A 57,671-nucleotide genomic window follows, 5' to 3' on the forward strand; every position below is an offset into this window, starting at 1 on the left:
ACGGTGGAGACAAAGGTGGCGCTCAGGGAGCTGGTGCCGGTGATGGCCGCGTTGGAAAACGCGGAAAATAACCCACCAGCGAGGGCCAACGCGAGAATTGCAGTGTTGTGTTTCATCCTTGTTTCCTTACTCTGCAGGGTTATTCATAGGTAAAATTAAAGGTCGCCTGCGTCGAGAACTGTCCGGTCATGGCGCCGTCAGTTTTGGTTTCGATCAGCGTAGCCAGCAGGTCAACTTCCTTGCTGTTGATTTCACTGCTTGTCCAGACCAGGCGTTTACTGTCATCGGTAGCGTTAATTTCAAACGGCGCTTCAGGGGCGTCGGCGCGGGAAATGGTGAGGGCTACGTTACTCGCTCCGCCGCTCTTCACCGGAACGCTGTTGTCCAGCGCGGTTTTGACGTCCGATACCACCGTGCCGCTGACCACGGTTTTCAGCGCGGTCAGGCTGGACGGGCATTCTGTGATCACCAGCCTGAAGGGAAATTTCACCGCCCCGTTGGCAATATCGTCGACCCGGGCTTTGCCGTCGGTACCCAGCGTGATGGTATTGCTGGTGCCATCTCCGGTACCGCCATCAATTTTGATATCGCAGGTGGTTTCGCGAATATTCGCGCTAAAAGTGACATCCAGGTTATCCGCCGCCTGAGCGTAGCTGCTGCAGATAAGGAGCAGGGCGGCAGAGCACATCGCCTGCCGGGGGAGTTTGTTTAAAAAGATAGTCATGATGTTTGTTCCATCTATAGGTGACATATCTGGTTGTTCAAAATCGTGGTCAGTCCCACCTTCTGAGCGCCAGAATCCATTCGATAACGCACGGTACAGGTGCTTTCTTTGCCTGCGCCCCATACCACGCGCAGCGTTCCACTCTTTTCGATACCTCTGACATAGGCCTGGCCAGCTTGTCCGACTGTGCCAATTTCTTCTCCTTTTTGATTAAAAACCTCAGCCCCGAGGGGAATAAACCCCTGGTCATCACGCTGTAACTCCAGCACCGCCGAACGTCCCTGATTGGTGGCAAAATCAACCATCACGACGGCGCCGCTGCGCGGAATTGCCACCGTGCTGTTGTTTTTCACTTCAACGTCAGCCGTCAGCATGCTGGTGTCGAGAGTGATGCGGTTCTCTTTGTACGCCGAGAGATACGGCAGCACGGCATAGCCAGACGTTCCAATCTCAGCGTTGCCGTTGGTCAACCTCGCGCCCGTCGCGCCACTGGCTTTCACCAGCGCCAGCGCGTCGGCCTCTCCCGGGCTGCCCGGCGTTAAGGTCAGGCCCCCGGCGTGGAGCAGCATGCCGCCGCTGTAGGTGGCGGAGTACTGCTGGCTGCGATCGCTGCTGGTCGATGCGGAGATGCCAAGCGGGCCCCAGGCGCTGTTGTAGCTGCCGTAGGTACTGATCTGGCTCAGGTTGCTGTCCGGGCTCTGGTTAGCAGTGGTGGTGACGCTATAGCTCAGACGGTTGTCAGCAGAGCTGCCGTTGGCGGTCATATTGAGTCCATTGCTGCCTTTGAAGTCGGAATTCATCCCGATATTCAGGCTGGAAAAGCCCCCCGGGCGATGATGACTGCCCGGCAGCGAATCAAACGGCAGGCTGACGCTCAGATAGAGGCTGTCGTCCTGTCTGCCGGTGTCGTCATAGGTGCGCTGCAGCGAAACGGTGTAACTGCCGTAGCGAAACGTATTGCTGTAGCCCATCGAATAGCTGGAGGTCGTGCCGCTGGCGTTCCAGTAGCTTTGCCAGCTGCCGTTGACGTACAGCGAACCGAGATCGGTGGTCCGGGTTTTCAGGGGTTGGTTAATGTTGACCTGGAGCTGGTTCTTCATGCGTTGCAGGGCGTGGATGTCTTCGCGCTCGTCCCGATAGGTCATTCGTTCATGCAGTTCGGCGGCATCGTACAGGCTCAGATATTTTTCACTGGCATACCGGCTGGCGGAGAGGTTAAGGGAGGTCTGGGTTTCACTTACCGTTTTGTTATACGACAGACGATACCGTTGCCCCTCCATGGCGGGCAGGTCAGCGATCTGCGCCCGGGACCGGGTGATATCCAGAGCATACGCCCCCATGCGGGTATTCATTGCCAGCCCGGCGAGGAGGGCATAAAAGCCTACATCCAGATACTGCGCCCCGGTGTAACCGGTGAAAGTATTGTTGAGCCCGTAATAGATATCGCCATAGGCCAGCTGCGGCTTGTCATGCAGGGTATCGTCCTTCAACTGCCCTGCGCCGGTATCCCAGCGGGCAAATCCCGGGCGCAACATCTGCGCCACCGACGAATAGGGCACCGAAAAGGCGTGCTGGCTGCCGTCCGCCTCGGTGATGGTGACGTTCAGATCGTTACCGTACCCGGTGGTGTTGAGATCGTTAATCTCGAAGGCACCGGGCGGTACCGTGGTCTGGTAGATGGTATTCCCGCTTTGCGTTACCGTGACTTTGGCGTTGCTGTTGGCTACGCCGCGGATCGTCGGGGCATAGCTGGATAAGCCGTTGGGCAGCATCCGGTCATCGTTGTAGAGACGCACCCCACGCAGGGAGACGGAATCAAAAGCATCGCCCCGGGTATAAGAGTCCCCCACCAGCATCTGGGCTTTCAGGGGGATGATATCCCGCTGCAGGTAGATATCCTGCTGGGCATAGCGCGAGCCGGTTTCCCTGTCCCAGTTGGCATTGCCGCGGGAACGGAACCGCCATGCGCCGAGGTTAAAGCCGTAGCGGAGCCCCGCGTAGGCCGTATCCTGCGTTGACTGTGGATTCTGGCTGTGCCAGGCGTTGAGATCGTATGCCAGCAGGCCGACGGGAATACCTGCATCCCAGCGCGAAGCGTCAACGTAGCCCGGCGGGCGCCTGACCAGGTCGACCTGCGCAATCGTAAGATCAAGGGACTGGGTCGCCGTATCGAACGCCACCGAGGAGCTGGGATACGCTTTCGCCATATCCACACACCTGCCATCGTCTGTCAGCTGCGCGGTCTGTAGATCCAGCTGTTTCAGCAGCGGCAAGGTCAGGCAGGGGCTGGCCTGCGGGGTGCCGTTATCGTTAAACACCACGGCGGTGGTCATTTTCGCCACGCCGTTGACGCGGATTGCGGTGCGATACTCTCCGGGCATCACCGGGTTGCCCCGGGAATAGCGGCTTACGTCGATTTTGCTGCCGGTATTAAACAGAAACTGCTCGTTAAATTCGACATCATCCCGGGCCTGCGCGCTGACGGAGATCGCCGCACAAATCGATAAGCAGATAAAGGAGAAACGCCTGTTCATATCAAGGATGTCCGTATCCTGAGGTGCGGATAAGCAGGAATTAATTCACGGCTGACTGATGTTCTTCCGTGCCGCCGAAATCATTAATCGCCACCCATTTCACCGTGCCGGAAGTGGCCGTCGTCGCGCCGCCGATCTTCATCTCTTCGCGGGAGAAAGGTTTGATGGAGTGGCTCTCCACCGCCAGGTTTTTGCCTGCTGCGGCGAAGCTGGCGCTGGCCAGCGAGATATTCCACGGCGTGTTATTGCTGGCGACCAGATACTGACCCTTCGCTTCGCGCTTCATCTGCCAGCTCAGCTGCTTGAGGGCGTCAGCAGGGGAGCCCGCCAGCCCGTCGGGGCGGAAGAAGAGCTTGATGCGCGTGCGGAAAGCCAGCTGTAAGCGGCTCCGATCGCCGTCATTTTTCGCTTTCGGCGGGACTTCGAGGACGTTAAACCACAGCAGGGATTCCCGGTCTTTTGGCATGGTCTGGCCGAGCCAGGTAATGCGGATGGCCTGCCCCTGCTGTGGATCCACGCGACTGACCGGTGGAGTAATAATAAACGGCAACTTAATTTGCTGGGGATCGACCGTATCGCGGCCATCATCAAGCCAGGACTGCACCAGCAGCGGCTTATCGCCCCGGTTTTGCAGATTGACGGTGACGTCTTTCGCCACCTGCGGGTAAATAATCCGGGTGCCGGAAATCACAATATCCGCGCTGGCCTGCCAGGAGGTGCAGGCGGCGATAGCTAACGTCAGGGCGCATACGCTTTTGCTGAACGGGGAAATAAACAGTGGCATGAGGGCTCCCGGCGGTAATCAACGGCATTGCATTAAGAGAGGTGTGTGAATGGGGAAAATAGTAAGGCAGCCGCGAGGGGGAGAAGAGGAATAACGAGAGTAAAAAGAGAGGAAAAAAAAGTGGAATTGCCTGATGTTCAGGCAATTCCGGGCGTTAGCATCAGGCGACCTGAACCGGAATCGCCTTCGCGGTACGTTTCATGTCGTTGTCACCTTCAAAGTAGGCGACTTTCGGCTGCCAGCGGCGCGCTTCTTCATCGGACATCATGACAAAGCTGGCGATGATGACGATATCACCCACGTTGGCACAGTGCGCTGCCGCACCGTTGACGGAGATAATTTTAGAACCGCGTTCAGCCGCGATAGCATAGGTTGAGAAACGATTGCCGTTACTCACGTTCCAGATATCAATGGCTTCGTTTTCCAGAATACCCGCTGCGTCGAGAAAATCCTGATCGATCGCGCAGGAGCCTTCATAATGCAGATCGGCCTGCGTGACCTTCACACGGTGAAGCTTACCTTGCAGCATTTTGCGAATCATGACGTTACCTTAACTCTTTGTCGTATCCCCTCCCGAAGAAGGGGCTGAAGAAAACTAATCCGTTAGCATGGATATGCTCAGTGCTTACTGAGCCAGTTCAACTACTGTGTTATCGATAAGTCGCGCCTGGCCAAGCCATGCGGCAACCAGAATCACCGCGCGTTTGCTGTCAGCGGAGAGCGCCAGCAGGGTATCGGCATCGCGGATCTGGACATCGTCAGCACGTAAACCCCGATCGTTCAGCGTCTGTTCCGCCAGGGCTACAATCTCTTCGCTGCTCAGTTCTTTATTTTTCAGCTGGGTCGCCATGGTGCTCATCACCTTATACAGACCCGGGGCGATTTTACGCTGGTCGGCGGTGAGGTAGCCGTTGCGCGAGCTCAGCGCCAGGCCGTCTTTGGCCCGCACGATCGGCACGCCAACGATATCGATGTCGTAGCCCATGTCGGCCACCATTTTGCGGATCAGCGCCAGCTGCTGGAAATCTTTCTCACCGAAGCAGGCGATATCCGGCTGCACCAGGTTAAACAGCTTGCTGACGATGGTGGAGACGCCGCGGAAATGACCCGGACGGCTGGCCCCTTCCAGCATGGTGGAGATACCCGGCACGTCGACAAAGGTCGTCTCTTCCGTGCCTTTCGGATAGACATCATTCGGGGCAGGGGAGAAGACGAAATCGACCTGGTGCTTTTTCAGCTTCTCGCAGTCTTCCTGCAGCGTACGCGGGTAGCGCGCCAGGTCGTCAGCACGGTCGAACTGCATCGGGTTAACGAAAATACTCACCACCACCACATCGGCGCGGGCTTTGGCTTCGTCCACCAGCTTCATATGGCCATCATGCAGGTTGCCCATGGTGGGCACCAGCGCGATACGTTTACCTTCCTGGCGCAAGCGGCGGATGTGCTGGCGCAGCAGCGGCAGGGTTTCAATGATTAGCACAACAAGACTCCTTACTGGAAACTGTGTTCTTCACCCGGGTAAACACCCGATTCAACGTCGGCAATATACTGCCTGACCGCGCCGCGCATGTCGCCTGCGTCGCTAAGGAAATTCTTCGCAAATTTCGGGATATGCCCACCGGTGATCCCAAACGCATCGTGCATCACCAGGATCTGGCCGTCGGTGACGTTACCGGCCCCAATGCCGATCACCGGAATGGAGAGGGCCTCGGTGATACGTTTCGCCAGCGCGACAGGCACACACTCCAGCACCAGCAGCTGCGCGCCCGCGGCTTCTAAAGCCCGCGCATCATCAAACAGCGTCTGGGCGGCGTCACCGCGCCCCTGCACCTTATAGCCGCCAAAGATATTGACCGACTGCGGGGTTAATCCCAGATGGCCGCAGACCGGCACCGCGCGCTCGGTGAGCATGCGTACGGTGTCGATCAGCCAGGCGCCGCCTTCCACTTTGACCATGTTGGCCCCGGCGCGCATCACCGTGGCGGCATTCTCAAACGCCTGTTCCGGCGTGGCGTAAGCCATAAACGGCAGATCGGCGAGCAGCAGGCAGGCGGGGGCCCCGCGACGCACCGCCCGGGTGTGGTAAGCAATATCCTCTACCGTCACCGGCAGAGTGGAGTCATGTCCCTGGACCGTCATCCCTAACGAGTCGCCCACCAGCATGACGTTAATACCCTCTTCGGCAAAGAGTTTGGCGAAGCTGTAGTCATAGGCCGTAATAGTGGCGAAGCGCTGCTTGTCCTGTTTGCATTTCTGCAAGGTGGCGATGGTGGTTGGTTTCATACTGTTTCCTGATAGCCCAAAGCGAATCTTTGCGCATTCTAACAGTAACATTCGAGGGAACAATGATTTTAGGCAACCGATTAACCACAAATATTTTGTGGTTAATCAATAAAATTTTGCTGTTACCAGCGGGCAGGTTTTTCGGCGTTAAGCTGCGCCAGCAGGGCGCTCAGGCTTTCGCCATCGGGGAAGATCAGGTCAGGGGCAATTTCGAACAGCGGCCAGAGCATAAAGCCGCGGCGCTTCATGTCGTAATGCGGCACCGTCAGGCGCTCGGTGTTAATCACCGCATCACCAAACAGCATGATGTCCAGGTCGAGGGTACGCGGCCCCCAGCGCTCTTCTTTGCGCACGCGACCCTGCTGCAACTCGATGCGCTGAGTGTTGTCCAGCAGCGCCTCGGCGTTAAGCGCCGTGTCGAGCGCGATAGCGGCATTCAGGTAGTCGGGTTGGTCCTGGGGGCCCAGCGGAGGCGTGCGGTAAAACGAGGAGAGAGCGACAACGCGGGTCTGCGGGATGTCGCCCAGCGCCTGGACGGCAGCATTGACCTGCTCCAGCGGAGAAGCCAGGTTGCTGCCGATGGCGATATACGCCAGCGTCATGCCGCGCCTTCGCGACGCGGGGCGCGCTTGCGTGGACGACGGTGACGACGACGCGGTGCCGGCTCTTCGTCCAGATCGCCCAGCATGTCTTTCTGCGCCGGCGGTGCAGAAACCTGGAACTCACCCCACCACTGCACCAGAAGCTGCAGCTCGCGGTTGTTTTCCGCTTCGGCACGCAGGGCCATCAGATCGTAAGCCGCACGGAATTTTGGATGCTCCATTAACTTCCAGGCGCGTTTACCCTGACGACGGGACATCCGCAGCTGAAGCTGCCAGATATCACGCACCAGCGTGGTAATGCGTTTCGGGATCGCCAGCGAGCGGCAGGCTTCATCCAGCACGTCATTGGCGGCTAAGGCGAAGGCATCGTAATAGGCAAGGCCGCTTTCCTGGGCAATCTTCTGCGCCGTTTCCAGCAGCGGATACCAGAACATCGCGGCAAACAGGAACGCCGGGTTAACGCGCATATCGTTCTGAATGCGGTTATCGGTATTCTTCAGCACTTGATCGATGATGCGTTCCATCGCGCTGTCATCTTTTTCGGTGAAGTTACGCGTGATGGTCGGGAACAGGGGCTGGAACAGGCTGTATTCACGCAGCAGCTGATAGGTAGCAAAACCGTGGCCCGCCTGCAGCAGCTTCAGCGCCTCTTCAAACAGACGCGCCGGCGGCACATCGTTGATCAGCGTCGCCAGGCGCGGGATCGGCTCGGCGGTCTCGGGACTGATCTGCATATCCAGCTTGGCGGCAAAACGCACGGCGCGCAGCATACGCACCGGATCTTCACGGTAGCGCGTTTCCGGGTTGCCGATCAGGCGGATCACACCGGCTTTAAGGTCCGGTACCCCACCCACGAAATCGCGGACGGTAAAGTCAGCCACGCTGTAATAGAGGCTGTTAATGGTGAAATCGCGACGTTGGGCATCTTCTTCGATAGAGCCAAAGATGTTGTCACGCAGCAGCATGCCGTTCTGACCCTGTTGAGAGGTCGTACGGTCTGATGGCGTGCCTTCGTGATGACCACGGAAGGTTGCCACTTCGATGATCTCAGGCCCAAACATGACGTGGGCGAGACGGAAGCGACGACCGACCAGGCGGCAGTTGCGGAATAATTTACGCACCTGCTCAGGCGTGGCGCTGGTGGTCACGTCAAAATCTTTTGGCTTTTTGCCCAACAGTAAGTCACGCACCCCGCCACCAACGAGATACGCCTCATAGCCGGCTTTATTCAGGCGATAAAGGACCTTCAGGGCGTTTTCACTGATATCTTTGCGGGAAATAGCATGCTGCTCGCGCGGAATAACCGACATCGTATTTTGAACAATGACGTCATCCGCCATGCTCTCATCGCGGCTCAGCACCTTACGGCAAAAATTAGCGACTCGGGTAAAAATAATACACCTCGGTAGTGTGTGTTTCAGAATTCAGGACAAAAAATAGCGGCTAATCATAGCTCAGCGAGACGCATTTGAGAATGCTGGATTTTCGGCACGCGGTTTAGCGACCACTGGGCCACCGCTTTTTCCAGTAATTCTTCGGTTCGCAGATCCTGCCACTCATGTGTTACATCCTGGTTTAGAAATTGTAAAGCATTGATAAGAACAGGGCGAGGATCGCCTGTCGGTAATGCCGGGGCATGATTCTGTTTCGAGAGTTTCATCCCTTTTTCATTCACCACCAGCGGCAAATGGATATAGTCCGGTACCGGCCAGCCAAACAGCTGGTAGAGCGAAATCTGCCGCACGGTAGGTTCGATCAGATCGGCCCCGCGGACAATTTCGTTTACCCCCTGGAAATGATCGTCCACCACGACTGCCAGATTGTAAGCAAACAGCCCGTCCCGGCGATGGATAATAAAATCCTCGTCCGCCAGCCGTGGATCGGCATGGAGTTCGCCTTGCAACCGATCGGTAAACCGGGTGACCGGATGCTGTTGCACCACGCGTACCGCGGCGTTTTCCGGGCCGTGATGCAGCGTGCGGCAATGGCCGTCATAAACCCCGCCGACGCTCTGAATGCGCGCGCGGGTGCAGGTGCAGTAGTAAGAGAGTCCCTGGGCGTGGAGCCAGGCCAGACGTTCGCGATAGGCATCGTGACGTTGGGACTGCCACAGCACCTCGCCGTCCCAGTGCAGGCCGTAATGTTCCAGCTGACGCAGAATGGTCTCTGCTGCACCGGGAACTTCACGCGGGGGGTCAATATCTTCGATACGCACGCGCCAGATACCCTGACGGGCACGGGCTTGCAGATAGCTGCCAAGGGCGGCAATGAGCGAGCCAAAATGCAGTTCGCCAGAGGGGGATGGCGCGAAGCGCCCAATGTAGTCAACAGGCATAATTACACAGCGCAGAAAGTAATCAGGCGGGAGAAGACTCCCGCCTGTGATAGCGTTAAGACAGAACCGGGATTAACCGGCCATCTGTTTTTCGCGGATTTCTGCCAGCGTTTTGCAGTCGATGCACAGGTCGGCTGTTGGACGGGCTTCCAGACGACGAATACCGATTTCGACACCGCAGGATTCGCAGAAGCCGAAATCTTCGTCTTCGACTTTTTTCAGCGTCTTCTCAATCTTCTTAATCAGTTTGCGTTCGCGGTCACGGTTACGCAGTTCAAGGCTGAACTCTTCTTCCTGGGCGGCACGGTCTACCGGATCCGGGAAGTTAGCAGCTTCGTCCTGCATATGAGTAACGGTGCGATCGACTTCATCCCTGAGTTGATTACGCCATGCTTCAAGAATTCGCTTGAAGTGCGACAGCTGGGCTTCGTTCATATACTCTTCGCCCGGCTTCTCTTGATACGGCTCCACCCCAGCGATGGCGAGAATACTCAGGGACGATGTTTTACGGTTTTGCCCTTCTTGCATGTTGCTTCTCCTTAACACGCACTATCGATCCCCGTGTTGGGGGAAAAATCAGGCCGCTATAAATAGCAGATGCTTTTCCGGATGGCAATTATCTAAACGTAACACTTGACAAGCCTGTGAGGAAAAGCGTATTTGCGCACACGACCAGAACACTTAATAAACAACACTCAACCCCTTTTATAACGTGACGGGAAGAGCGGATCTCAGAGTCATATTATCGGCAGAAAGTTCCGCTTTATAAGCCAAAACCTCTACCCCCTGCTTTTGTGCCTCATTCAACAGTTGCGCGTACTTAGGGTCAATATGGCGGGCGGGTGAAAATCGTCCAATTGCGCTGTGCAATACCGCAAATAACAGCACGGCGCGCTTGCCTGCCGCCGCCACACTTATCAACTCCCGAAGATGCTTCTGCCCTCGCAGCGTGACCGCATCCGGAAAGTAGCCGTAATCCCTGTCAGCTAACGTCACTGATTTCACTTCAATATAGCACTCGGGTCGATCCTCTGCCTGCAACATAAAGTCGATTCTGCTGTTTTCCGCACCATATTTCACTTCACTTTTTAAGGCGTTGTAGCCGCGCAGTTCTGGAATTAAATCCAGACTAATCGCCTCTTTGACCAACTGGTTTGCCCGCAGCGTATTAACGCAAATATATTCTCCGTCGGCAGTCTGGGTTATTTCCCAGGTATGGGGGTATTTACGTTTGGTATTTTCGGAGGTGGAGTACCACACCGTATCGCCGGGCGTGGCGCAGCCGGTCATCGCCCCGGTATTCGGGCAGTGCAGGGTCAGGGCAACGCCCTCCGGCGTTACCACGTCGGCCAGAAAACGCTTGTAGCGTTGCACGAGCGTGGCGGGTTGCAGGGCAGGGATAAACTGCATACAGATTCCTTGTTATTCGGTAAGCCGCCAGCGCTGGAGCGGCGTATAGCGCGTGCGCCCGCCGGCAAAACGGCTCTCGTAAAGCACAAATTCATTCACCGGAAACGCCCACTGAAAACCCGGCGGCGGAATGGCCACCGCGTGGCTGGCATCGCGCAGCAGGGTGATATGCGGATGAAACGGCTGCGGGCTCTGGTAACAGCCGCTACGCGCCGCCTGGGCCCGCAGCATGTTAGCCAGCTGCAATAATCCCCGGGGCGGCTGGCGGGTGCCGAGCCAGACGACCCGCGAGCGCAGCCACTGTCCGGCATCGTCCAGCGTCAGGGTAAACCCCGGCTGGCGGATGCGTCCGGCCATCGCCGCCAGCGCCTGACGTTTCTCATCGCTGACATCGCCTAAAAACGCCAGCGTCAGGTGCAGGTTGGCCCCGGCCACCGGGCGGCCCGCTTCCGGGGCAAAATGGTCGGCGCGCCAGCGCACGATCTGGCGCTGGATCGGGGCAGGCATTTCAATGGCAAAAAACAGCCTTTTCGACTCAGACATACGGGGTACTCGGTAATGAATTGTGGCGATGCTACAATGTACGCCGTCTAAAGTTAACCCTCTGGAGCCTTTCGTGTCCCTGTTGCCGGTCGCCGCTGTCCTTCCTGAACTTCTCCTCGCGTTACAACACGCCCCCCAGGTTCTGCTTACTGCGCCTACCGGTGCCGGGAAATCGACGTGGCTACCGCTGCAGATCCTGGCGCAGGGAGGGATTAACGGCAAAATTATTCTGCTCGAACCTCGACGGATTGCTGCCCGCAACGTGGCGCAGCGGCTGGCGGATCTGCTGGGGGAAAAGCCGGGAGAAACGGTCGGCTACCGGATGCGCGCCGAAACCTGCGTGGGAGCGAATACCCGACTGGAGGTGGTCACCGAGGGGATCCTCACCCGGATGCTGCAGCAGGATCCCGAGCTGACCGGCGTGGGGCTGGTGATCCTCGATGAGTTTCACGAGCGCAGCCTGCAGGCGGATCTGGCTCTGGCGCTGCTGCTGGATGTCCAGCAGGGGCTGCGCGAGGATCTCAGGCTGCTGATCATGTCCGCGACCCTGGATAATGACCGGCTCCAGCGTCTGCTGCCGGAGGCCCCTGCGATCGTCTCTGAGGGGCGCACCTTTCCGGTTGAGCGGCGCTATCAGTCGCTCTCCACCCAGCAGCGTTTCGACGAAGCGGTGGCGGTCGCTACCGCCGAACTGCTACGCCAGGAGTCCGGCTCGCTGCTGCTGTTTTTGCCGGGGGTGATCGAGATCCAGCGCGTGCAGGAGCAGCTGGCCCGTCGCGTGGCCGACGACGTGGTGCTCTGCCCATTGTATGGCGCGCTGTCGCTGACCGAGCAGCGTAAGGCAATCCTGCCCGCCCCGGCAGGGAAGCGCAAAGTGGTGCTGGCGACCAACATCGCCGAAACCAGCCTGACCATCGAAGGCATCCGGCTGGTGGTAGATTCGGCCCAGGAGCGGGTGGCGAGTTTCGATCCGCGCACCGGCCTGACCCGCCTGCTCACCCAGCGCGTCAGCCAGGCCTCGATGACCCAGCGGGCCGGACGAGCCGGCCGTCTGGAGCCGGGTATCTGCCTGCACCTGACGCCCTTTGAGCAGGCCGAGCGCGCGGCGGCGCAGGGCACGCCGGAAATTTTGCAAAGCGATCTCAGCGGCCTGCTGATGGAGCTACTACAGTGGGGCTGCCGGGATCCCGCCCAGCTGAACTGGCTGGATCTGCCGCCTGCGACTAACCTTGCTGCGGCCCGCCGTCTGTTAACTCAGCTCGGGGCGCTGGCGGGGGAACAACTCACCGCCTTTGGTCAGAAGATGGCGAAGCTCGGCAACGATCCGCGGCTGGCGGCGATGCTGGCCAGCGCCGTGGGTGAAGACGAAATTGCGACGGCGGCAAAACTGGCGGCTATCCTTGAACAGCCCCCGCGAGGCGGCAGCTGCGATCTGGCCCAGGCCTTCTCCCGCAATCAGCCGGAGTGGCAACAGCGCGCCCGACAATTAAGTTCGCGGCTCAACAGCCGGGGTGGAGCCCCGGACAGCGACCGCGTACCCGCGCTGCTGGCAAAGGCGTTTCCCGATCGGATTGCCCGCCGCCGCGGGCTTGACGGGCGCTATCAGCTGGCGAACGGTATGGGGGCGATGCTGCAGAGCGACGACGCCATGACCCGCCACCAGTGGTTGATTGCGCCGCTGCTGTTGCAGGGCAGCCAGTCCCCGGATGCCCGCATTTTGTTGGGCTTAGCCGTGGACATTGATGCCCTTATCGCGGCATCGCCGGGCCTGGTGGAACAATCTGACACCGTCGAATGGGATGATGCTCAGGGCACGCTGAAGGCCTTTCGCCGGGCACAGATTGGTCGCCTGACGGTGAACGTCAAACCGCTGGCGAAACCCTCGGAAGAGGAGTTGCACCAGGCGATGCTCAACGGCATTCGCGATAAAGGGCTCAGCGTGCTGAACTGGACGCCTGAGGCGGAGCAGTACCGGATCCGCCTGCACTGCGCAGCACAGTGGCTGCCGGAATTTGACTGGCCGGCGGTGGATGAAGCATCGCTGCTGGCAAATCTGGAAAACTGGTTACTGCCGCAAATGAGTGGCGTACACTCCCTGCGCGCGTTGAAGGCGCTGGATGTTAAGGCGGCGTTACAGAACTTAACCGACTGGTCGTTACGCCAACGTCTGGATACCGAGCTCCCGGGGCATTACACTGTGCCCACCGGCAGCCGGATAGCCATTCGTTATCATGAGGATAATCCTCCGGCGCTGGCGGTGCGGATGCAGGAGATGTTTGGCGAGGCGACCACGCCTGCCATTGCCCAGGGCCGCGTGCCGCTGGTGCTGGAGCTGCTGTCGCCGGCCCAGCGTCCGCTGCAGATCACCCGCGATCTGGGTGCCTTCTGGGCCGGAAGCTACCGCGAGGTGCAGAAAGAGATGAAGGGGCGCTATCCCAAACATGTCTGGCCGGACGATCCGGCGAATACCGCGCCAACCCGGCGCACGAAGAAGTATTCGTAGCCGTTGTAGGTCGGGTAAGCGCAGCACCACCCGGCAAAAGCCCTCGCACAGAGGGTAACTTTGAGAGATTTCTTCTTCCTCCATCAGGGGGAAGAACTGAGAATCGGGCCCTTGCGCCTGATAGTTGCGGAGAGAGAGCATGGCGGGGAATGACCGCGAGCCAATTGGACGTAAAGGAAAGCCTACACGTCCGGCGAAAGAAAAGGCAGGCCGTCGTCGCCTCAGAGATGAGGAGTATGACGACGTTGATAATGAGTATGAGGATGAAGCGTCCGTGCCACGTAAAGGAAAAGGCAAAAAAGGTAAACCTCGTGGCAAGCGCGGCTGGTTCTGGCTGCTGCTGAAGCTGTTTATTGTTTTCGTCGTTTTGCTGGCGATCTACGGCGTCTATCTGGATCAGAAGATCCGTAGCCGTATCGACGGAAAAGTCTGGCAGCTGCCTGCGGCAGTGTATGGCCGGATGGTGAACCTCGAGCCGGAAATGACCATCAGCAAGAACGAGATGGTCAAACTGCTGGAGGCCACCCAGTACCGCCAGGTGACGAAGATGACGCGTCCCGGCGAGTTTACGGTGCAGGCGAAAAGCATCGAGATGATCCGCCGTCCGTTTGACTTCCCGGACAGCAAAGAGGGACAGGTGCGCGCGCGTCTGACCTTCGACGGCGATCATATCGACACCATCGAGAACATGGATAACAACCGCCAGTTCGGTTTCTTCCGTCTCGATCCGCGCCTGATCACCATGCTCTCCTCGCCAAACGGCGAGCAGCGTCTGTTTGTGGCGCGTAACGGCTTCCCGGATCTGCTGGTGGATACCCTGCTGGCGACCGAAGATCGTCACTTCTACGAGCATGATGGCGTCAGCCTGTACTCCATCGGTCGTGCGGTGCTGGCGAACCTGACCGCCGGACGGACGGTGCAGGGGGCAAGTACCCTGACCCAGCAGCTGGTGAAGAACCTGTTCCTCTCCAGCGAACGCTCTTACTGGCGTAAGGCCAACGAAGCGTACATGGCGGTATTGATGGACGCCCGCTACAGCAAAGATCGCATTCTTGAGCTGTATATGAACGAGGTCTACCTCGGTCAGAGCGGCGACAATGAAATCCGCGGCTTCCCGCTGGCGAGCCTCTACTACTTTGGCCGTCCGGTGGAAGAGCTGAGTCTCGACCAGCAGGCGCTGCTGGTGGGCATGGTGAAAGGGGCGTCGATCTACAACCCGTGGCGTAACCCGAAGCTGGCCCTGGAGCGTCGTAATCTGGTGCTGCGTCTGCTGCAACAGCAGCAGGTGATCGACCAGGAGCTGTACGACATGCTCAGCGCGCGTCCGTTAGGCGTGCAGCCGCGCGGCGGCGTGATCTCCCCGCAGCCTGCCTTTATGCAGATGGTGCGTCAGGAGTTGCAGACCAAACTGGGCGACAAGGTTAAAGATCTCTCTGGCGTGAAGATCTTCACCACCTTTGACTCCGTGGCGCAGGACGCCGCAGAGAAAGCGGCGGTGGAAGGCATTCCGGCCCTGAAAAAGCAGCGTAAGCTGAGCGATCTGGAAACTGCGATGGTGGTGGTCGATCGTACCACCGGCGAAGTACGGGCGATGGTCGGCGGGGCAGAGCCGCAGTTTGCGGGCTATAACCGCGCCATGCAGGCACGCCGTTCGATCGGTTCTCTGGCAAAACCGGCGACCTATCTCACCGCCCTGAGCCAGCCGAACCAGTATCGACTGAACACCTGGATCGCCGATGCCCCGATTGCCCTGCGCCAGCCGAATGGCCAGGTGTGGTCGCCGCAGAACGACGACAAACAGTACAGCGGCCAGGTGATGCTGGTGGACGCCCTGACGCGTTCCATGAACGTGCCGACGGTCAACCTCGGGATGGCGCTGGGTCTGCCGGCGGTCACCGATACCTGGCTGAAGCTGGGCGTGCCGAAAGATCAGCTGCATCCGGTGCCGGCCATGCTGTTAGGTGCCCTGAACCTGACGCCAATTGAAGTGGCGCAGGCGTTCCAGACCATCGCCAGCGGCGGTAACCGTGCGCCGCTCTCTGCGCTGCGTTCGGTGATTGCCGAAGATGGCACCCCGCTGTACCAGAGCTTCCCGCAGGCGGAGCGTGCCGTTCCGGCGCAGGCAGCTTACATGACGCTGTGGACCATGCAGCAGGTGGTGCAGCGCGGTACCGGTCGTCAGCTTGGCGCGAAGTATCCGGGGCTGCATCTGGCGGGTAAAACCGGGACCACCAACAACAACGTCGATACCTGGTTTGCAGGCATCGACGGACGTGAAGTGGTGATCACCTGGGTAGGCCGCGACAACAACCAGCCGACGAAACTGTACGGCGCCAGCGGGGCGATGTCGATTTACCAGCGCTATCTGGCGAACCAGTCGCCGGTTCCATTAACCCTGACGCCACCGGAAGATATCGTGGATATGGGCGTGGATGAGTCGGGTACCTTCGTGTGTGGCGGCGGGATGCGTAGCGTTCCGGTCTGGACCACCAACCCGGACTCCCTGTGCCAGGCGCCAGCGCCGCAGCCGACGGGTAACCCGTTTGAGCAGTCTTCTCCTCAGCAGCAGCCGCAGCAACAGCAGCAACAGCCGCAGCAGCAGAATGAGAAGAAGGACAGTGACGGCGTCGCGGGCTGGATCAAGGATATGTTCGGCGGTAACTAAGCAAAATCCCCTCTCCTGCGGGAGGGGGGATTTTCACCTCAATTAAACATCCCTCCAACAGTAAAACCTCTGTTTATTAACCCTGCATTTTCCGTTGTTTAATTCTTATACCCTCAATTCCTGTAGGGCCGCATATCACTTGCTATGCCGTCTGCGTTTCGCATAATATGCTGCGGTCATAATAATAATTCTCGTTTACGTTATCATTCACTCTTTCAAAGAGACATACCAATGGCGCTTTCAAAAACTGCTCAGCCAATGCAATCTTCGCTGCGTAAAATCGCAGTCGTTGTAGCCACAGCGGTTAGCGGCATGTCTGCTTATGCTCAGGCTGCTGACACCCCCAAAAAAGAAGAAACCATCACCGTAACCGCAGCGCCTGCTCCGCAGGAGAGCGCCTGGGGTCCTGCAGCGACTATCGCGGCACGCCAGTCCGCCACCGGGACCAAGACCGATACCTCCATTGAGAAGGTACCGCAGTCGATTTCCGTGGTAACCGCGGAAGAGATGGCCCTGCACCAGCCGCGCTCGGTCAAAGAAGCACTGAGCTACACGCCAGGGGTGGCAGTGGGTACCCGCGGTGCGTCTAACACCTATGACTACCTGATTATTCGTGGTTTTGCTGCCGATGGCCAAAGCCAGAACAACTACCTCGACGGCATGAAGATGCAGGGCAACTTCTATAACGACGCGGTAATTGATCCTTATATGATCGAGCGCGCGGAAGTGATGCGCGGGCCGATCTCCGTTCTGTACGGAAAAAGCAGCCCGGGTGGCCTGCTGAACATGGTCAGCAAACGCCCGCTGACAGAACCGCTGAAAGAGATCCAGTTCAAGGTCGGAACGGACAGCCTGTTCCAGACCGGGTTTGACTTCAGCGATGCGCTGGATGATGACGGCGTCTACTCTTATCGCCTGACGGGCCTGGCGCGTTCCAACAACGCCCAGCAGGAGCGTGCGGAAGAGCAGCGTTATACCATTGCGCCGTCCTTCTCATGGCGTCCATCTGATAAAACGAACTTCACCTTCCTCTCTTATTTCCAGAACGAACCGGAGACCGGTTACTACGGCTGGCTGCCAAAAGAGGGGACGGTTGATCCGCTGCCAAACGGCGATCGTCTGTCGACCGACTTCAACGAAGGGGCGAAAAACAATACCTATTCCCGTAACCAGAAAATGGTCGGGTATAGCTTCGATCACGAGTTTAACGACACCTTCACCGTGCGTCAGAACCTGCGTTTTGCCGAGAACAAAACCTCGCAGAACAGCGTATATGGTTACGGCGTCTGCTCCGATGCGGCCAACAGCGGCAACGCCCTGTGTAATGCGTTATCGCCTGCGGACAAAGGCCACTACCTGGCACGTAGATATGTCGTTGACGATGAGAAGCTGCAAAACTTCACCGTGGATACCCAGCTGCAGAGCAAATTCGCTACCGGTGAGGTTGACCATACCCTGCTGACCGGCGTTGACTTTATGCGTATGCGTAATGACATCAACTCCTGGTTTGGCTATGACGGTTCCGTCCCGCCGCTGGATCTCTACAACCCGGTATACACCGATTTTGATTTCGGTGCGCATCCTGGGGCGTTAGAACCGTATCAGGTGATGAACAAGCAGAAGCAAACTGGCCTCTATGTTCAGGATCAGGCGCAGTGGGATAAAGTGCTGGTCACCCTGGGTGGTCGTTACGACTGGGCCGAACAGGACTCCATTAACCGTGTTGCGGGTACCACTGCGTCGCGTGATGACAATCAGTTCACCTGGCGTGGCGGTGTTAACTACCTGTTCGATAACGGCGTTACCCCTTACTTCAGCTACAGCGAATCCTTCGAGCCGTCCTCCCAGACCGACGCACAAGGTAAACCGTTTGCCCCGTCGAAAGGCAAGCAGTACGAAGTGGGCGTGAAGTATGTGCCGAACGATCGTCCGATCGTTCTGACCGGTGCGCTGTATCAGCTGACCAAAACCAACAACCTGATGGCCGATCCTGCGGGCTCGTTCTTCTCGGTTGAAGGCGGCGAGATCCGCGCCCGTGGTGTGGAAATCGAAGCTAAAGCAGCCCTGTCTGCCAGCGTCAACGTGGTCGGTTCTTATACCTATACCGACGTGGAATACACCACTGACACCAGCTACAAAGGCAACACGCCAGCGCAGGTGCCTGAGCACATGGCCTCTCTGTGGGGTGATTACACCTTCTATGATGGCGCACTCTCCGGCCTGACCCTGGGTACCGGCGGTCGCTTCTCCAGCTCCAGCTATGGCGATCCGGCGAACTCCTTCAAGGTGGGCAGCTATGCGGTCATGGATGCGCTGGTCCGTTACGATCTGGCGCGTGTTGGTATGGCGGGCTCGAACGTGGCGCTGCACGTCAACAACCTGCTGGATCGTGAATATGTCGCCAGCTGCTTCAACACCTATGGCTGCTTCTGGGGTGCAGAACGCCAGGTTGTTGCGACCGCGACCTTCCGCTTCTAACCTTTAAACTTGGGCACGATTTTCGTGCCCTTTTCTTTACTTAAGTTGGCTAACATGCAGGAAAACAACCCGCAATCCGATACCACTTTTGCGCTTGATGGCGTCTCCTTTCGCGTTCCCGGACGCACGCTGCTGCATCCGCTTTCGCTGACCTTTCCCGCAGGCCAGGTGACAGGCCTGATCGGCCATAACGGCTCCGGCAAATCCACCTTACTGAAAATGCTTGGCCGCCATCAGTCGCCGTCCGAGGGAGATATTCTGCTCGACGGACAGCCGCTGGAGAGCTGGAACAGCAAAGCCTTTGCCCGCAAGGTGGCCTATCTGCCGCAGCAGCTGCCGCAGGCGGAGGGCATGACCGTCCGCGAACTGGTGGCGATTGGCCGTTATCCCTGGCATGGCGCACTGGGCCGCTTCGGCGTAGCCGATCGCGAGAAAGTGGAAGAGGCGATTGCGCTGGTGGGTTTAAAGCCGCTGGCTCATCGTCTGGTGGATAGCCTGTCCGGCGGCGAGCGCCAGCGGGCGTGGATTGCCATGCTGGTGGCGCAGGACAGCCGTTGTTTACTGCTGGATGAGCCGACCTCGGCGCTGGACATTGCCCATCAGGTGGACGTGCTGGCGCTGGTGCATCGCTTAAGCCAGCAGCGCGGCCTCACGGTGATTGCGGTGCTGCATGATATCAACATGGCGGCGCGTTACTGCGACTATCTGGTGGCGCTGCGCGGTGGCGAGATGATCGCCCAGGGCACGCCAGCCGAGCTGATGCGCAGTGAAACGCTGGAACATATTTACGGAATTCCAATGGGTATTCTGCCGCATCCTGCCGGAGCGGCACCGGTGAGCTTTGTCTATTGATGCCTGAGTTAACACACATTAGCCGTCGTCGACTGTTGACGGCGATGGCCCTTTCGCCGCTGCTGTGGAAAATGGGCACGGCGCATGCCGCCGCCGTCGATCCCCATCGGATTGTGGCCCTCGAGTGGCTGCCGGTCGAGCTGCTGCTGGCGCTCGGCGTTACCCCCTACGGCGTGGCCGACATTCCTAACTACACCCTGTGGGTCAACGAGCCTCGCCTGCCGGAATCGGTGATCGACATTGGCCTGCGTACCGAGCCGAACCTCGAACTGCTCACCCAGATGAAACCTTCTTATCTGGTCTGGTCGGCCGGGTACGGTCCGTCGGAAGAGAAGCTGGCGCGGATTGCGCCGGGGCGCGGGTTCGCCTTTAGCGACGGCAAAAAACCGCTCACCAACGCCCGCAAATCCTTAAGCGAGATGGCGCAGCTGCTGAATATGGAAGCGGCAGCCCGCGAGCATCTCGATCATTTCGACAGCGTGATTGACAGCTACAAACCCCGTTTTGCCGGCCGCGGCGATCGCCCGCTGCTGATGGTCACCCTGCTCGATGCCCGCCATATGCTGGTGTTTGGCAATAACTGTCTGTTCCAGGAAGTGCTGGATCGCTATGGGATTAAAAACGCCTGGGAAGGGGAGATGACCTTCTGGGGCAGCACCGCCGTCGGTATCGACCGTCTGGCCATGTTCCGCGATGTGGACGTGCTCTGCTTCGATCACGGCAACGAGCGCGAGATGCAGGCCTTGATGGCGACGCCGCTGTGGCAGGCGATGCCCTTTGTCCGCCAGCAGCGCGTGAAGCGCGTGCCGGCGGTGTGGTTCTACGGCGCGACCCTGTCGGCCATGCACTTTGCCCGCGTGCTGGATAGCGCATTGGGAGGCCAGGCATGAGGTCACGGATAGCCTTTTTCCCGGCGCTACTAATGGCACTGCTGCTGATCGTTGCGCTGGGCTTAACCTGGTGGAACCTGAACATTGCGCTGCCGCGCAGCCAGTGGGGCAGCGCGCTGGTCGCCCCGGATATCGACAATATTCAACAGATGCTGTTCCACTACAGCCTGCTCCCGCGGCTGGCGATCTCGCTACTGGTGGGTGCCGGGCTTGGGCTGGTGGGCGTGCTCTTCCAGCAAGTACTGCGTAACCCGCTTGCGGAGCCGACCACCCTGGGGGTGGCCACCGGTGCCCAACTGGGGATGACCATCATCACCCTGTGGGCGCTGCCGGGGGCGCTGGCACCGCAGTTTGCCGCGCTGGTGGGGGCTTGCGTCGTCGGGGCGATTGTCTTTGGCGTGGCCTGGGGCAAACGCCTCTCGCCGGTAACGCTGATCCTCGCCGGTCTGGTGGTGAGCCTTTACTGTGGGGCGGTGAACCAGTTGCTGGTGATTTTCCATCACGACCAGCTGCAGAGCATGTTCCTCTGGAGCACCGGGACGCTGACGCAAACCGACTGGAGCATCGTTCAGCGCCTGTGGCCGCAGCTGCTTGGTGGCGTATTGCTGACCCTGCTGCTGCTGCGCCCGCTGACCCTGATGGGGCTTGACGATGGCGTGGCGCGCAATCTCGGTCTGGCGCTGTCGCTGGCCCGTCTGGCGGCGCTGACGCTGGCGATTGTCATCAGCGCCCTGCTGGTAAATGCGGTGGGCATCATCGGGTTTATCGGCCTGTTCGCGCCGCTGCTGGCAAAAATGCTCGGCGCGCGGCGCTTGCTCTCCCGCCTGATCCTCGCCCCGCTGATTGGTGCGCTGATCCTCTGGCTCTCCGATCAGGTGATCCTTTGGCTGACGCGCGTATGGATGGAAGTCTCTACCGGTTCCGTGACCGCGCTGATCGGTGCGCCGCTGCTGCTGTGGCTGCTGCCGCGCCTGCGCAGCATGAGTGCCCCGGCGATGAACGCCGGAGATAAAGTACAGGCGGAGCGTCACCACGTGCTGTGGTTTGCCCTGGCGGGCGGCGCGGTACTGCTGCTGGTGGTGATTGCGGCGCTGGCGTTTGGCCGGGATGCAGAGGGCTGGCACTGGGCGAGCGGGGCGATGCTTGATGAACTGCTACCGTGGCGCGCGCCGCGTATTTTCGCCGCGCTGATTGCCGGGGTGATGCTGGCGGTCGCCGGGTGCATTATCCAGCGTCTGACCGGCAACCCGATGGCGAGCCCGGAAGTGCTGGGGATCAGCTCCGGGGCGGCGTTCGGCGTGGTGCTGATGCTCTTTTTAGTGCCGGGTAATGCCTTCGGCTGGCTGATGCCCGCAGGCAGTATCGGTGCGGCGGTCACGCTGCTGATCATTATGATTGCCGCCGGACGAGGTGGCTTCTCGCCGCACCGGATGTTGCTGGCGGGGATGGCGCTGAGCACCGCCTTCACCATGCTGCTGATGATGCTGCAGGCCAGCGGCGATCCGCGTATGGCGCAGATCCTGACCTGGATTGCCGGATCAACCTATAACGCCACCACCGAACAGGTGGTGAGCACCGGGCTGGCGATGATTGTCCTGCTGGCGCTGGTGCCGCTGTGCCGTCGCTGGCTGACGGTGCTGCCGCTGGGGGGCGATACTGCCCGTTCGGTGGGAATGGCGCTGAGCGCCTCGCGCATCGGCCTGCTGCTGCTGGCGGCATCGCTGACGGCCACCGCCACCCTGACGATTGGTCCGCTGAGCTTTATTGGGCTGATGGCACCGCATATCGCGCGGATGATGGGGTTCCGCCGGACGATGCCGCACATTGTGATGTCGGCGCTAACGGGGGGGATCCTGCTGGTGTTCGCCGACTGGTGCGGCCGGATGGTGCTGTTCCCGTATCAGATCCCGGCGGGGCTGCTTTCCACCTTTATCGGTGCGCCGTACTTTATCTATCTGCTGCGGAAACAGAGCCGGTAAAAAAATGCCGGGTGGCGCTAACGCTTACCCGGCCTACGGTCCGAAGATTTTTGTAGGCCGGGTAAGGCGAAGCCGCCACCCGGCAACCCACAACTCAGAGCTTCGCAAACACCCGACGCGCCGCGTCGATGGTGTTGTTGATATCCTCTTCGCTGTGCGCGACCGACATAAAGCCTGCCTCAAACGCTGACGGTGCAAGATAGACACCTTCCTCCAGCATCAGATGGAAGAAACGCTTGAAGCGCTCAACGTCGCACTTCACCACATCCTGATAGCGGGTCACGGTTTTCGCGTCGGTGAAGAAGATGCCAAACATGCCGCCAACGTGGTTTACCACCAGCGGAATACCCGCGTCTTCAGCCGCGTCCAGCAGGCCGTTTGCCAGCTGCGTGGTGCGCTCGGTGAGGGTGGTATGGATACCCGGCTGCGCCACTTCGTTCAGACAGGCGAAACCTGCCGCCATGGCAATCGGGTTACCCGAGAGCGTACCGGCCTGATAGACCGGACCGGTTGGCGCCAGCGCGTCCATCACCTCTCTGCGGCCGCCAAAGGCGCCTACCGGCATGCCGCCGCCGATGATTTTGCCCAGGCAGGTCAGGTCCGGCACCACGTCGTAATAAGCCTGCGCACCCGCCAGGGCAACGCGGAAACCGGTCATCACTTCGTCGATGATCAGCAGCGCGCCGAACTCGTCGCACAGCGCACGCAGCCCCTGCAGGAAGCCAGGCTGCGGTGGAATGCAGTTCATGTTGCCCGCCACCGGTTCGACGATGATGCAGGCGATCTCCTGCGGATATTGTTCAAATGCCGCACGCACCGAATCGAGATCGTTATAGGTGCAGGTCAGGGTGTGCTTCGCGAAGTCTGCCGGCACGCCCGGGGAGTTCGGCTGGCCGAGAGTTAGCGCGCCGGAACCGGCTTTCACCAGCAGGCAGTCCGCGTGACCGTGGTAGCAGCCTTCGAACTTGATGATTTTGTCGCGGCCGGTAAAACCGCGAGCCAGACGGATGGCGCTCATGGTCGCTTCGGTACCGGAGTTCACCATGCGGACCATATCCATGGTCGGCACCAGCTCGGTCACCAGCGCCGCCATTTTCACTTCCATCTCGGTCGGTGCACCGAAACTTAACCCGCGCTGCGCCGCTTCAATCACCGCGTTGCGGATCGCCGGGTGGTTGTGGCCCAGCACCATCGGGCCCCATGAGCCGACATAATCGATATAGGCTTTGCCATCCACATCGTACAGATAGGCGCCATCGGCACGTTCGATAAACAGCGGTGTACCGCCCACGCCGGTAAAGGCACGGACCGGGGAGTTAACACCGCCAGGGATAAGCTCGCGGGCTGCACTGTAGAGGTTTTCAGACTTGCTCATGGCGTCGTTCCTGGCTCGTATAAAATGATTAAGCCCACTATTCTAAGTGATTCGTTGAAGGTTATGAAATTTTTACCCTGGTAATGCATTAACAATTGTTAAGCAATTTTCAGGAGACGGCTGGGCGGTCTCTGGTAAAATCCCTGCGGCTATTTGTATGACGAAAGATAACAGGCAATGAAAGCAGATTCTCCCTCATTTGAAGAACAACAGTTTGCGCGGGCGCGATACCGTATCAGCGTCCGACGGCTGCTCAATCGCGATAAAACACCGCTGGCGATTTTGCTGGGCGCAGCCGTTGTCGGCACCCTGGCGGGCCTGGTAGGCGTCGCATTCGAAAAGGCCGTCAATGCCGTGCTTAACTGGCGTATTGGCACCGTTGCGGGTTATGCCGATCGTGAAGGGTTGGTCTGGATCCTGGCCTTTGGTTTATCTGCCCTGTTCGCGATGGTCGGTTATTTTCTGGTGCGTAGATTCGCTCCGGAAGCGGGCGGGTCGGGGATCCCTGAGATAGAAGGGGCGCTCGAAGAGCTGCGTCCGGTCCGCTGGTGGCGCGTCCTTCCCGTTAAGTTTATCGGCGGGATGGGAACGCTTGGTGCAGGGATGGTGCTCGGGCGGGAAGGGCCGACCGTACAGCTGGGCGGTAATATTGGCCGTATGGTCAGCGACCTGTTCAGAATGCGCAGCGCGGAAGCACGCCATACGTTGCTGGCAACCGGTGCCGCCGCGGGGCTTTCCGCCGCCTTTAATGCCCCGCTGGCGGGGATCCTTTTTATCATCGAAGAGATGCGCGCTCAGTTTCGCTATAACCTGATCTCGATTAAAGCGGTCTTTACCGGCGTAATTATGTCGAGCATTGTCTTTCGGCTTTTCAATGGCGAAGGGGCGGTGATTGAGGTGGGCAAGTTGACCAACGCGCCGGTTAATACGCTGTGGCTATATCTCATCCTTGGCATGGTTTTTGGCATTGTAGGCCCGCTGTTTAATGCCCTTATTATTCGTGCTCAGGATATGTTTCAGCGGATCCACGGCGGCAATACGACCAAATGGGTGCTGGTGGGCGGCCTGCTCGGGGGCGTGTGCGGCGTGCTGGGCTTTATCGAACCCAACGCGGCTGGCGGTGGCTTTGGCCTGATCCCCATTGCGGCGGCGGGTAATTTCAGCATCGGCCTGCTGCTGTTTATGTTTATCTCCCGGGTCATCACCACCGTACTCTGCTTCTCTTCCGGCGCCCCTGGCGGCATTTTTGCCCCGATGCTGGCATTAGGCACGTTGCTGGGTACGGCCTTTGGCATGGCCGCTGCCGCAGGTTTCCCGGCCTATCATCTTGAGGCCGGCACCTTTGCCATTGCCGGAATGGGGGCGCTGCTGGCGGCATCGCTGCGCGCGCCGCTGACCGGCATCGTGCTGGTGCTGGAGATGACCGACAATTACCAGCTCATTTTGCCAATGATCATTACCTGCCTGGGGGCCACACTATTAGCCCAGTTTCTCGGCGGAAAACCGCTATACTCCACCATTCTTGCCCGTACCCTGGCGAAGCAGAATACTTGAATGAATTACCAGGGTATTAGATAATGACAACAAGAATTGGGTGATTTTTACCCACTAGCAGTATTCATGGGAGCATAAGATGAGTGATGACGTAGCGCTGCCGTTGCAGTTTACCGAAGCAGCAGCCAAAAAAGTAAAAGACCTGATTGCCGATGAAGACAACCCGGCGCTGAAATTGCGTGTGTACATTACGGGCGGCGGCTGTAGCGGCTTCCAGTATGGTTTCACCTTTGACGATCAGGTTAACGACGGCGACATGACCATTGAGAAGCAGGGCGTCGCGCTGGTCGTTGACCCGATGAGCCTGCAGTATCTGGTGGGCGGCGCAGTGGACTACACCGAAGGTCTGGAAGGTTCCCGCTTTGTGGTGACCAACCCGAACGCAACCAGCACCTGCGGGTGTGGATCGTCGTTCAGCATTTGACTGTAATGCCCGGTGGCGCTTCGCTTACCGGGCCTGTTCGCTATCTTCCATTCTCATCCAGCGCAAAGGTTGGCAGCTTCAGGTGCCAGCGGATTGCCGCCAGGCGGATCCCCAGAGTAACTACCATTCCCAGCATCGCCGCCTGTTCCAGCGGAACGTGAAAGGTGTACCAGGCCGTAGCGTGAACGATCCCACCCAGAATGCAGGCCGTGGCGTAGATTTCCGTTCTCAGGATCATCGGCACTTCGCGCGCCAGAATATCGCGAATAATCCCGCCGCCCACGCCGGTGACCACTCCCATACAGATCGCCACCATCGGGCCGGTGCCGGCCATAAAGGCTTTGTTGACGCCAATACCGACAAACACCGCGAGGCCAACCGCATCCAGCACCGGCAGCAGCCATTTCGGCAGGCGACGCGGCTGACGGACGAGGATAATGGTTAACATACAGGTGACCATAGCGACCACCAGATCGGTAGGATCTTTGACCCAGAATACCGGGCCATGATCGAGCGCCATATCGCGGATCGTCCCTCCGCCCACGGCGGTGACCACCCCTAACACCAGCACGCCAAACGGATCCATGCGTAATTTACCGGCCAGCAGAACGCCGGAGATCGCAAAAACGGCTGTGCCAAGAATATCCAGCCAATAAACGAGCATTATCATCCTCGGGAAAATGAGTGGCTCTGCGACAGCGCAGAGCAGAGTTGTTTTGCGGCGAGGATAATACGCGGGCTTGCGCGCTCAAACCAGTCGCTGTTCAGCGCAATCACGGGTATTTTTAGCTGGCTTTGCCAGTACTGTTCTATTTTAGGAATATCGCCCGCCGAACCGCCTACCACAATCGCCTGAGGCTGGCGCGCCAGAACCTGCTCGCGGCTCACCTGGGGCCAGGGAACACGGCTGGCGGCAAAAATGTTTTCCCCGCCACAGAGCTCAATGACCTGATGTTGCAGGGAGCCCTGGCTGGTCGTGAACAGAGGTTGTTGGCCGAACTGGATAAATACCCGCTTTTTCGGCAGGGTGGCGTAGGTGGCTTTTAAGGCGGCAAAATCGCTCAGCATCTGCCGTGCGGCCTGTCGGGCTTTATCTGGCGTCGGGCTCCAGGGGGCGAGATCGCCAAGGGCCTGGGCAACCTGTTCAATACTGGTGGCATCGATCCACTGTACTTTTATCCCGAGCGAGGCCAGCTGGTTCACCTGACGTTCTGCGTTGCCGCCGCGCCAGGCCAGCACCAGATCGGGCTTCAGGGCAACGATACGTTCGACATTCATGCCCTGCCAGGTGGCAACCTGTTCAATTTTTGCGGCTTCAGGGGGATAGTCGGAAAAACTGCTGACCCCGACGGGGGTGATCCCGGCGGCAAACGCCAGTTCGGTATTGGCAGGCGAGAGGGTAATAACACGCGGCGCGGCCAGAAGCCACGCCGGTGTCAGCAGAAACAGCGCCAGAAGCGCCCTGAGGAGCGGCTTAACCACGCGCCAGTTTCTGTACCAGGGTCTCAACCATCAGGCTGGACTGTTTGGCCGCGACCACGAGGAATTCGTCGAAGCTCAGGTGAGACTGCTGATCCGCGACGTCAGAAATGGCGCGAACTACCACGAAGGGCACGCTGAAGTTATGGCAGACGTGGGCAATGGCGGTTGCTTCCATCTCAACGGCAATCGCCTGAGGGAAGTTATGGCGGATTTTCGCCAGGTTCACGGAGCCATTGATAAAGGCATCGCCGCTGACAATCAGGCCACGCACGGCGTTGAGGTTCAGTTCCGCGATGCAGCTTTCTGCAGCGGCAACCAGTTTTTCGTCGGCTTTAAAACCGGCCGGGCAGCCCGGGAGCTGGCCGTACTCGTAACCGAAGGCGGTCACATCGGCGTCGTGATAGCGCGCTTCGTCAGAAACCACGATATCGCCCACTTTCAGGGTTGGCGCCAGGCCGCCCGCAGAGCCGGTGTTAACGATCACGTCTGGCTTGCAGCGCTCCAGCAGAAGGGTAGCGCCCAGCGCGGCGGAGACTTTACCGATACCGGATTTCAGCAGAGCAACTTCTGTACCGTTCAGCGTGCCGGTATAAATCTCGCAACCACCCAGAGAGAGGGTCTGGCGGTTCTCAATTTTGTCACGCAGCAGCGTAACTTCTTCTTCCATTGCTCCAATAATACCGATTTTCATAGATTTACTCGCGATGTGCCTTGTTAAGATGCATAGTCTATCATGCGATTTAGGGGAAACGCATTCTCACGCGGGGGAGCATATGGCACCAATCGATTTTCGCACCAAAATTAACTGGCATCGCCGGTACCGCTCTCCGCAGGGGAACAAGAACGAACATGAGATCCTGCGGATTTTCGAAAGCGACCGCGGACGCATCGTTAACTCGCCGGCGATCCGCCGCCTGCAGCAAAAAACGCAGGTCTTTCCCCTCGAACGCAACGCCGCCGTGCGCACCCGCCTGACCCATTCGCTGGAGGTGCAACAGGTTGGGCGCTATATCGCCAAAGAGATCTTAAGCCGCCTCAAGGAGCAGCGCTTGCTGGAAACCTACGGGCTGGATGAGCTGACCGGGCCGTTCGAAAGTATCGTTGAGATGGCGTGCCTGATGCACGACATCGGCAATCCCCCCTTTGGTCATTTTGGCGAAGCGGCCATCAACGACTGGTTCCGCCAGCGCCTGTTCCCCTCCGATGCCGCCAGCCAGCCGCTGAGCGACGATCGCTGCGTGGTTCAGGCTCTGCGGCTGCGTGATGGCGAAGAGACCCTGAACGGGCTGCGGCGCAAGGTGCGTCAGGATCTGTGTCATTTTGAAGGCAATGCGCAGGGCATCCGTCTGGTGCACTCCCTGATGCGCATGAATCTTACCTGGGCGCAGGTAGGGTGCATCCTGAAATATACCCGTCCCGCCTGGTGGCAGGGTGAACCTCCCGCGACGCACAATTATTTAATGAAAAAACCGGGCTACTATTTCTCGGAAGAGGCGTATATCGAGCGGCTCCGGCAGGAACTTTCCCTCACGCAGTATGCCCGTTTTCCATTGACCTGGATTATGGAAGCGGCAGACGATATTTCCTATTGTGTGGCCGATCTGGAAGATGCGGTTGAAAAAAGAATATTCAGCGTCGAGGGGCTTTATCAGCATCTTTATGATGCCTGGGGTAACCACGAGAAAGGGTCCTTGTTCTCACAGGTTGTCGAAAACGCCTGGGAGAAATCACGCTCCAATTCCCTCAGTCGTAGCACCGAAGATCAGTTCTTTATGTATTTACGCGTCAATACATTAAATAAACTGGTGCCCTACGCGGCTGAGCGCTTTATCGACAACATTGAACAAATTTACCATGGCGAGTTTAATCATGCGCTGCTGGAAGATGACAGCAGCTTTAGCCAACTGCTTGAACTCTATAAAAATGTCGCCATGCGGCATGTGTTCAGCCATCCGGAGGTCGAACAGCTGGAATTACAGGGCTATCGGGTGATAACCGGCCTGCTGGAGATCTACCGTCCACTGCTGCAATTATCCGCCGAGGAGTTTAGCGAGCTGGTAGTAAAAGAGCGGGTCCGCCGTTTTCCGATTGAATCCCGGCTATTTCACAAACTTTCGCCGCGCCATCGGCTGGCTTATGTTGAGTCGGTCAGTAAATTTAACCGCCAGCAGCCAGACTGGCCGGTACTGGAGTTTTATTATCGCTGTCGCCTGATTCAGGACTATATCAGCGGAATGACAGACTTATATGCCTGGGATGAATACCGCAAGTTGATGGCGGTGGAATAAGGCGGAGTTTTGTAAAGACGGCCAATAAATTTTTACTTTTTCCAGAAACTTAATGCCGGAACTAAGCGCGTCGAAACGAATCTGATATACACAGCAATTGTGCGTGACCTGTAAATCGAGATTAAGAAACATGAAAAAAACCACTTTAGCAATGAGTGCACTGGCTCTGAGTTTAGGTTTAGCGTTATCCCCTCTGTCTGCCAGCGCAGCAGAGACCGTCTCTTCCGCAGCCACTGCGCAACAGATGCCAAGCCTGGCACCGATGCTGGAAAAAGTGATGCCGTCGGTAGTGAGTATCAACGTGGAAGGCAGCACCACCGTCAACACGCCGCGCATGCCGCGTAACTTCCAGCAGTTCTTCGGTGATAACTCGCCGTTCTGCCAGGAAGGTTCTCCGTTCCAGAGCTCACCGTTCTGCCAGGGCGGGGCGGGTGATGGCAACGGCGGCGGTCAGCAGCAGAAGTTTATGGCGCTGGGTTCCGGCGTGATCATTGATGCGGCCAAAGGCTATGTGGTCACCAATAACCACGTGGTGGACAATGCCAGCAGCATCAAGGTTCAGCTGAGCGACGGGCGCAAGCTTGATGCCAAAATCGTCGGGAAGGATCCGCGCTCTGATATCGCGCTGATACAGATTCAGGATCCAAAAAACCTGACGGCAATTAAGCTGGCCGACTCTGATGCCCTGCGCGTCGGGGATTACACCGTGGCAATCGGTAACCCGTTTGGTCTGGGTGAGACGGTGACCTCCGGTATCGTGTCTGCCCTCGGTCGTAGCGGCCTGAATGCGGAAAACTATGAAAACTTTATCCAGACCGATGCGGCGATAAACCGCGGTAACTCCGGTGGCGCGCTGGTCAACCTGAACGGTGAGCTGATCGGGATTAACACCGCGATCCTCGCCCCGGACGGCGGCAACATCGGGATTGGCTTTGCGATCCCAAGCAACATGGTGAAAAACCTGACCGCACAGATGGTCGAGTTTGGCCAGGTGAAACGCGGCGAGCTGGGGATTCTCGGCACCGAGCTGAACTCCGAGCTGGCGAAAGCGATGAAGGTTGATGCCCAGCGCGGCGCCTTTGTCAGCCAGGTGATGCCAAACTCCTCCGCGGCGAAAGCGGGGATCAAGGCCGGGGACGTGATCACCACCCTGAACGGCAAACCGGTGAGCAGCTTCGCGGCACTGCGTGCAGAAGTCGGCTCCATGCCGGTGGGCAGCAAAGTGACCCTGGGTCTGCTGCGCGAAGGTAAACCGGTGAACGTGCAGCTGGAACTGCAGCAGAGCAGCCAGAACCAGGTGGATGCCGGCACTATCTTCAGCGGTATCGAAGGTGCGGATATGAGCAATAAAGGGCAGGATAAAGGCGTATCTGTGGATAACGTCAAAGCCAACAGCCCGGCTGCCCGTATTGGCCTGAAGAAAGGGGATGTGATTATCGGCGCCAACCAGCAGCCGGTTAAGAACATCGCTGAACTGCGCAAAATTCTCGACAGCAAACCATCGGTGCTGGCGTTGAATATCCAGCGTGGCGACACCTCTCTTTATCTGCTGATGCAGTAATCTGTTCTGCCCCTGTTTCTGTCTGGAAACAGGGGCTTTTTCATTCCTTTCTGTGAACCTTTCCACAAGTCCATACTTCTCCTTCACAGTTTGTGCATTCGCACAATGCGGCCCTGATTAATCTTCCTTATGCTTGAGCTCTGCTCAGAGGAGGGCGACATGGCTGGCTGGCATCTTGATACCAAAATGGCGCAGGATATCGTGGCGCGAACAATGCGCATCATCGACACCAATATCAACGTGATGGACGCACGTGGCCGGATCATCGGCAGTGGCGATCGCGAGCGTATTGGGGAATTGCACGAAGGTGCGCTGCTGGTGCTCTCTCAGGGGCGCGTGGTGGATATTGATGACGCGGTGGCGCGGCATCTGCATGGCGTGCGCCAGGGGATCAACCTGCCGCTGCGTCTGGAAGGCGAGATTGTCGGGGTGATCGGTCTGACCGGTGAGCCGGAGTCCTTGCGCAAATACGGTGAGCTGGTCTGTATGACGGCAGAAATGATGCTGGAACAATCCCGCCTGATGCACCTTCTGGCGCAGGACAGCCGCCTGCGTGAAGAGCTGGTCATGAACCTGATCCAGGCGGAAGAGCATACCCCGGCGCTGACCGAGTGGGCGCAGCGGCTGGGCATCGATCTCAACCAGCCCCGCGTGGTGGCGGTGATTGAGGTCGATAGCGGTCAGCTGGGAGTCGATAGCGCGATGGTTGAGCTACAGCAGCTGCAGAACGCGCTGGCGACGCCGGAGCGCAATAACCTGGTGGCGATCGTCTCGCTGACTGAGATGGTGGTACTCAAACCGGCGTTAAACCAGTTTGGTCGCTGGGATGCGGAAGATCACCGTCGGCGCGTGGAACAGCTGATTGCGCGGATGAAAGAGAACGGACAGCTGCGTTTCCGGGTGGCATTAGGCAACTACTTTACCGGCCCGGGCAGCATTGCCCGCTCCTGGCGTACGGCCCGTACCACAATGATGGTCGGCAAGCAGCGTATGCCGGAAAACCGCAGCTATTTTTATCAGGATTTGATGCTGCCGGTGCTGCTGGACAGCCTGCGCGGCGGCTGGCAGGCCAACGAACTGGCCCGTCCGCTGGTACGTCTGAAAGCGATGGATAACAACGGCCTGCTGCGGCGTACGCTGCAGGCGTGGTTCCGCCATAACGTGCAGCCGCTGGCCACGTCAAAGGCACTTTTTATTCACCGCAATACGCTGGAGTACCGCCTGAACCGTATTTCGGAGCTAACGGGGTTGGATCTGGGGAATTTTGACGACCGGCTGTTGCTGTATGTGGCGTTGCAACTGGATGAGCAGCGGTGAGTGAATCGCCCGGTGGCGCTGCGCTTGCCGGGCCTACAAAACCACGAATGTAGGCCGGGTAAGGCGAAGCCGCCACCCGGCACACAGCGACGGATTACTTGTTACGGGTCAACTTCTCAAGATCCGCTTCGATTTCCGTGATCTTGTGGGCAACGACGCTTTCCAGATGACGCAGGTCATCCAGGATCTTCCGCTTCAGATCCACCTCTGTGCGATCGCGCTGGCAAATCTGATCCAGCTCATCAATCACATAGCGCAGATTCGGGCTGATCTCCTGCACCTCTTTGTAACCCTGACCGATGCCATCGGCAACGACAGTTTTACGCTGGCGCGGGTACTTGAACTTCACGCTCTTGGCGAAGAACTCGCCCTTATCCTTGTGGAAATAGATTTTCAGGATATCGTTGTTGGCTTCCTGACGGAGGCTGTAACGGTCAATTTCATCAGGATTAGTAATGCCCAGACTTTTCAGATTATCGTACATAGCGGTACCCTTGATCTCAACATAACCCATGAATAATTCACGAAAAAATCTATTTTCGCCACCCTGAGATATAAAAAAAGCGGGGTTGCCCCCGCTTTTTGTTATACCCGATTAATCGATGGTACGCAGCAGTTCGTTGATGCCAACTTTGCCGCGGGTTTTTGCATCGACTTTTTTGACAATCACCGCACAGTACAGGCTGTATTTGCCATCTTTTGATGGCAGGTTACCGGATACCACTACCGAACCCGCCGGTACGCGACCGTAATGCACTTCGCCGGTTTCGCGATCGTAAATACGGGTGCTCTGGCCGATATAAACGCCCATGGAGATCACGGAGCCTTCTTCCACGATCACGCCTTCAACCACTTCGGAGCGCGCGCCGATGAAGCAGTTGTCTTCGATAATGGTCGGGTTCGCCTGCAGCGGCTCCAGAACACCACCGATACCCACGCCGCCGGAGAGGTGTACGTTTTTACCGATCTGCGCACAGGAACCCACGGTTGCCCAGGTATCCACCATGGTGCCTTCATCAACGTAAGCGCCGATGTTCACGTAGGATGGCATCAGCACGGTATTGCGGGCGATAAACGCACCCTGACGAACGGCTGCCGGTGGCACCACGCGGAAACCTTCTTTCTGGAAACGCGCTTCGTCGTAACCAGCGAATTTCATCGGGACTTTATCGAAGTAGCGGCTTTCCGCACCGTCGATAACCTGGTTATCGTTAATACGGAAAGAGAGCAGTACCGCTTTCTTCAGCCACTGGTGAGTGACCCACTGACCGTCGATCTTTTCGGCTACACGCAGCGCGCCGGAATCAAGCAGAGAAATCACCTGATTGACCGCCTCGCGGGTCACGGTATCCACATTTGCCGGAGTAATTTCGGCGCGACGCTCAAAAGCGGACTCAATAACGTTCTGTAACTGCTGCATAGTTCAACTCTTTCCAGGTAAAAAAAAACATCACCCTTTATCGTTTGGATTGAGGGCTGCTGTCAACCGTTGTTGCACTTCCTGTTGCAGGGCATTATTAAGCCCACGACGGTCGGCTGTGGCGATTATAAATAAATCTTCTACTCGCTCGCCAATGGTTGTAATTCTGGCCCCATGCAGCGAAATTCCCAGATCGGCAAACACCTGCCCGACCCGGGCCAGCAGCCCTGGCTGGTCAAGGGCGATCAGCTCGAGGAAGGATTTCCGGTCGGTATGCGTCGGCAGGAAATTGACCTCGGTATCGACGGTAAAGTGGCGCAGTTTCGCCGGCTGTCGACGCGGTTGCGGTGGCTGCCAGCTGTGCTGGGTGATCGCCTGCTCCAGCCCGTAGCGAATCGGCTCGTGACGATCCGCGGACAGCGGACTGCCGTCCGGCTCCAGCACGATAAAGGTATCCATCGCCATGCCGTCGCGGGTAGTGAAGATTTGCGCGTCGTGTACGCTGAGGTTACGTCTGTCGAGTTCGGCGCAGACCGCGGCAAACAGGTAAGCGCGATCGGGGCTCCAGATAAAGATCTCCGTTCCTCCGCGGGTCGCCTGCGGGCTGAGCAGGATCAGCGGTTTGGTCAGATCGTGCTGTAACAGATGACGGGCGTGCCAGGCCAGCTGGTTCGGGCTGTGGCGTACAAAATAGTTGGCGCGACAGCGCGCCCAGATCAGATGCAGCGCCTCTTCATTTATATTCTCCATCCGCAACAGCGCCAGGGCCTGCATCTGGTGATGACGCACGCGTTCGCGCATGTCTGGCGTGCTCTGCATGCCGCGACGCAGCTGCTTCTCGGTGGCGAAGTAAAGTTCGCGCAGCAGGCTCTGCTTCCAGCTGTTCCACAGCGTCTCGTTGGTGGCGCAGATGTCCGCCACCGTCAGGCAGACCAGGAAACGCAGGCGATTCTCGGTCTGCACCTCTTCGGCAAACTGTTTGATCACTTCGGGATCCTGAATATCGCGCCGCTGAGCGGTGACCGACATTAGCAGGTGATGGCGAACCAGCCAGGCCACCAGCTGCGTTTCGCGCGAATTGAGCCCATGCAGCTCGGCAAATTTCAGCACGTCTTCCGCGCCGAGGATTGAGTGGTCGCCGCCGCGCCCTTTGGCGATATCGTGGAACAGGGCGGCAATCAGGATCAGCTCCGGGTTGGTGAGGCGCGGCCAGAGTTCAACGCAGAGCGGGTGACGGCTGCGCACCTCCTCCTGGGCGAAGCTTTCCAGCTTCAGCATTACGCGGATGGTGTGTTCGTCAACGGTATAAGCATGGAACAGGTCAAACTGCATCTGGCCGACGATATGCGACCACTGCGGCATATAGGCCCAGAGCACGCTGTGACGGTGCATCGGCAGCAGCCCGCGGCTTACCGCGCCAGGGTGGCGCAACATGCTCAGGAACAGCGACCGTGCTTCCGGGATGTAGCACAAAGGCTGAGTCAGATGGCGGCGGGCGTGGCGCAGGTGGCGCAGGGTAGTGGAGTAGATCCCGGTGATGGTGCTGTTACGCACCATGGCGTAGAACATGCGCAGGATCGCTTCCGGCTTACGGATAAACAGCGTCTCGTCGCGCAGATCGATTAAGGTGCCGCGCAGCTGGAATTCATCATCTATCGGGCGCGGTTTTTCATCCGCGGTGAGAGCCAGGATCGCCTCGTCGAACAGCTGCAACAGCATCTGATTCAGTTCCCCCACGCGGCGGGTGACGCGGAAGAAGTCCTTCATCATCTGCTCAACCGGTTCGTTGCCCTCGCCGCTGTAGTGCAGGCGCTGGGCGACGCTCAGCTGACGGTCAAACAGCAGGCGGTTATCGTAGCGGGTCACTTCCAGATGCAGGGCAAAACGGATGCGCCACAGCAGATGCAGACACTCATTCAGCTCGGTACGTTCGGCTTCGGTGAGAAAACCAAAACCGACCATCTCATCCAGCGAGGTGGCGCCGAAATGGCGGCGGGCCACCCACTGCAGGGTATGGATATCGCGCAGGCCGCCGGGGCTGCTTTTGATATCCGGCTCCAGGTTATAGCTGGTGCCGTGGTAGCGCTGGTGGCGCACCTGCTGCTCATCGACCTTGGCGGCGAAGAACTTCTCCGAGGGCCAGAAGCCGTCGCTGAAGATGTGCTTTTGCAGCTCAAGGAACAGGGCCACGTCGCCAATCAGCAGGCGCGATTCAATCAGGTTGGTGGCGACGGTGAGATCGGATAACCCCTCCAGCAAGCACTCTTCCAGGGTGCGCACGCTGTGGCCGATTTCAAGCTTAACGTCCCACAGCAGGGTCAGCAGTTCGCCGATCTTCTGCGCCTGTTCGTCAGGCAGCTTTTTCCGGCTCAGGATCAGCAGGTCGATATCTGAAAGGGGATGCAGCTCGCCGCGGCCATAGCCGCCGACGGCGACCAGCGCCACATCGCCCAACTGACCAAAACCGTAGTCAATCCATAGGCGCTGCAGGAGCTGATCGATAAATTCCGTACGCGCTTCGATAAGCGCTTCAGCGGAGATCCCGCTGTCAAAGGTGTCACCCAGCCAGCGCTGGAAGGTATCGATATGCGCTTTGATACCGGCGCAGGTCAGCTCGGCCGTCGGCCAGACGCCGGGGTTATCCGGCTGGCCAGGCAGGGTGGGGAGGGCCGTATTGGCATACTGTTCGGGTAAAAGGTTACTCATTGCGCGCCACCCATAAGAAAAAACGATAGCCATTAAAAAAGCCGGCATTTGCCGGCTTCTTATCATGCGTCTTGCGAGAGTATCGCCGGGATAGTGTCATCCTTGCGTAACGTCAGAATTTCGCAGCCGTTGTCGGTCACCACAATAGTATGCTCATACTGGGCAGACAAGCTCCGGTCTTTGGTTTTCACCGTCCAGCCATCTTTCATGGTTCGGATGCGGTAGTCGCCCGAGTTGACCATCGGCTCGATGGTGAAGGTCATGCCCGCCTGCAGCACCACGCCGCCGTCGTCTGCATCATAGTGCAGAACCTGTGGCTCTTCATGGAAGACGCGGCCAATACCGTGACCGCAGTATTCGCGCACCACGGAGAAACCTTCTGCTTCAACGAATTTCTGGATAGCCGCACCGAGGGTACGCAGGCGAATGCCTGGCTTGACCATCTTCAGTGCCAGGTAGAGGCTTTCCTGGGTCACTTTACACAGGCGCTCGCCCAGAATGGTCGGTTTGCCGACGATGAACATCTTAGAGGTGTCACCGTGGTACTCGTCTTTAATGACGGTGACGTCGATGTTAACGATGTCGCCATCTTTCAGCAGCTTTTCGTCATCCGGGATACCGTGGCAGACCACTTCATTAATAGAGATGCAGACTGACTTCGGGAAGCCGTGGTAGCCAAGGCAAGCGGAGATTGCCTGCTGCTCGTTCACGATGTAATCATTACAGATGCGATCCAGCTCGCCGGTGCTGACGCCCGGTTTGACGAATGGCTCGATCATTTCCAGCACTTCAGCGGCCAGACGACCGGCGACGCGCATTTTTTCAATTTCTTCAGGTGTCTTAATAGAGATAGCCATGTAATCTGTCCATCAGTGTCGTTTTTTTCGACAATACTAGTCTAAGTGTTGTCAATGGTATCAGTCTGGCGCACATGCTGCCAAATTGAGATTCCTTCACCGCACACACCGCCAACAATTGTTGGTTTCGGGTAGCATTTTGTGGTATAAAGCGCGCCGGACTTCCGATCCATTTCAGATACACAGGATGGACGGGAGCGACAAATCTCACTTTGTGTAACAACACACACGTATCGGCACATATTCCGGGGTGCCCTTTGGGGTCGGTAATATGGGATACGTGGAGGCATAACCCCAACTTTTAAATAGAGGTTTTAAAACATGGCAACTGTTTCCATGCGCGACATGCTCAAGGCTGGTGTTCACTTCGGTCACCAGACCCGTTACTGGAACCCGAAAATGAAGCCTTTCATCTTCGGCGCTCGTAACAAAGTTCACATCATCAACCTTGAGAAAACTGTACCAATGTTCAACGAAGCCCTGGCTGAGCTGAACAAGATCTCTTCCCGTAAAGGTAAGATTCTGTTCGTTGGTACTAAGCGCGCTGCAAGCGAAGCTGTGAAAGAAGCTGCTAACAGCTGCGACCAGTTCTTCGTGAACCATCGCTGGCTGGGCGGTATGCTGACTAACTGGAAAACCGTTCGTCAGTCTATCAAGCGCCTGAAAGATCTGGAAACCCAGTCTCAGGACGGTACTTTCGAAAAGCTGACCAAAAAAGAAGCGCTGATGCGCACTCGTGAGCTGGACAAGCTGGAAAACAGCCTGGGCGGTATCAAAGATATGGGCGGCCTGCCAGACGCGCTGTTCGTTATCGATGCTGACCACGAGCACATCGCAATCAAAGAAGCTAACAACCTGGGTATCCCAGTATTCGCAATCGTTGATACCAACTCCGATCCGGACGGTGTTGACTTCGTTATCCCGGGTAACGACGATGCAATCCGTGCTGTTAGCCTGTACCTGAGCGCTGTAGCTGCTACCGTTCGTGAAGGCCGTTCCCAGGATCTGGCTTCTCAGGCGGAAGAAAGCTTCGTAGAAGCTGAATAATAAGGTTCTACCCCTTATTAGTACCGTGTATGAATAGGGGCCAATTATCGGCCCCTTTTTTCAATTTATACTGTTTGGCTTCTGGCCGGGCAGTTCACATCTCCCGAGGATTTAAGAATGGCTGAAATTACCGCATCCCTGGTAAAAGAGCTGCGTGAGCGTACTGGCGCAGGCATGATGGATTGCAAAAAAGCGCTGACTGAAGCGAACGGCGACATCGAGCTGGCAATCGAAAACATGCGTAAATCCGGTGCGATCAAAGCAGCTAAGAAAGCAGGCAACGTTGCTGCTGACGGCGTGATCATCACTAAGATCGACGGCACCTACGGCATCATTCTGGAAGTTAACTGCCAGACTGACTTCGTTGCTAAAGATGGCGGTTTCCAGGCATTTGCTAACAAAGTTCTGGACGCAGCTGTTGCTGGCAAAATCACCGACGTTGAAGTTCTGAAAGCACAGTTCGAAGAAGAGCGTGTTGCCCTGGTTGCTAAAATCGGTGAGAACATCAACATCCGTCGCGTTTCTTCCCTGGAAGGCGAAGTACTGGGTTCATACCAGCACGGCGCGCGTATCGGTGTTCTGGTTGCGGCTAAAGGCGCTGACGAAGAGCTGGTTAAACAGCTGGCAATGCACATCGCTGCAAGCAAGCCAGAATTCGTTAAGCCAGAAGACGTGTCTGCTGAAGTTGTAGAAAAAGAGTACCAGGTTCAGCTGGACATCGCCATGCAGTCTGGCAAGCCAAAAGAAATCGCAGAGAAAATGGTTGAAGGCCGCATGAAGAAATTCACCGGCGAAGTTTCTCTGACTGGCCAGCCTTTCGTTATGGATCCAAGCAAAACTGTTGCTCAGCTGCTGAAAGAGCACAACGCTGACGTAACTGGCTTCATCCGCTTCGAAGTGGGCGAAGGCATCGAGAAAGTTGAGACTGACTTCGCAGCAGAAGTTGCTGCAATGTCCAAGCAGTCTTAATCAGCGAAAAGAAGCCGCCTGAGGGCGGCTTCTTTTTGTGTACGTTATGTGTAAATCAGCCAGACGCCTATAGTGTCTGTGTTGAGATGCGATATATCATGTCGCCAGAATTAACCCCATCTTAATCGTTGACAGTCCCAGGAAAGAAATATGGCTACCAATGCAAAACCCGTTTACAAACGCATTCTGCTTAAGCTGAGTGGCGAAGCGCTGCAAGGGTCGGAAGGCTTCGGTATTGACGCAAGCATCCTTGACCGCATGGCGCAGGAAATCAAAGAACTGGTTGAACTGGGCATCCAGGTTGGCGTAGTCATTGGCGGTGGTAACCTTTTCCGTGGCGCGGGTCTGGCAAAAGCAGGCATGAATCGCGTGGTGGGCGACCACATGGGTATGCTGGCAACGGTCATGAATGGCCTGGCTATGCGTGATGCACTGCATCGTGCCTATGTGAATGCACGCCTGATGTCCGCTATTCCGTTGAATGGCGTGTGCGATAACTACAGCTGGGCCGAAGCCATCAGCCTGCTGCGCAACAACCGCGTGGTGATCCTCTCCGCCGGTACGGGTAACCCGTTCTTTACCACCGATTCCGCGGCCTGCCTGCGCGGTATTGAGATCGAAGCCGATGTGGTACTGAAAGCGACCAAAGTAGATGGCGTGTTTACTGCCGATCCGGCAAAAGATCCTGCTGCCACCATGTACGATCAGCTGACCTACAGCGAAGTGCTGGATAAAGAGCTGAAAGTGATGGATCTTGCCGCCTTCACGCTGGCTCGCGACCACAAACTGCCGATCCGTGTCTTCAACATGAACAAGCCTGGCGCGCTGCGTCGCGTGGTCATGGGTGAAAAAGAAGGCACTTTGATCACGGAATAATTTCCGTCGACGATAAATACAGGTAAGATTCCGCTTTACTTTGTAGTGATATCTTACCTGGACGCGCCTTTGGCGTTGTCATGAATTAAACGCGACTATACTTAGCACACCTGTAGCGATGTGCTGGTGGATAGTCTGCCTGAGACAAGTTTCCAAGGATTCGTAACGTGATTAACGACATCAGAAAAGATGCTGAAGTACGCATGGACAAATGCGTAGAAGCGTTCAAAACCCAAATCAGCAAAATTCGTACTGGCCGTGCTTCTCCAAGCCTGCTGGATGGCATCGTCGTGGAATACTACGGTACGCCAACCCCTCTGCGTCAGTTGGCGCAGGTGACGGTAGAAGATACCCGTACGCTGAAAATTAACGTCTTCGATCGTTCAATGGGCCCGGCCGTTGAGAAAGCCATCATGGCATCCGATCTGGGTCTGAACCCAAGCTCCGCAGGCACGGATATCCGTGTTCCACTGCCTGCGCTGACCGAAGAGCGTCGTAAAGATCTGATCAAAGTGGTACGTGGTGAAGCAGAGCAGGGCCGTGTTGCCGTGCGTAACGTTCGCCGTGACGCGAACGATAAAGTGAAAGCGCTGCTGAAAGACAAAGAGATCAGCGAAGATGACGATCGCCGTTCTCAGGACGACGTGCAGAAACTGACCGATGCGGCAATCAAAAAACTTGATGCGGCGCTGGCAGAAAAAGAAGCGGAACTGATGCAGTTCTGATTTCTGACGTAATCTGATAAAACGCCGTACAGAAGGCCCGATGGGCTTTGCTGGCGGCGTTTTGCTTTGCTGGTTTCACTACTTCTGGATAATTCATGAAGCAATTAACACTCCTCGGCTCAACCGGCTCCATCGGTTGCAGCACGCTCGACGTCGTTCGCCACAATCCTGAACACTACACCGTGACCGCGCTTGTCGCCGGGAAAAACGTTCAGCGGATGGTTGAGCAGTGTCTCGAGTTTGCGCCACGCTATGCGGTTATGGACGACGAGGAGAGTGCTCGCCAGGTAAAAGCATTGCTGGCCGAGCACGGCAGCCGGACCGAGGTATTAAGCGGTCAACGGGCTGCCTGCGACATGGCCGCCCTGGATGACGTAGACCAGGTGATGGCGGCAATCGTGGGCGCAGCAGGACTGCTGCCAACGCTGGCGGCGATCGATGCCGGGAAGACGGTGTTGCTGGCCAACAAAGAGTCGCTGGTGACTTGTGGACGCCTGTTTATGGAGGCGGTAAAGCAGCGCGGCGCGCAACTTTTGCCGGTAGATAGCGAACATAACGCTATTTTTCAGAGTTTACCGCAACCGTTTCAGCAAAACCTGGGGTACGCTGATCTGGAGCAGAATGGCGTCTCTTCTATTTTGCTCACCGGGTCTGGTGGCCCGTTCCGTGATACGCCGTTGTCTGATCTGGTCTCAATGACCCCGGATCAGGCATGTCGTCATCCGAACTGGTCGATGGGGCGTAAAATCTCCGTCGATTCTGCCACCATGATGAATAAAGGTCTGGAATACATTGAAGCCCGCTGGTTGTTTAACGCCTCGGCAGCGCAGATGGAAGTGTTAATTCACCCGCAGTCGGTGATCCACTCCATGGTCCGTTATCGGGATGGCAGCGTGATGGCGCAATTAGGCGAACCCGATATGCGTACACCTATCGCCCATACGATGGCGTGGCCAAACCGCGTGGTCTCCGGCGTTAAGCCGCTCGACTTCTGCAAATTAAGTGCGCTGACGTTCAGTGCGCCAGATTATCAGCGCTATCCGTGCCTGAAGCTGGCGATGAATGCATTCGAGCAGGGACAAGCGGCGACAACCGCCCTCAATGCGGCGAATGAAATTGCTGTCGCCGCCTTCCTCGAACAGCGGATCCGCTTTACGGATATCGCTGCGCTGAACCTGTCTGTTCTTGAGGCGATGGATTTGCGCGAGCCGCAAAGTGTGGATGATGTGCTGACCGTCGATGCGAAAGCCAGGCTCACGGCGCAAAAAGCGGTGACGCACCTCGCAAGCTGGTGATAATCCAGCCGTGGGTGGTCATGCTATTTGTTAGCGTTGGGCTTCAGTGATATAGTCTGCGCCACCTGATTGCGGGTAGTTGACGTTATGTGGTCAGGTAAGCCGTGGTATGACACGGCTTTTTTACGTAAAGGCTTCAGTATTCCTGAGTACCGTTAAATCCTTTCAGGGACCAAAAACGCGTTATGTTGTCTGCGAATCAACCAATAAGCGAAAACTTGCCAGCACATGGCTGTCGTCATGTCGCAATCATCATGGATGGCAATGGCCGCTGGGCGAAAAGACAAGGGAAGATCCGAGCCTTTGGGCATAAAGCTGGGGCGAAATCTGTTCGCCGCGCCGTTTCTTTTGCCGCCAATAACGGCATTGACGCGTTAACGCTCTATGCTTTCAGCAGTGAAAACTGGAATCGACCTGCGCAGGAAGTTAGCGCGTTGATGGAATTGTTCGTGTGGGCGCTCGACAGCGAAGTAAAAAGCCTGCATCGCCACAACGTTCGCCTGCGTATTATCGGGGATACCAGTCGTTTTAACTCACGTCTGCAGGAACGCATTCGTAAAGCGGAAGCGCTGACCGGGCAAAATACCGGCTTAACGCTCAATATCGCGGCGAATTATGGCGGACGTTGGGATATTGTCCAGGGTGTACGGCATTTGGCTGAACAGGTTCAGGAAGGGCTATTACAGCCGGACCAGATTGATGAAGAGGCGCTGAGTCAGCAAATCTGCATGAGTGAACTGACACCCGTGGATTTAGTAATTAGGACAGGGGGAGAACATCGCATCAGTAACTTTTTGCTATGGCAAATTGCCTACGCCGAACTTTACTTTACAGATGTTCTTTGGCCCGATTTTGATGAACAAGACTTTGAAGGTGCGCTGCATGCCTTTGCTAATCGAGAGCGTCGTTTCGGTGGTACCGAGCCTGGTGGCGACAACGCCTGATGGGGGTAGCTTTTGCTGAAGTATCGCCTGATTTCCGCGTTTGTTTTAATACCTGTTGTCATCGCGGCGCTGTTTTTACTGCCTCCGGTGGGATTTGCTATTGTCACACTGGTCGTTTGCATGCTGGCGGCGTGGGAATGGGGGCAGCTTAGCGGCTTTACCTCGCGTTCTCAGCGGGTATGGCTGGCGGTGCTGTGCGGCCTGATGCTGGCGCTGATGCTCTTTATGCTGCCGGAGTACCATCACAATATTCATCAGCCGATAATCGCAGGTTCGCTCTGGCTTTCGCTGGGATGGTGGCTGGCAGCGCTGCTGCTGGTGCTCTTCTATCCCGGCTCTGCATCGCTATGGCGTAATTCGAAAATACTGCGTCTCTGTTTTGGGCTGTTCACCATCGTTCCTTTCTTCTGGGGAATGCTTGCCCTCCGTACCTGGCACTACGACGACAACCCTTACAGCGGGGCGTTATGGCTCCTTTACGTCATGATTCTCGTCTGGGGGGCTGACTCTGGCGCCTATATGTTTGGTAAACTGTTTGGCAAACATAAACTGGCACCGAAGGTCTCTCCGGGTAAAACGTGGCAGGGTTTTATCGGTGGTCTGTTTACAGCAGCGATTATCTCCTGGGGTTATGGCGTGTGGGCCAACCTTGAGGTGGCACCGGCAACATTATTGGTCTGTTCTATCATCGCAGCGCTGGCTTCCGTGCTGGGTGATTTGACCGAAAGTATGTTTAAGCGTGAAGCAGGGATCAAAGACAGTGGCAATCTTATTCCAGGGCACGGCGGTATCCTGGATCGCATAGACAGCCTGACGGCGGCAGTTCCCGTGTTTGCCTGCCTGTTTTTGCTGGTGTTTGGGACGATTTAACGGAAGGTTTTATGCTTAGCATTCTCTGGAATCTGGCGGCATTCATTGTTGCACTGGGTGTACTTATCACGGTGCATGAATTTGGCCATTTCTGGGTTGCTCGGCGCTGTGGCGTGCGGGTAGAGCGCTTTTCAATTGGCTTTGGTAAGGCGCTCTGGCGCCGAAACGATCGCCACGGCACAGAATTTGTTATTGCCCTTATCCCACTCGGCGGCTACGTCAAAATGTTGGATGAACGCGTGGAGCCAGTGGCGCCTGAAGTGCGCCACTACGCGTTCAACAACAAAACCGTCGGCCAGCGCGCCGCAATCATTGCTGCCGGTCCGGTGGCAAACTTCATCTTCGCCATTTTTGCTTACTGGCTGGTGTTTATCATCGGTGTCCCTGGCGTTCGTCCGGTTGTTGGTGAAATTACGCCCAACTCCATCGCGGCAAGCGCGCAAATTAATCCGGGCATGGAACTTAAAGCGATTGATGGCATCGAAACCCCTGATTGGGATGCCGTGCGGTTACAGCTGGTTGCCAAAATTGGCGACGAACAAACTACCGTCAGCGTGTCACCTTTCGGATCCAGCACGCGTCAGGATAAAATCCTGAATTTACGCAACTGGACCTTTGAGCCAGATAAAGAAGATCCCGTTGCGGCGTTAGGCATTCGTCCACGCGGCGCGCAGATTGAACCGGTGCTGGCAGAAGTCCAGTCCGATTCCGCAGCGCGTAAAGCAGGTTTGCAAGCAGGCGACAGGATCGTTAAAGTCGATGGTCAACCTTTAACGCAGTGGATGACCTTTGTTACTCTGGTGCGTGATAATCCAGGTACGCCGCTGGCGCTGGAGATAGAAAGGCAGGGGAGCCCACTCTCCTTAACGCTCATCCCGGATACCAAACCGGGCGGTGGAAAGGCGGAAGGGTTTGCAGGCGTGGTGCCGAAAGTGATCCCGCTGCCCGATGAGTACAAGACAATACGCCAGTATGGGCCGTTCAGCGCCATTCTTGAAGCCACGGATAAAACATGGCAACTGATGAAGCTGACCGTGCAAATGCTGGGGAAATTGATTACCGGTGACGTAAAACTGAACAACCTCAGTGGGCCGATTTCGATCGCTCAGGGGGCTGGGATGTCAGCAGAGTTCGGGGTGATTTACTATCTCATGTTTCTTGCGCTCATTAGCGTGAACCTCGGGATAATCAACCTGTTCCCACTGCCTGTTTTAGATGGGGGGCATCTGCTGTTTTTAGCGATCGAGAAGCTAAAAGGCGGGCCGGTATCCGAGCGAGTTCAAGACTTTAGTTATCGCATTGGTTCGATTTTACTGGTGCTGTTAATGGGGCTTGCACTTTTCAATGATTTCTCTCGGTTGTAAGAGAGTGTTAGGAAGAACGCATAATAACGATGGCGATGAAAAAGTTGCTCATAGCGTCGCTGCTGTTTAGCAGCGCGACCGTATACGGTGCTGACGGGTTCGTAGTGAAAGATATTCATTTCGAAGGCCTTCAGCGTGTCGCCGTTGGTGCGGCCCTCCTCAGTATGCCAGTGCGCCCAGGCGACACGGTTAATGATGAAGACATTAGTAATACCATCCGCGCTCTGTTTGCCACCGGCAACTTCGAGGACGTTCGCGTTCTGCGCGATGGTGACACGCTGCTGGTTCAGGTAAAAGAGCGTCCAACGATTGCCAGCATCACCTTCTCCGGCAACAAGTCGGTGAAAGACGACATGCTCAAGCAAAACCTTGAGGCCTCTGGCGTGCGTGTCGGCGAATCTCTGGATCGCACCACCCTCTCTGATATTGAGAAAGGGCTGGAAGATTTCTACTACAGCGTCGGTAAATACAGCGCGAGCGTCAAAGCGGTTGTTACTCCGCTGCCACGTAACCGCGTCGATCTGAAGCTGGTGTTCCAGGAAGGTGTTTCCGCGAAAATCCAGCAGATCAACATCGTTGGTAACCATGCGTTCAGCACCGATGAGCTGATCTCTACCTTCCAGCTGCGTGACGAAGTGCCGTGGTGGAACGTGGTGGGCGACCGTAAATACCAGAAACAGAAACTGGCGGGCGATCTCGAAACCCTGCGCAGCTACTATCTGGATCGCGGCTATGCGCGCTTTAACATCGATTCGACTCAGGTTAGCCTGACGCCGGACAAGAAAGGTATCTACATCACCGTTAACATTACCGAAGGCGATCAGTACAAGCTTTCTGGTGTGGAAGTGAGTGGTAATCTGGCGGGACACTCTGCCGAGATCGAAAGCCTGACCAAACTGCAGCCGGGTGAACTGTATAGCGGCTCGAAAGTGACCAAAATGGAAGACGGCATTAAAAAGCTGCTCGGCCGTTATGGTTACGCTTACCCACGCGTACAGACTCAGCCTGAAATCAACGATACGGATAAAACCGTTAAGCTCCACGTTAACGTCGATGCGGGTAACCGTTTCTACGTGCGTAAGATCCGTTTTGAAGGTAACGACACCTCGAAGGATGCCGTTCTGCGCCGTGAAATGCGCCAGATGGAAGGGGCGTGGCTGGGTAGCGATCTGGTCGATCAGGGTAAAGAGCGTCTGAACCGTCTGGGCTATTTCGAAACCGTCGATACCGACACTCAGCGCGTGCCGGGTAAACCGGACCAGGTAGACGTCGTTTACAAGGTCAAAGAGCGTAATACCGGTAGCTTTAACTTTGGTGTCGGTTACGGTACCGAAAGTGGCGTCAGCTTCCAGGTGGGCGTACAGCAGGATAACTGGTTAGGTACCGGCTATTCCGTGGGTATCAACGGTACCAAGAACGACTACCAGACTTACTCTGAGCTCTCCGTTACTAACCCTTACTTCACCGTTGATGGTGTGAGTCTGGGTGGTCGTATTTTCTATAACGACTTTAAAGCGGATGATGCGGACCTGTCTTCGTATACCAACAAAAGCTACGGCGTTGATGGTACGCTCGGCTTCCCAGTTAACGAATACAACACCCTGCGTGCTGGCTTAGGTTATGTGCATAACGACCTGTCCAACATGCAGCCGCAGGTGGCAATGTGGCGTTATCTGGACTCTATCGGACAGTCTGCAAGCACCTCGAATGATGACAACGGGTTTGCCGCAGATGACTTCACCTTCAACTATGGCTGGACGTACAACCGCCTCGACCGTGGTTTCTTCCCGACCGAAGGTTCGCGCGTCAACCTGAACGGTAAAGTTACGGTCCCGGGCTCTGATAATGAGTTCTACAAAGTTACCCTCGATACCGCGTCCTACTTCCCGATCGACGAAGATCATAAATGGGTGGTTCTGGGTCGTACGCGCTGGGGTTACGGCGACGGTTTAGGTGGCAAAGAATTGCCGTTCTATGAAAACTTCTACGCGGGCGGCTCAAGCACCGTACGTGGCTTCCAGTCCAATAACATTGGTCCGAAAGCGGCATATTACGGCGGTAACGACGAAGATAACTGCGCTAAAACCTCATCGAGCGAAGTGTGTAGCTCTGATGATGCGGTCGGTGGTAACGCCATGGGAGTCGCCAGCCTGGAGTTCATTACCCCTACGCCGTTTATCAGCGATAAGTATGCCAATTCCGTACGTACCTCCTTCTTCCTGGATGCGGGTACCGTATGGGATACTAACTGGGAAAATACCAGTGCGACCAGGTTAGCAGGTATTCCGGACTACAGCGATCCGAGCAATATTCGTATGTCTGCGGGTCTCGCACTACAATGGATGTCACCGCTGGGGCCGTTGGTCTTCTCTTACGCCCAGCCGTTTAAGAAATACGAGGGAGACAAAGCGGAGCAGTTCCAGTTTAACATTGGTAAAACCTGGTAATTGTCCGTTGCAAAGGAATGCGTTGGCAGTGTAGCGCTGACAACTGGCGATCGCAGGATCGCCTTGCCACGCAAAGAACGGTACCTTCGGGTACCAATGGGATGGTAAGGAGTTAATTGTGAAAAAGTGGTTATTAGCTGCAGGTCTCGGTTTAGCGATGGCAACTTCTGCTCAGGCAGCAGACAAAATTGCAATCGTCAATATGGGTAACTTGTTCCAGCAGGTTGCGCAGAAAACAGGTGTTTCTGCCACGCTGGAAAACGAGTTCAAAGGCCGTGCAAGCGAACTGCAGGGTATGGAAAAGGATCTGCAATCCAAAATGCAGCGTCTGCAGCGCGATGGTTCTACCATGAAAGCGAGCGAGCGTAGCAAACTGGAAAAAGACGTAATGGCTCAGCGTCAGACTTTCTCTCAGAAAGCGCAAGCTTTTGAACAGGATCGTCAACGTCGTTCTAACGAAGAACGTGGCAAGCTGGTTACCCGTATCCAGTCCGCTGTGAAAGCTGTTGCCGCCGATCAGAATATCGATCTGGTTGTTGATGGCAACGCTGTTGCATTCAACAGCAGCGATGTTAAAGACATCACCGCTGATGTCCTGAAACAGGTTAAATAAGTAATGCCTTCAATTCGACTCGCTGATTTAGCTCAGCAGTTGGATGCAGAATTACACGGTGATGGCGATATCGTCATCACCGCTGTTGCGTCCATGCAGTCTGCTAAAGCAGGCACTATCACCTTCATGGTAAGCCCAAAGTACCGTGAACATCTGGCGCTTTGCCAGGCGTCTGCTGTCGTACTGACGCAGGACGATTTGCCGTTTGCCGCAGGTGCAGCGCTGGTAGTGAAGAACCCCTACCTGACGTATGCCCGTATGGCACAAATTCTCGATACCACGCCGCAGCCGGCACAGAACATCGCACCCAGTGCGGTGATTGATCCGACGGCGCAGCTGGGTAACAACGTATCAATTGGTGCCAATGCGGTTATCGAATCAGACGTCGTGCTGGGCGATAACGTGGTGATTGGCGCCGGTTGCTTCGTGGGTAAAAAAACAAAAATTGGTGCAGGCTCTCGCCTGTGGGCCAACGTCTCCATTTACCATGAGATCGAAATCGGTGAACATTGCCTGATCCAGTCCAGCACCGTTATTGGCGCGGATGGTTTCGGTTATGCCAACGATCGTGGTAACTGGGTGAAGATCCCGCAGCTGGGCCGGGTGATCATCGGCGATCGCGTCGAAATCGGCGCATGCACGACCATCGACCGTGGTGCGCTTGATGACACGATTATCGGTAATGGTGTTATCATCGATAACCAGTGCCAGATTGCACATAACGTTGTGATTGGCGACAATACTGCGGTTGCCGGCGGCGTTATTATGGCAGGCAGCCTGAAGATTGGCCGTTACTGTATGATTGGCGGTGCCAGCGTCATTAACGGGCATATGGAAATATGCGATAAAGTCACGGTCACAGGGATGGGCATGGTTATGCGTCCTATCACTGAACCGGGCGTCTACTCCTCAGGCATACCGTTGCAGCCTAACAAGGCGTGGCGTAAAACTGCAGCCCTGGTGATGAATATTGATGATATGAGCAAGCGCCTCAAGGCTATTGAGCGCAAAATCGATCAACAAGACTAAGCGTTCACCCGTTTAACGCACACTTCCCGGCCTGTCGGCTTTCTTATAAACCGGCAGGCCGTGTTATTATTGCCATTCAGATATTTTGACAGGAAGAGTATTTTGACTACTGACACTCATACTCTGCATATTGAAGAGATTTTAGAACTTCTGCCGCACCGCTACCCGTTTTTACTGGTAGACCGTGTGCTGGATTTTGAAGAAGGTCGTTTTCTGCGCGCAGTGAAAAATGTTTCTGTAAACGAGCCATTCTTCCAGGGGCACTTCCCTGGGAAGCCTATCTTCCCGGGCGTATTGATCCTGGAAGCGATGGCTCAGGCGACTGGTATTCTGGCGTTTAAAAGCGTCGGTAAACTGGAGCCGGGTGAGCTGTATTACTTCGCAGGTATCGACGAAGCGCGCTTTAAGCGCCCGGTTGTGCCTGGTGATCAGATGATCATGGAAGTGACTTTTGAAAAAACGCGTCGTGGCCTGACTCGCTTTAAAGGCGTAGCTCTGGTTGACGGCAAGGTTGTTTGCGAAGCTACCATGATGTGTGCGCGTAGCCGGGAGGCCTGATACGTGATTGATAAAACCGCCTTTATTCATCCAACCGCCATTGTGGAAGAGGGTGCCGTTATCGGTGCTAACGCCCACATCGGCCCGTTTTGTATTGTTGGACCCCATGTCGTAATTGGTGAGGGTACCGTACTGAAATCTCACGTCGTTGTGAATGGTCATACGACCATTGGCCGCGACAACGAGATCTATCAGTTCGCCACCATCGGCGAAGCGAACCAGGATCTGAAATATGCTGGTGAACCGACCCGTGTCGAAGTTGGCGATCGTAACCGCATTCGCGAAAGCGTCACCATTCATCGTGGCACAGTACAGGGCGGTGGATTGACGAAGGTGGGCAGCGACAACCTGTTTATGGTCAACGCGCATATCGCGCATGACTGCACCGTCGGTAATCGCTGTATTCTCGCCAACAACGCAACGCTGGCGGGACACGTATCAGTAGACGATCATGCCATCATTGGCGGCATGACCGCGGTCCATCAGTTCTGCATCATTGGTGCGCACGTGATGGTTGGCGGCTGCTCCGGCGTGGCGCAGGACGTCCCGCCGTATGTGATTGCGCAGGGTAACCATGCGACGCCGTTTGGCGTCAACATCGAGGGCCTTAAGCGCCGCGGCTTCAGCCGTGAAGCGATTATGGCTATCCGTAACGCCTACAAACAGCTGTACCGTAACGGTAAAACGCTGGAAGAGGCGAAGCCGGAAATCGCTGAACTGGCGAAACAGCATCCTGAGGTGAACGCGTTCGTGGAATTCTTCGCACGCTCAACTCGCGGTCTGATTCGTTAATGGTTGATAGTCGCCCGCTGACGATCGCCCTTGTCGCCGGAGAAACCTCCGGCGATATTCTTGGTGCAGGTCTTATTCGAGCGCTCAAAGCGCGCGTTCCCAACGCGCGCTTTGTCGGCGTTGCCGGTCCATTGATGCAGGCTGAAGGGTGTGAAGCCTGGTATGAGATGGAAGAGCTGGCGGTGATGGGCATCGTTGAGGTGCTGGGTCGCCTGCGTCGTTTGCTGCACATCCGCGCCGATCTGACGCGCCGTTTTACCGAACTGAAGCCCGATGTGTTCGTCGGCATTGATGCGCCTGACTTCAACATTACCCTCGAAGGTAATCTGAAAAAGCAGGGAATTAAAACCATCCATTACGTCAGCCCGTCCGTCTGGGCGTGGCGACAGAAACGTGTTTTCAAAATAGGCAGATCGACGAATCTCGTTCTGGCTTTCCTGCCTTTCGAAAAAGCGTTTTACGATAAATTCAACGTGCCGTGCCGCTTTATCGGCCACACCATGGCCGATGCCATGCCGCTGGATCCCGATAAAAATGCGGCACGCGACGTACTCGGCATTCCCCACCACGTTCACTGCCTGGCCCTGCTGCCGGGGAGCCGTGGTGCAGAAGTGGAAATGCTCAGCGCAGACTTCCTGAAAACGGCGCAGATCCTGCGTCAGACCTACCCTGACCTCGAAGTGGTCGTGCCGCTGGTAAACGCCAAACGCCGGGAGCAGTTCGAACGTATTAAGGCGGAGGTCGCTCCGGATCTGCATGTTCATCTGTTAGATGGCAAAGGCCGTGAAGCGATGGTCGCCAGCGATGCCGCTCTGCTGGCGTCGGGGACCGCCGCGCTGGAGTGCATGCTGGCGAAATGCCCGATGGTGGTGGGCTATCGCATGAAGCCTTTCACCTTCTGGCTGGCGAAACGACTGGTGAAAACCGATTACGTCTCCCTGCCAAACCTGCTCGCCCGACGCGAGCTGGTGAAAGAGCTGCTGCAGGATGAGTGCCAGCCGCAGGCGCTAGCCGCTGCGCTGTTACCGCTGCTGGCCGACGGCAAAACCAGCCATGAAATGCACGATACCTTCCGGGAACTGCATCAGCAAATCCGCTGTAATGCCGATGAGCAGGCGGCTGACGCGGTGCTGGAGTTAGCACAATGATGGAATTTATTTACCCTCACACCCATCTGGTGGCGGGTGTGGATGAAGTGGGGCGTGGTCCGCTGGTGGGTGCCGTTGTCACTGCCGCGGTGATCCTCGATCCTGCTCGTCCTATTATCGGTCTGAATGATTCGAAGAAATTATCCGAAAAGCGCCGCCTGGCGCTGTACGATGAAATTAAAGAGAAAGCGCTGGCCTGGAGTCTGGGGCGGGCGGAGCCGCATGAGATCGACGAGCTGAACATCCTGCATGCCACCATGCTGGCGATGCAGCGTGCGGTGGCGGGGCTGAACCTGGTACCGGAGTATGTGCTGATCGACGGAAACCGTTGTCCGGCATTGCCCATGCCGTCACTGGCGGTCGTCAAAGGCGACAGCCGGGTGGCTGAAATCAGCGCCGCCTCGATCATTGCTAAGGTCACCCGCGATGCCGAAATGGCCGCGCTCGATATCACTTTTCCCCAGTATGGCTTTGCCCAGCATAAGGGGTATCCTACCGCTTTCCACCTGGAAAGACTGGCTGAACACGGCGCAACTGAACACCATCGTCGCAGTTTTGGACCGGTGAAACGCGCACTGGGACTGATGTCCTGAATCAAGACGCCAATAAGTAACGCGGGATCTGAAAATGGCTGAACCACGTTTCGTACACCTGCGGGTGCACAGCGACTATTCCATGATTGATGGGCTGGCAAAGACCGGGCCGCTGGTGAAAAAGGCGGCCGCCCTTGGCATGCCTGCGCTGGCGATCACCGACTTCACCAACCTGTGCGGTCTGGTGAAGTTCTACGGAACGGCGCACGGTGCCGGTATGAAGCCGGTGATTGGTGCCGATTTTCACGTTCAGAGCGAGCTTCTCGCCGATGAGATGACGCAGATTACCGTTCTCGCGATGAATAACACCGGCTATCAGAACCTGACGCTGCTGATCTCCCGGGCCTATCAGCGCGGCTACGGTCCGCAGGGGCCGTGGATCGATCGCGCGTGGCTGGCGGAACTGAATGAGGGGCTGCTGCTGATCTCCGGCGGGCGCATGGGCGACGTGGGCCGATGCCTGCTGCGCGGCAATGCCGTGCTGGTGGAACAGTGCGTCGATTTTTATAAAGAATACTTCCCGGACCGCTTCTATCTGGAGCTGATCCGTACCGGCCGTCCTGATGAAGAGAGCTATCTGCATGCCGCAGTTGCCCTTGCAGAAGAGCACGGGCTACCGGTTGTGGCGTCGAACGACGTGCGCTTTATCAACGCCGATGATTTTGACGCCCATGAAATTCGCGTCGCTATCCACGATGGCTTTACCCTCGACGATCCGAAACGTCCGCGCAACTATTCGCCGCAGCAGTATATGCGCAGCGAAGAGGAGATGTGCGAGCTGTTTTCCGATATTCCGGAAGCGCTGGAAAACAGCGTAGAGATTGCCAAACGCTGCAACGTCACCGTCCGCCTGGGCGAGTATTTCCTGCCGCAGTTCCCGACCGGCGACATGACTACCGAAGACTTCCTGGTCCTGAAATCGAAAGAGGGTCTGGAAGAGCGTCTGGAATTCCTCTTCCCGGACCCGACCGTTCGCGCCGAGAAGCGCCCGGAATATGACGAGCGTCTGGATATTGAACTCCAGGTTATTAACCAGATGGGATTCCCCGGCTACTTCCTGATCGTCATGGAGTTTATCCAGTGGTCGAAGGACAACGGGGTACCGGTTGGGCCAGGTCGTGGTTCGGGTGCGGGATCGCTGGTGGCCTATGCGCTGAAAATTACCGATCTCGATCCGCTGGAATTTGACCTGCTGTTCGAACGTTTTCTTAACCCGGAACGTGTCTCGATGCCCGACTTCGACGTCGACTTCTGCATGGAGAAACGCGACCAGGTTATCGAGCACGTGGCGGACATGTACGGTCGCGATGCGGTATCGCAGATTATTACCTTCGGTACGATGGCGGCAAAAGCGGTTATCCGCGACGTGGGCCGCGTGCTGGGCCATCCGTACGGTTTTGTCGACCGCATCTCGAAGCTGGTGCCGCCCGATCCGGGCATGACCCTGGCGAAAGCCTTCGAAGCAGAACCGCAGCTGCCGGAAATCTACGAGGCCGACGAAGAGGTCAAAGCGCTGATCGACATGGCGCGCAAGCTGGAAGGCGTCACCCGTAACGCCGGTAAGCACGCCGGTGGGGTGGTTATTGCCCCGACCAAAATTACCGATTTTGCGCCACTGTACTGCGACGAAACCGGTTCGCACCCGGTTACTCAGTTCGATAAGAACGACGTGGAATACGCCGGCCTGGTGAAGTTTGACTTCCTCGGCTTACGTACGCTCACCATCATCGACTGGGCGTTGAAGATGATCAACCCGCGCCGCGCCAAACAGGGCCTGGAGCCGATTGATATCGCCGCGATCCCGCTGGATGACAAGAAAAGCTTCGACATGCTGCAGCGTTCGGAAACCACGGCGGTGTTCCAGCTTGAATCCCGCGGCATGAAAGATCTGATCAAACGTCTGCAGCCTGACTGCTTCGAGGACATGATCGCTCTGGTGGCACTGTTCCGTCCGGGACCGTTGCAGTCGGGGATGGTGGATAACTTTATCGACCGTAAGCACGGTCGCGAAGAGCTCTCTTATCCTGATGTGCAGTGGCAGCACGAAAGCCTGAAACCGGTACTGGAGCCCACCTACGGCATCATCCTGTATCAGGAACAGGTTATGCAGATAGCCCAGGTGCTCTCCGGCTACACCCTCGGCGGCGCGGACATGCTGCGTCGTGCGATGGGTAAGAAAAAGCCGGAAGAGATGGCCAAGCAGCGCGGCACCTTCGAAGAAGGGGCAAAGAAAAACGGCGTTGATGGCGAACTGGCGATGAAAATCTTCGATCTGGTAGAGAAATTTGCCGGATACGGATTTAACAAGTCGCACTCCGCTGCTTACGCGTTGGTCTCCTATCAGACGCTGTGGCTGAAAGCACACTACCCGGCAGAATTTATGGCCGCGGTAATGACCGCCGATATGGACAACACCGAGAAGGTGGTGGGTCTGGTGGATGAGTGCTGGCGCATGGGGCTGAAAATTCTGCCGCCGGACATCAACTCCGGCCAGTATCATTTCCACGTTAACGATGACGGGGAGATTGTTTACGGTATTGGCGCCATTAAAGGCGTGGGTGAAGGCCCGATCGAAGCGATCATCGAAGCCCGTAACCAGGGGGGTTACTTCCGCGAGCTGTTCGACCTGTGCGCCCGTACCGATATCAAAAAGCTTAACCGCCGGGTGCTGGAAAAGCTGATCATGTCCGGGGCGTTTGACCGCCTTGGGCCGCATCGCGCCGCGCTGATGAACTCGCTGGCCGATGCCCTGAAGGCTGCCGATCAGCACTCGAAAGCCGAAGCCATTGGTCAGGCGGATATGTTCGGCGTGTTGGCAGAAGAGCCGGAGCAGATCGAACAATCCTATGCCAGCTGTCAGCCGTGGCCGGAACAGACGGTGCTGGACGGCGAGCGTGAAACGCTGGGCCTGTACCTGACCGGGCATCCGATTAACCAGTATCTTAAAGAAATTGAGCGCTATGTCGGAGGCTACCGGCTGAAAGACATGCATCCGACAGAACGTGGTAAGATTACCACGGCTGCGGGGCTCGTCATTGCCGCGAGGGTTATGGTCACCAAGCGCGGCAATCGTATCGGCATCTGTACGCTGGATGACCGTTCCGGGCGTCTGGAGGTGATGTTATTCACCGACGCACTGGATAAATATCAGCAGTTGCTGGAAAAAGACCGCATACTTATCGTCAGCGGACAGGTCAGCTTTGATGACTTCAGCGGGGGGCTTAAAATGACCGCCCGCGAAGTGATGGACATTGACGAAGCCCGGGAAAAATATGCTCGCGGGCTTGCTATCTCGCTGACGGACAGGCAAATTGATGACCAGCTTTTAAACCGACTCCGTCAGTCTCTGGAACCCCACCGCTCGGGGACCATTCCAGTACATCTCTACTATCAGAGGGCGGATGCGCGTGCACGATTGCGCTTTGGTGCGTCGTGGCGTGTCTCTCCGAGCGATCGTTTACTTAACGATCTCCGTGGCCTCATTGGTTCGGAGCAGGTGGAACTGGAGTTTGACTAATACAGGAATACTATGAGTCTGAATTTCCTTGATTTCGAACAGCCGATTGCAGAGCTGGAAGCGAAAATCGATTCTCTGACCGCCGTTGGCCGTCAGGATGAAAAACTGGATATTAACATCGACGAAGAAGTGCATCGTCTGCGTGAAAAGAGCGTAGAACTGACGCGCAAAATCTTTGCCGATCTCGGCGCATGGCAGGTAGCCCAGATGGCGCGCCATCCACAGCGTCCGTACACCCTGGATTATGTCCGCCTGGCGTTCGATGAATTCGACGAACTGGCAGGCGATCGCGCCTATGCTGACGATAAAGCTATCGTTGGCGGAATTGCACGCCTCGACGGTCGTCCGGTGATGATTATTGGCCACCAGAAAGGGCGCGAAACCAAAGAAAAAATTCGCCGCAATTTCGGGATGCCTGCGCCGGAGGGTTACCGTAAAGCCCTGCGTCTGATGGAGATGGCCGAGCGTTTCAACATGCCGATCATCACCTTTATCGACACTCCGGGTGCTTACCCGGGCGTCGGTGCAGAAGAGCGCGGTCAGTCTGAAGCGATTGCCCGCAACCTGCGCGAAATGTCACGCCTGAGCGTGCCGGTTATCTGCACCGTTATCGGTGAAGGTGGTTCCGGTGGTGCGCTGGCCATTGGCGTAGGCGATAAAGTGAATATGCTGCAATACAGCACCTATTCCGTTATCTCCCCGGAAGGCTGCGCCTCCATTCTGTGGAAAAGCGCTGATAAAGCGCCGCTGGCCGCAGAAGCGATGGGCATTATCGCCCCACGCCTGAAAGAGCTGAAGCTGATCGATACCGTTATCCCGGAACCACTGGGTGGCGCACACCGTAAGCCAGAAGTCATGGCGGCCTCTCTGAAGGCACAGCTGCTGGCCGATCTCGCCGATCTCGATGTGCTGAGCAAAGAAGATCTGCTTAACCGTCGTTACCAGCGTCTGATGAGCTACGGTTACGCATAAGCCAGGCCATACTCTGAAAAGCCGCACATCGTTGCGGCTTTTTTTATGCCTGCGGTTTACCTCAACTATGCTTAGTGAATGTTTTTTAAGGAGGTAAACCGTGAACATCATTGCCATTATGGGGCCGCACGGCGTCTTTTATAAAGACGAACCCATCAAGGAGCTGGAGCAGGCGTTAAGGTCGCGCGGGTTTCAACTCATCTGGCCGCAGAACAGCGCCGATCTACTGAAGTTCATCGAACACAACCCGCGTATTTGCGGCGTCATCTTCGACTGGGACGAATACGACCTCGAGCTGTGCAGCGATATCAATCAACTCAATGAATACCTGCCGCTGTACGCCTTT

General features: G+C 56.8%; 50 protein-coding genes (2 of these 50 running past the window's edge). 29 read left to right on the top strand and 21 right to left on the bottom strand.

Going from position 1 to position 57,671, the window contains the following annotated elements; all coding sequences use genetic code 11:
- The 13 genes from ACP4QI_RS03710 to thpR all read right to left on the bottom strand — a co-directional run.
- Positions 1-116: the beginning of a fimbrial protein gene (locus ACP4QI_RS03710; RefSeq protein WP_426495563.1), read on the bottom strand. Its footprint begins 439 nt before the window's first position; 116 of the gene's 555 nt are visible here — the first part of the coding sequence; its start codon is at positions 114-116; the stop codon falls past the left edge of the window.
- 23 nt (positions 117-139) lie between these two features.
- The gene (locus tag ACP4QI_RS03715) at positions 140-724 is read right to left on the bottom strand and encodes a fimbrial protein (protein ID WP_426495564.1); all 585 of its coding nucleotides are present in this window, start codon (positions 722-724) and stop codon (positions 140-142) included.
- 14 nt (positions 725-738) lie between these two features.
- Positions 739-3,258: an outer membrane usher protein gene (locus tag ACP4QI_RS03720; protein ID WP_426495565.1), complete on the bottom strand. Its 2,520-nt coding sequence runs from the start codon at positions 3,256-3,258 to the stop codon at positions 739-741.
- Between the two features lie 40 nt (positions 3,259-3,298).
- Complete coding sequence (locus ACP4QI_RS03725) at positions 3,299-4,042, bottom strand: fimbrial chaperone (protein WP_260609622.1); 744 nt, start codon at positions 4,040-4,042, stop codon at positions 3,299-3,301.
- A 160-nt stretch (positions 4,043-4,202) separates the two neighbouring features.
- A complete protein-coding gene (gene panD / locus ACP4QI_RS03730) occupies positions 4,203-4,583 on the bottom strand; it encodes an aspartate 1-decarboxylase (RefSeq protein ID WP_032616579.1) in 381 nt (126 codons plus the stop codon).
- An 84-nt stretch (positions 4,584-4,667) separates the two neighbouring features.
- Positions 4,668-5,522: a pantoate--beta-alanine ligase gene (gene panC / locus ACP4QI_RS03735; RefSeq protein ID WP_285127337.1), complete on the bottom strand. Its 855-nt coding sequence runs from the start codon at positions 5,520-5,522 to the stop codon at positions 4,668-4,670.
- Positions 5,523-5,533: 11 nt separating this feature from the next.
- Positions 5,534-6,325: a 3-methyl-2-oxobutanoate hydroxymethyltransferase gene (gene panB / locus ACP4QI_RS03740; RefSeq protein ID WP_231313050.1), complete on the bottom strand. Its 792-nt coding sequence runs from the start codon at positions 6,323-6,325 to the stop codon at positions 5,534-5,536.
- Between the two features lie 122 nt (positions 6,326-6,447).
- The gene (gene folK / locus ACP4QI_RS03745) at positions 6,448-6,927 is read right to left on the bottom strand and encodes a 2-amino-4-hydroxy-6-hydroxymethyldihydropteridine diphosphokinase (protein WP_231313049.1); all 480 of its coding nucleotides are present in this window, start codon (positions 6,925-6,927) and stop codon (positions 6,448-6,450) included.
- Positions 6,924-8,321, bottom strand: a complete 1,398-nt coding sequence (gene pcnB, locus ACP4QI_RS03750) for a polynucleotide adenylyltransferase PcnB (RefSeq protein WP_426495590.1) — start codon at positions 8,319-8,321, stop codon at positions 6,924-6,926. Before pcnB ends, folK begins: the two co-directional genes overlap by 4 nt.
- A gap of 53 nt (positions 8,322-8,374) precedes the next feature.
- Positions 8,375-9,265 (bottom strand): tRNA glutamyl-Q(34) synthetase GluQRS, encoded by an 891-nt coding sequence (gluQRS, locus tag ACP4QI_RS03755; protein WP_426495591.1) that lies wholly within the window; start codon positions 9,263-9,265, stop codon positions 8,375-8,377.
- Positions 9,266-9,334: 69 nt separating this feature from the next.
- Entirely contained in the window at positions 9,335-9,790 is a 456-nt protein-coding gene (dksA, locus tag ACP4QI_RS03760) for an RNA polymerase-binding protein DksA (protein WP_012016093.1), read from the bottom strand.
- Positions 9,791-9,967: 177 nt separating this feature from the next.
- Positions 9,968-10,672: a DNA/RNA nuclease SfsA gene (sfsA, locus tag ACP4QI_RS03765; protein ID WP_142488278.1), complete on the bottom strand. Its 705-nt coding sequence runs from the start codon at positions 10,670-10,672 to the stop codon at positions 9,968-9,970.
- Between the two features lie 12 nt (positions 10,673-10,684).
- Positions 10,685-11,215, bottom strand: coding sequence for an RNA 2',3'-cyclic phosphodiesterase (thpR, locus tag ACP4QI_RS03770; protein ID WP_156262933.1), 531 nt, complete (start codon positions 11,213-11,215; stop codon positions 10,685-10,687).
- Between the two features lie 73 nt (positions 11,216-11,288).
- Between thpR and hrpB the strand changes: the two genes are divergently transcribed.
- The 6 genes from hrpB (at position 11,289) to fhuB (ending at position 22,582) form a co-directional block, all read left to right on the top strand.
- On the top strand, positions 11,289-13,718 hold the full coding sequence (hrpB, locus tag ACP4QI_RS03775) for an ATP-dependent helicase HrpB (RefSeq protein WP_426495566.1): 2,430 nt from the start codon (positions 11,289-11,291) through the stop codon (positions 13,716-13,718).
- A 139-nt stretch (positions 13,719-13,857) separates the two neighbouring features.
- The gene (gene mrcB, locus ACP4QI_RS03780; protein ID WP_142488281.1) at positions 13,858-16,383 is read left to right on the top strand and encodes a bifunctional glycosyl transferase/transpeptidase; all 2,526 of its coding nucleotides are present in this window, start codon (positions 13,858-13,860) and stop codon (positions 16,381-16,383) included.
- 231 nt (positions 16,384-16,614) lie between these two features.
- A complete protein-coding gene (gene fhuA, locus ACP4QI_RS03785) occupies positions 16,615-18,861 on the top strand; it encodes a ferrichrome porin FhuA (protein WP_426495568.1) in 2,247 nt (748 codons plus the stop codon).
- Between the two features lie 54 nt (positions 18,862-18,915).
- Positions 18,916-19,713, top strand: coding sequence for a Fe3+-hydroxamate ABC transporter ATP-binding protein FhuC (fhuC, locus tag ACP4QI_RS03790; protein WP_142488283.1), 798 nt, complete (start codon positions 18,916-18,918; stop codon positions 19,711-19,713).
- Complete coding sequence (gene fhuD / locus ACP4QI_RS03795) at positions 19,713-20,603, top strand: Fe(3+)-hydroxamate ABC transporter substrate-binding protein FhuD (protein WP_285130523.1); 891 nt, start codon at positions 19,713-19,715, stop codon at positions 20,601-20,603. Before fhuC ends, fhuD begins: the two co-directional genes overlap by 1 nt.
- The gene (gene fhuB / locus ACP4QI_RS03800) at positions 20,600-22,582 is read left to right on the top strand and encodes a Fe(3+)-hydroxamate ABC transporter permease FhuB (RefSeq protein ID WP_426495569.1); all 1,983 of its coding nucleotides are present in this window, start codon (positions 20,600-20,602) and stop codon (positions 22,580-22,582) included. Before fhuD ends, fhuB begins: the two co-directional genes overlap by 4 nt.
- Positions 22,583-22,676: 94 nt before the next feature.
- On the opposite strand, the gene hemL is transcribed toward fhuB, so the two are convergent.
- Positions 22,677-23,957: a glutamate-1-semialdehyde 2,1-aminomutase gene (hemL, locus tag ACP4QI_RS03805; protein ID WP_426495570.1), complete on the bottom strand. Its 1,281-nt coding sequence runs from the start codon at positions 23,955-23,957 to the stop codon at positions 22,677-22,679.
- A 177-nt stretch (positions 23,958-24,134) separates the two neighbouring features.
- Here hemL and clcA point away from each other — a divergent pair, with 177 nt between their 5' ends.
- Positions 24,135-25,511, top strand: coding sequence for a H(+)/Cl(-) exchange transporter ClcA (gene clcA / locus ACP4QI_RS03810; protein WP_426495571.1), 1,377 nt, complete (start codon positions 24,135-24,137; stop codon positions 25,509-25,511).
- A 79-nt stretch (positions 25,512-25,590) separates the two neighbouring features.
- Positions 25,591-25,935 (top strand): iron-sulfur cluster insertion protein ErpA, encoded by a 345-nt coding sequence (erpA, locus tag ACP4QI_RS03815; RefSeq protein WP_142488288.1) that lies wholly within the window; start codon positions 25,591-25,593, stop codon positions 25,933-25,935.
- A 40-nt stretch (positions 25,936-25,975) separates the two neighbouring features.
- Here the strand turns inward: erpA and ACP4QI_RS03820 are convergent, their stop codons facing one another.
- The 3 genes from ACP4QI_RS03820 to mtnN are packed head-to-tail and all read right to left on the bottom strand — an operon-like array spanning position 25,976 to position 28,108.
- On the bottom strand, positions 25,976-26,599 hold the full coding sequence (locus tag ACP4QI_RS03820) for a TRIC cation channel family protein (protein WP_142488289.1): 624 nt from the start codon (positions 26,597-26,599) through the stop codon (positions 25,976-25,978).
- Positions 26,600-26,601: 2 nt separating this feature from the next.
- Entirely contained in the window at positions 26,602-27,417 is an 816-nt protein-coding gene (gene btuF / locus ACP4QI_RS03825; protein ID WP_426495572.1) for a vitamin B12 ABC transporter substrate-binding protein BtuF, read from the bottom strand.
- Positions 27,410-28,108 carry a 5'-methylthioadenosine/S-adenosylhomocysteine nucleosidase gene (gene mtnN, locus ACP4QI_RS03830; protein WP_142488291.1) on the bottom strand — a complete coding sequence of 233 codons (699 nt, stop codon included), beginning with the start codon at positions 28,106-28,108 and terminating at the stop codon, positions 27,410-27,412. The genes btuF and mtnN overlap by 8 nt, the downstream gene beginning before the upstream one ends.
- Positions 28,109-28,190: 82 nt before the next feature.
- On the opposite strand from mtnN, the gene dgt reads away from it, so the two are divergent.
- The 3 genes from dgt to cdaR all read left to right on the top strand — a co-directional run bounded on the left by dgt (position 28,191) and on the right by cdaR (position 32,583).
- On the top strand, positions 28,191-29,705 hold the full coding sequence (gene dgt, locus ACP4QI_RS03835) for a dGTPase (protein WP_426495573.1): 1,515 nt from the start codon (positions 28,191-28,193) through the stop codon (positions 29,703-29,705).
- 130 nt (positions 29,706-29,835) lie between these two features.
- Positions 29,836-31,266, top strand: a complete 1,431-nt coding sequence (degP, locus tag ACP4QI_RS03840; protein ID WP_426495574.1) for a serine endoprotease DegP — start codon at positions 29,836-29,838, stop codon at positions 31,264-31,266.
- A 159-nt stretch (positions 31,267-31,425) separates the two neighbouring features.
- Complete coding sequence (gene cdaR / locus ACP4QI_RS03845) at positions 31,426-32,583, top strand: DNA-binding transcriptional regulator CdaR (RefSeq protein WP_039030313.1); 1,158 nt, start codon at positions 31,426-31,428, stop codon at positions 32,581-32,583.
- Between the two features lie 94 nt (positions 32,584-32,677).
- On the opposite strand, the gene ACP4QI_RS03850 is transcribed toward cdaR, so the two are convergent.
- The 4 genes from ACP4QI_RS03850 to map form a co-directional block, all read right to left on the bottom strand.
- Entirely contained in the window at positions 32,678-33,067 is a 390-nt protein-coding gene (locus ACP4QI_RS03850) for a DUF3461 family protein (protein WP_032616607.1), read from the bottom strand.
- 111 nt (positions 33,068-33,178) lie between these two features.
- Entirely contained in the window at positions 33,179-34,003 is an 825-nt protein-coding gene (dapD, locus tag ACP4QI_RS03855; RefSeq protein ID WP_426495575.1) for a 2,3,4,5-tetrahydropyridine-2,6-dicarboxylate N-succinyltransferase, read from the bottom strand.
- A gap of 30 nt (positions 34,004-34,033) precedes the next feature.
- Positions 34,034-36,709, bottom strand: a complete 2,676-nt coding sequence (gene glnD / locus ACP4QI_RS03860; RefSeq protein ID WP_142488294.1) for a bifunctional uridylyltransferase/uridylyl-removing protein GlnD — start codon at positions 36,707-36,709, stop codon at positions 34,034-34,036.
- A gap of 62 nt (positions 36,710-36,771) precedes the next feature.
- Positions 36,772-37,566: a type I methionyl aminopeptidase gene (gene map, locus ACP4QI_RS03865; protein ID WP_142488295.1), complete on the bottom strand. Its 795-nt coding sequence runs from the start codon at positions 37,564-37,566 to the stop codon at positions 36,772-36,774.
- Positions 37,567-37,887: 321 nt separating this feature from the next.
- Here map and rpsB point away from each other — a divergent pair, with 321 nt between their 5' ends.
- The 18 genes from rpsB to ACP4QI_RS03955 form a co-directional block, all read left to right on the top strand.
- Positions 37,888-38,613: a 30S ribosomal protein S2 gene (rpsB, locus tag ACP4QI_RS03870; protein ID WP_032616611.1), complete on the top strand. Its 726-nt coding sequence runs from the start codon at positions 37,888-37,890 to the stop codon at positions 38,611-38,613.
- Between the two features lie 117 nt (positions 38,614-38,730).
- Entirely contained in the window at positions 38,731-39,582 is an 852-nt protein-coding gene (gene tsf / locus ACP4QI_RS03875; protein WP_142488296.1) for a translation elongation factor Ts, read from the top strand.
- Between the two features lie 150 nt (positions 39,583-39,732).
- The gene (gene pyrH / locus ACP4QI_RS03880) at positions 39,733-40,458 is read left to right on the top strand and encodes a UMP kinase (protein ID WP_032616613.1); all 726 of its coding nucleotides are present in this window, start codon (positions 39,733-39,735) and stop codon (positions 40,456-40,458) included.
- A gap of 167 nt (positions 40,459-40,625) precedes the next feature.
- A complete protein-coding gene (gene frr, locus ACP4QI_RS03885; RefSeq protein ID WP_032616614.1) occupies positions 40,626-41,183 on the top strand; it encodes a ribosome recycling factor in 558 nt (185 codons plus the stop codon).
- A 95-nt stretch (positions 41,184-41,278) separates the two neighbouring features.
- Complete coding sequence (ispC, locus tag ACP4QI_RS03890; RefSeq protein WP_426495577.1) at positions 41,279-42,478, top strand: 1-deoxy-D-xylulose-5-phosphate reductoisomerase; 1,200 nt, start codon at positions 41,279-41,281, stop codon at positions 42,476-42,478.
- 185 nt (positions 42,479-42,663) lie between these two features.
- Positions 42,664-43,422, top strand: a complete 759-nt coding sequence (gene ispU / locus ACP4QI_RS03895) for a (2E,6E)-farnesyl-diphosphate-specific ditrans,polycis-undecaprenyl-diphosphate synthase (RefSeq protein WP_142488298.1) — start codon at positions 42,664-42,666, stop codon at positions 43,420-43,422.
- 12 nt (positions 43,423-43,434) lie between these two features.
- Positions 43,435-44,292 (top strand): phosphatidate cytidylyltransferase, encoded by an 858-nt coding sequence (cdsA, locus tag ACP4QI_RS03900; RefSeq protein ID WP_142488299.1) that lies wholly within the window; start codon positions 43,435-43,437, stop codon positions 44,290-44,292.
- Between the two features lie 11 nt (positions 44,293-44,303).
- The gene (rseP, locus tag ACP4QI_RS03905; RefSeq protein WP_156262944.1) at positions 44,304-45,656 is read left to right on the top strand and encodes a sigma E protease regulator RseP; all 1,353 of its coding nucleotides are present in this window, start codon (positions 44,304-44,306) and stop codon (positions 45,654-45,656) included.
- 29 nt (positions 45,657-45,685) lie between these two features.
- A complete protein-coding gene (gene bamA, locus ACP4QI_RS03910) occupies positions 45,686-48,103 on the top strand; it encodes an outer membrane protein assembly factor BamA (RefSeq protein WP_231313038.1) in 2,418 nt (805 codons plus the stop codon).
- Between the two features lie 118 nt (positions 48,104-48,221).
- Positions 48,222-48,716: a molecular chaperone Skp gene (gene skp / locus ACP4QI_RS03915; RefSeq protein WP_032616621.1), complete on the top strand. Its 495-nt coding sequence runs from the start codon at positions 48,222-48,224 to the stop codon at positions 48,714-48,716.
- Between the two features lie 3 nt (positions 48,717-48,719).
- Positions 48,720-49,745 (top strand): UDP-3-O-(3-hydroxymyristoyl)glucosamine N-acyltransferase, encoded by a 1,026-nt coding sequence (gene lpxD / locus ACP4QI_RS03920; protein WP_156262946.1) that lies wholly within the window; start codon positions 48,720-48,722, stop codon positions 49,743-49,745.
- A gap of 102 nt (positions 49,746-49,847) precedes the next feature.
- Entirely contained in the window at positions 49,848-50,303 is a 456-nt protein-coding gene (gene fabZ, locus ACP4QI_RS03925) for a 3-hydroxyacyl-ACP dehydratase FabZ (protein WP_007373234.1), read from the top strand.
- Between the two features lie 3 nt (positions 50,304-50,306).
- Positions 50,307-51,095, top strand: a complete 789-nt coding sequence (lpxA, locus tag ACP4QI_RS03930; RefSeq protein WP_142488303.1) for an acyl-ACP--UDP-N-acetylglucosamine O-acyltransferase — start codon at positions 50,307-50,309, stop codon at positions 51,093-51,095.
- Complete coding sequence (lpxB, locus tag ACP4QI_RS03935; protein WP_285111167.1) at positions 51,095-52,243, top strand: lipid-A-disaccharide synthase; 1,149 nt, start codon at positions 51,095-51,097, stop codon at positions 52,241-52,243. The genes lpxA and lpxB overlap by 1 nt, the downstream gene beginning before the upstream one ends.
- The gene (gene rnhB / locus ACP4QI_RS03940; protein ID WP_231313035.1) at positions 52,240-52,836 is read left to right on the top strand and encodes a ribonuclease HII; all 597 of its coding nucleotides are present in this window, start codon (positions 52,240-52,242) and stop codon (positions 52,834-52,836) included. Before lpxB ends, rnhB begins: the two co-directional genes overlap by 4 nt.
- 34 nt (positions 52,837-52,870) lie before the next feature.
- Entirely contained in the window at positions 52,871-56,353 is a 3,483-nt protein-coding gene (dnaE, locus tag ACP4QI_RS03945; RefSeq protein ID WP_426495578.1) for a DNA polymerase III subunit alpha, read from the top strand.
- Between the two features lie 12 nt (positions 56,354-56,365).
- Positions 56,366-57,325 carry an acetyl-CoA carboxylase carboxyl transferase subunit alpha gene (gene accA / locus ACP4QI_RS03950; RefSeq protein ID WP_106994311.1) on the top strand — a complete coding sequence of 320 codons (960 nt, stop codon included), beginning with the start codon at positions 56,366-56,368 and terminating at the stop codon, positions 57,323-57,325.
- Between the two features lie 100 nt (positions 57,326-57,425).
- On the top strand, positions 57,426-57,671 hold the 5' end (the start) of the coding sequence (locus tag ACP4QI_RS03955) for a lysine decarboxylase LdcC (RefSeq protein WP_156262950.1). The gene runs 1,893 nt beyond the window's last position; 246 of the gene's 2,139 nt are visible here — the first part of the coding sequence; its start codon is at positions 57,426-57,428; its stop codon lies beyond the right edge, outside the window.

This window comes from Leclercia sp. TB492 (assembly GCF_049974505.2).
GTDB lineage: Bacteria > Pseudomonadota > Gammaproteobacteria > Enterobacterales > Enterobacteriaceae > Enterobacter > Enterobacter adecarboxylatus_C.

Coding starts and splice junctions, on each gene's coding strand:
- ACP4QI_RS03715 (WP_426495564.1), bottom strand. CDS start 724: ATGACTATCTTTTTAAACAAACTCCCCCGGCAGGCGATGTGCTCTGCC.
- ACP4QI_RS03720 (WP_426495565.1), bottom strand. CDS start 3,258: ATGAACAGGCGTTTCTCCTTTATCTGCTTATCGATTTGTGCGGCGATC.
- ACP4QI_RS03725 (WP_260609622.1), bottom strand. CDS start 4,042: ATGCCACTGTTTATTTCCCCGTTCAGCAAAAGCGTATGCGCCCTGACG.
- panD (WP_032616579.1), bottom strand. CDS start 4,583: ATGATTCGCAAAATGCTGCAAGGTAAGCTTCACCGTGTGAAGGTCACG.
- panB (WP_231313050.1), bottom strand. CDS start 6,325: ATGAAACCAACCACCATCGCCACCTTGCAGAAATGCAAACAGGACAAG.
- folK (WP_231313049.1), bottom strand. CDS start 6,927: ATGACGCTGGCGTATATCGCCATCGGCAGCAACCTGGCTTCTCCGCTG.
- dksA (WP_012016093.1), bottom strand. CDS start 9,790: ATGCAAGAAGGGCAAAACCGTAAAACATCGTCCCTGAGTATTCTCGCC.
- sfsA (WP_142488278.1), bottom strand. CDS start 10,672: ATGCAGTTTATCCCTGCCCTGCAACCCGCCACGCTCGTGCAACGCTAC.
- thpR (WP_156262933.1), bottom strand. CDS start 11,215: ATGTCTGAGTCGAAAAGGCTGTTTTTTGCCATTGAAATGCCTGCCCCG.
- mrcB (WP_142488281.1), top strand. CDS start 13,858: ATGGCGGGGAATGACCGCGAGCCAATTGGACGTAAAGGAAAGCCTACA.
- fhuA (WP_426495568.1), top strand. CDS start 16,615: ATGGCGCTTTCAAAAACTGCTCAGCCAATGCAATCTTCGCTGCGTAAA.
- fhuC (WP_142488283.1), top strand. CDS start 18,916: ATGCAGGAAAACAACCCGCAATCCGATACCACTTTTGCGCTTGATGGC.
- fhuD (WP_285130523.1), top strand. CDS start 19,713: ATGCCTGAGTTAACACACATTAGCCGTCGTCGACTGTTGACGGCGATG.
- fhuB (WP_426495569.1), top strand. CDS start 20,600: ATGAGGTCACGGATAGCCTTTTTCCCGGCGCTACTAATGGCACTGCTG.
- hemL (WP_426495570.1), bottom strand. CDS start 23,957: ATGAGCAAGTCTGAAAACCTCTACAGTGCAGCCCGCGAGCTTATCCCT.
- clcA (WP_426495571.1), top strand. CDS start 24,135: ATGAAAGCAGATTCTCCCTCATTTGAAGAACAACAGTTTGCGCGGGCG.
- erpA (WP_142488288.1), top strand. CDS start 25,591: ATGAGTGATGACGTAGCGCTGCCGTTGCAGTTTACCGAAGCAGCAGCC.
- ACP4QI_RS03820 (WP_142488289.1), bottom strand. CDS start 26,599: ATGCTCGTTTATTGGCTGGATATTCTTGGCACAGCCGTTTTTGCGATC.
- mtnN (WP_142488291.1), bottom strand. CDS start 28,108: ATGAAAATCGGTATTATTGGAGCAATGGAAGAAGAAGTTACGCTGCTG.
- dgt (WP_426495573.1), top strand. CDS start 28,191: ATGGCACCAATCGATTTTCGCACCAAAATTAACTGGCATCGCCGGTAC.
- degP (WP_426495574.1), top strand. CDS start 29,836: ATGAAAAAAACCACTTTAGCAATGAGTGCACTGGCTCTGAGTTTAGGT.
- cdaR (WP_039030313.1), top strand. CDS start 31,426: ATGGCTGGCTGGCATCTTGATACCAAAATGGCGCAGGATATCGTGGCG.
- ACP4QI_RS03850 (WP_032616607.1), bottom strand. CDS start 33,067: ATGTACGATAATCTGAAAAGTCTGGGCATTACTAATCCTGATGAAATT.
- dapD (WP_426495575.1), bottom strand. CDS start 34,003: ATGCAGCAGTTACAGAACGTTATTGAGTCCGCTTTTGAGCGTCGCGCC.
- glnD (WP_142488294.1), bottom strand. CDS start 36,709: ATGAGTAACCTTTTACCCGAACAGTATGCCAATACGGCCCTCCCCACC.
- map (WP_142488295.1), bottom strand. CDS start 37,566: ATGGCTATCTCTATTAAGACACCTGAAGAAATTGAAAAAATGCGCGTC.
- rpsB (WP_032616611.1), top strand. CDS start 37,888: ATGGCAACTGTTTCCATGCGCGACATGCTCAAGGCTGGTGTTCACTTC.
- tsf (WP_142488296.1), top strand. CDS start 38,731: ATGGCTGAAATTACCGCATCCCTGGTAAAAGAGCTGCGTGAGCGTACT.
- pyrH (WP_032616613.1), top strand. CDS start 39,733: ATGGCTACCAATGCAAAACCCGTTTACAAACGCATTCTGCTTAAGCTG.
- ispC (WP_426495577.1), top strand. CDS start 41,279: ATGAAGCAATTAACACTCCTCGGCTCAACCGGCTCCATCGGTTGCAGC.
- ispU (WP_142488298.1), top strand. CDS start 42,664: ATGTTGTCTGCGAATCAACCAATAAGCGAAAACTTGCCAGCACATGGC.
- rseP (WP_156262944.1), top strand. CDS start 44,304: ATGCTTAGCATTCTCTGGAATCTGGCGGCATTCATTGTTGCACTGGGT.
- bamA (WP_231313038.1), top strand. CDS start 45,686: ATGGCGATGAAAAAGTTGCTCATAGCGTCGCTGCTGTTTAGCAGCGCG.
- lpxD (WP_156262946.1), top strand. CDS start 48,720: ATGCCTTCAATTCGACTCGCTGATTTAGCTCAGCAGTTGGATGCAGAA.
- lpxB (WP_285111167.1), top strand. CDS start 51,095: ATGGTTGATAGTCGCCCGCTGACGATCGCCCTTGTCGCCGGAGAAACC.
- rnhB (WP_231313035.1), top strand. CDS start 52,240: ATGATGGAATTTATTTACCCTCACACCCATCTGGTGGCGGGTGTGGAT.
- dnaE (WP_426495578.1), top strand. CDS start 52,871: ATGGCTGAACCACGTTTCGTACACCTGCGGGTGCACAGCGACTATTCC.
- accA (WP_106994311.1), top strand. CDS start 56,366: ATGAGTCTGAATTTCCTTGATTTCGAACAGCCGATTGCAGAGCTGGAA.